Raw genomic sequence first — 57,671 nt, forward strand, 5'->3', positions numbered from 1 at the left:
AAGATGGGTATGTTAGTACTGACTTTCTTTCAACAACAAAGCCAGAAGCCAAACCCTCCATACCTGAAAAAACGACGGTGAAATATGTAAATGTAAGCTCTGGTTCTCTGAATATGCGGAATAAACCGTCAGAAAGTGCTTCCGTTATTGTGAAATTGGCAAAGGGTGTGAAGGTGGGAGTCATCTCGGAATCAAATGGCTGGTCAAAAATAAAAGCGTATGGCGGGGAAGGTTATGTCAATACGCAATATCTATCAGCAACGAAGCCTGGTTCTGTACCGGAAAGCCCGAATCTCAATCCAGACGAGGAAGAAACCACGTTAGTTAAATATGTAAAAGTGAATGATGGCTCCAGTCTTAATATGCGCTCTTTTGCATCAGCTTCCGCTTCAATTATAGCCAAACTCGTAAACAATACGGCCGTAACGGTGTATTCTGAGTCCAATGGTTGGTCAAGGGTCACGGCTAATGGAAAAACGGGATATGTCAGTACGCAATATTTAACAGCTAAAGCACAAGGTCCAGGAAGTTCGGATGGATCGATAATCAGGATCGATAAAGAGTACAATCTTACGATGAACAAGATGGTTGAAATTCAAATGGCCGTAAATGGTCAAACGGATAAAACGTATAAAACCTACATACGTGAGGATGGGTTAACTTTAATCAATTCAACAAAGGGAACGGTAAAAGGAAGCGGATGGCGTGTTAGGGGCGGAGCTGGATCTAATTATTGGGCAGTCGGTGCTGTCAGCAATAATCAATCATTGAATATTAAATCAAAAGTAAAGGGCTCTGACGGATACTATTGGTATGAAGTGAGTTATAACAAGACATGGGTAAATGCCAGTCCGGATGATATAAACTATAATCTCAACCCAGATAATTTTGTGAATGATCCAATCAAATCGTTCCAGTTCGTTAAGCTCTCCCAGGTCACCAACATGAACGTTTCTGAAGTGAATGCTAGAATCCTTTCAGGTAAAGGGATTTTACAAGGCCAAGCTGCAACCTTCACTACGGCAGGGGAAAAATATGGGGTCAATGAAATTTACCTGATTTCACATGCTTTGCTGGAGACCGGGAATGGTACTTCACCGTTAGCAACTGGAGTTAAGGTGAATGGGAAAATGGTCTATAATATGTATGGAGTGGGAGCTTTTGACGGAACAGCGGTAAGCAGCGGCGCTCAATACGCATATAAAGCAGGCTGGTTCACCCCGGAAGCGGCCATTATAGGTGGTGCCGAATTCATCGCCAAAGGGTATATCGCTACTGGACAGGACACGCTTTACAAAATGAGATGGAATCCTACAGCTGCAGAGAAAAATGGATATGCTTCACACCAGTATGCAACTGATATTGGCTGGGCAACAAAACAAGTGAAACAGATTCATAATTTGTATAGTTTACTAGATTCCTATAAAATGACGATTGAAGTTCCTAAGTATAAATAAGAAAACAGGAAAAAACACATGAGTCCGACCCATGTGTTTTTTTGCTATTTAGTTTTTATCCTTTTCCAGAATACCTCTAACGACATCCTCTATAGTCACCACTCCAAGCGCCTTTTCCAAGGCAAGTTCAGCGACTGAAAAGATGGGCTCTATTGTATCTTGTATATTTCTTCCAACAGTGCATGCTGGATTAGGATTTTCATGGATTCCAAATAATTCTTTATCGGAGACAACGTTAACAGCCTGATAAACATCGAGCAAAGTAATATCCGATAAGTCCTTGGCCAATGTCGCCCCGGCGATACCCGGCCGAACGTTCACTAAACCTGCATTCTTCAGCATGCCGGTGATTTTTCTAATTAAGGCTGGGTTTGTGTTTACACTTTTTGCTATAAAATCAGAAGTGTTAACGCCTTCTTTGTTTATTTCTAAAAGAGATAATATATGGATTCCTACGGAAAAGCGGGTACTGATGGACATCTCTTTTTTCTCTCCTTTAAAATCTCTATTCTTATATAGTATAAATTATTTAACATGTAATTCAAGTGGTTACAAGTTATAATGGCCTGCAAGAATAATATTTATCCATTAACCGTTTCCTTGTCAAGTCACGCCGTTTTTGCAAAGGCAAAAATAAAAGGTATGTGTAATTGACAAACCATCATGATGAAACTTATATTATAACGTGTAAATGAATCAGTTACAGGTGAAAGCTACAGGAAGGGGGAACTGAAATCGGCCGCTATGGCTGGATAAGGAATATCGACACAACTACAAGTGATGGAGGTATATGATGGCTAATAAAAAAAAGGGTAATCAAAAACAATCTTCTGCATTCACGTTTTGGATCATAGGGTTAATCGCTGTAATCATTATTGGCTTTATATTTTTAGCAAATGGGAAGGACGAAGATACAGCCGTTAATGAAATAGATTATAAATCACAGCCTTATTTGGGAGAAAAATCGGCTCCTGTCCAAATAGTGGAATTTGGTGATTATAAATGTCCAGTATGTAAGACATTCGAGGAACAATTCTTTCCTTCCATACAAAGTGAACTAATCGAAACAGGAAAAGCGCAATTTTATTTCATGAATTATTCGTTCATTAACGTCGATTCAACCAGATCCGCTAAATTTGCGGAAAGTGTTTATCAGGAATTAGGAAATGATACCTTTTGGAAATTTCATGAGCTGTTGTACGATAAGCAGCCAGATGACTTGAAATATGAAAAGGAAGATGTCTTTACGGACAAATTCCTAGAAGAAACATTGAAAGAAATCGCAAATGACAAAGATGTGAAAAAGGTCGTTTCCTCTTTTAAAGCCGAAAAGTCCGAGGACCAATGGAACAAGGATATGGAGTTGGCCGACGAATTGGGCGTTTCTGGAACACCTTCCTTATTTGTCAATGGCAAGAAGTTTGAAGGAAATACAATTGATGATTTAGTGAAAATGGTTGATGATGCAGCGAAGGAGAAATAGTGATGAACAAACCACTATTATTTTCGTGGATCCTATCCATCATTGCCACTGCTGGAAGTCTCTACTTTAGTGAGATTCTCCATTATGTACCTTGTACCTTTTGTTGGTATCAAAGGATCTTGATGTACCCGCTCGTTATTTTATTGGGCCGGGCCTTTTATGAGCAAGACCTGAAAATCCATCGATACATCCTCCCATTATCGATTTTGGGCATGTTGGTGTCAGGGTATCACTATAGTCTGCAAAAAATTCCGGCACTACAGCATTTCGAAATGTGCCAAAGCGGTGTTCCCTGCTCAGGCGAGTATATAAATTGGCTAGGATTCATCACGATCCCGTTTTTGGCTTTTATTGCTTTTACTCTCATTACTATCTGTATGGGATTGCTAATGAGGAAGAATGGAAAGAACTGATCAATAAGTGCACCATTCCTTGTATCTGCAAGGAATGGTGCATTTTTTATCGACGAAAATCGGGATATATCTATCGAAAATGGTAATATATCGACGAAAAATGAAATATATCAACGAAAATCGGTATATATCTATCGGAAATGGTAATATATCGACGAAAATCGGATATATCTATCGAAAAATGAAATATATCAACGAAAATCGGGATATATCATCGAAAATGGTAATATATCGACGAAAATCGGTATATATCGACGAAAATTGCAATATATCTCCGAAAAATGAAACATATCGACGAAAATCGCAATATATCATCGAAATACTTCCTCGATAAATAAGTTGACAAAACAGCAACCTGTAACTTATATTATTACATGTAAGTAATTTGATTACAATTAAAATTCAAAAACGATATAGGAGGAAATTGAAAATGAAAATCGGTATTATAGGTGCGAGCGGAAAAGCTGGAAGTCTGATTTTAAAGGAAGCATTGACTAGGGGACATGAAGTTACGGCCATTGTCAGAGATGAAGCCAAAGTCCAAATTCAAGGTGCATCCGTACTGGAAAAGGATCTATTCGCTCTGAAAGCGGAAGATATTAAAGAATTTGATGTGGTAGTGAATGCCTTTGGCGCTGCTCCAGGGAAAGAACATCTGCATGTGGATGCAGGAAAAATCTTAATTGACGCCATGAAAGGGGCTCCTCAAACTAAACTGATCGTTGTTGGCGGAGCTGGAAGCCTTTTCGTTGACGAGGCGAAAACGATACGTGTACTGGAAACGCCTGAATTCCCTAAAGAATACTTTGCAACGGCATATAATCAATCTAAGAACCTTGAGGATTTACAAAATGCCACTGGCATCCAATGGACGTTCATCAGTCCTTCAGCCTTCTTTGATCCGCAAGGAAATAGAACCGGAGGGTATAAATTGGGTAAAGACAACCTTCTTGTAAACTCAAAGGGTGAGAGTTATGTAAGTTACGCCGATTTTGCCCTTGCAGTACTTGATGAAATTGAAAACCCGCAACACATCAACCAACGCTTCACCGTTGTTGCCGAAGCTGAATAATTTGTAAGGTGATCCATCATAGTGGACATCGCTCCTGTTTACAGGCGGTGATGTCCACGATTACCGCAACATCGCCATCCTCTATTTTTGCCTTCCAACAAATTTTTTATGTTGAGAATATTGACTGATGTCTATTTATTGCTGATAATATAGCGAAGAAAGTCGTATGAACGGCTTTTTTTTTATTTCAGCGGTAACTGTTATTTTTTAGTGAAAACATCTAGATTTTCCAAGGGGAACTAGAAAGAAAGAAGGACTATGTGAAGATGGATTGGAAATGTTCTTACCACTCATGGGTGAATTTCGAAAACCTTGATGAGGAAATGAAATCATTACTTAACAATATGCAAGATGATGAAAAAAATATTGAAGATGCGTTTTATAAGAACTTGGAATTCGGCACAGGCGGTATGCGCGGGGAAATTGGGGCAGGTACCAATCGGATGAATCTATATACAGTCCGTAAAGCAACATTGGGATTAGCCCATTATCTGCAATCGATGGGTGATGAAGCAAAACGCAGAGGTGTCGCGATTGCCTACGATTCACGTTTCAAATCGCCTGAATTTGCCTTGGAAGCAGCCAAGACCCTGGCTACAGAAGGTATCAAGGCTTATCTATTCGATGAGTTAAGACCAACGCCGGAGTTATCCTTTGCCGTTCGTGAACTGAATGCTTATGCTGGGATCGTTATCACAGCAAGTCATAATCCCCCTGAATATAATGGCTATAAAGTGTACGGGCCTGATGGTGCCCAGCTTCCTCCGGCAACGGCTGATAAAGTGATTGAATTCGTGAATGCGATTGAAAATGAACTTGCCATTTCGGTAAAAGATGAAGACACATTGAAAGCGCAAGGCCTCATCAAGATGGTCGGAGAGGAAATAGATACCGCTTATAATGATAAATTGCTTACTGTGCCCGAAAATAAAAACCTAAGTGAAGAAGTTGATGTGACAGTAGTATTCACACCGCTTCATGGCACGGCAAATAAGTCGGTTAGAAGGGCTTTACAAGATCTGGGATACGACAAGGTACATGTTGTAAAAGAGCAGGAATTGCCTGATCCCAATTTTTCGACAGTCAAATCCCCGAACCCTGAAGAGCATGCAGCATTTGAAATGGCCATTGAATTAGGAAATGAGGTATCGGCAGACCTCTTGATCGCAACAGATCCTGATGCAGATCGACTCGGTATCGCCGTTAAAAATAAAGATGGCGAATATGTGGTGCTTACAGGTAATCAAACAGGTGCACTAATATTGGATTATCTTTTGAAAGAAAAGAAATCGAAAGGCACTTTACCTGAAAATGGAGTTGTCTTAAAAACGATAGTAACCTCTGAAATAGGCCGCAGAATCGCAAAGGAATATGGTTTAGGGACCGTTGATGTATTAACGGGTTTTAAATTCATCGCTGAAAAGATCAACGAATATGAGGAAAGCGGTAAGCATACTTTCTTATTCGGATATGAAGAAAGTTATGGTTATTTAATCAAGGATTTTGCCCGTGATAAAGATGCTATCCAAGCGGCCATTCTTGCGGTGGAAGTTTGTGCCTACTATAAAAAACAGGGTAGGGACCTATATGAAGGATTGCTTAATATCTTTGAAGAGTACGGATATTACCTGGAGGGACTTCAGTCATTGACTTTAAAGGGGATTGAAGGCGCTGGGCAGATTCAAGGGATATTGAATCAATTCCGCAATGCTCCTCCAAAGCATATAGCCAGAAAAGCTGTAACGATTCAAGAGGATTATCAAAGTGGCGTGAAGCTCAACATGGGCACCAATAAGGAAGAAGTCATTGATTTACCTAAATCAAATGTAATTAAGTACTTCCTTGAGGATGGTACATGGGTATGCTTACGTCCATCTGGCACAGAACCTAAAATCAAATTCTATTTCGGGGTCCAAGGTGAAAAGATGGAATCAGCCGAGCTGAAATTGAAGCAGGTCATGAATGCTTTCATGGAAAAAATTAATGGGATAATCAATAGTGCTACATAAGTCAGATCCTTGGACCTGACAGCCATATATATTGAAGAAAATAAGGCCTTTTCCTGCTTTCATCGGGAAAAGGCCTTTATATTTCCTGAAGAAGGTTTTGGGGAAAAGTTACAATTATATATGGGATTACAAATGTTTTATGCTAAATTATTTACAAAAAACAAGTCTATGTTACTATGAAAAGGGTGAATAAGTAAATTTTGTAGTTTTATATTAATGTGGAGGAGTTACAAAAGAATGAAAAAAGTTAAAAAGGCTATTATACCTGCAGCGGGATTGGGAACTAGATTTTTACCTGCTACGAAGGCAATGCCAAAAGAGATGCTGCCAATAGTGGATAAACCAACTATTCAATATATTATAGAAGAAGCCGTAAAATCGGGAATTGAAGATATAATCATTGTCACAGGAAAGAATAAACGTGCGATAGAAGATCATTTTGATAATGCATACGAGCTAGAGAATAACTTGAGGGAAAAAGGGAAATTCGATTTATTGGAGAAGGTACAATACCCATCCAATTTAGCAAATATCCACTACATTAGGCAAAAAGAACCGAGAGGCCTTGGACATGCTGTATGGTGTGCACGTAACTTTATTGGTGATGAGCCGTTTGCCGTACTATTAGGCGATGACATCGTTCAAAGCGAAATACCCTCTCTAAGTCAATTAATCAACGAATATGATGCGACGGGTTCGTCCATCATTGGAGTGCAGCCAGTAAATGAGAACGAGACACATAGATATGGCATCATTGACCCGCTTACCCAAGAAGGCAGAAGATACGAAGTGAATCGTTTCGTTGAAAAACCCAAACAAGGAACGGCACCATCCAATTTGGCCATTATGGGAAGATACATACTGACTCCGGAAATATTCGATTTCTTAGCTAAGCAAGAAACGGGAGCTGGCGGTGAAATCCAGTTAACGGATGCCATCCAAAAACTGAATGAAATCCAAAAAGTCTTCGCATACGATTTTGAAGGGAAACGCTATGATGTCGGAGTTGTTGATGGCTTTGTGAAAACGACAATTGAATTTGCCCTGCAACATCCTGAATTAAGAGATGACATTATAAAGGAAATGGAAAAAATCCTCGAACTGCACAAGGCAGTGGACAAAAAATGATTTATTGAGTTACTGTATTACCGCCAAATCGATTTTTTCAGTTTAAAGAAAGATTATCTACATAGCAAATGATGGTTGTAGTCATTAAGTTTTAAGTTTAATAGAGTTTTAGAAAAATCTCCAACTATTGATCATTCATAGTTGTTATTTTTTGTTAATTAAATCATGATTTTGAATGGTGAATACTAAATTTATAAAAGGGGATGCCTATTTAGTGAATAAGAAGGTAATAAAAAGAAAAATCGATTTCCTTAAACAGCCGCTTGCCAATTTCCTATTGAAGGAGAACCATCAGCGTGTAAATAGATATGCGAAGTATTTTGAGAAATTAAATGTGCAAAAAAACACGATTTTATATGAGAGTCGTGATGGAAACAGTATGACTGACAGTCCATACGCGATGTTTAAATATATGCTGGAAAAGCAAGACTTTAAAGATTTCATGCACATTTGGTCAATCCAGGATTTTAGTGCCCTCTCAGGTGTAATATCGAAGTATAAGGATATGCCGAATGTGAAATTTGTTCAACGTAATTCAAAGGAATATTTAAAGTGGTTGGCAACAAGTGAGTATTTAATCAATAACTCCACATTCCAGTCCTTCTTCATACCTAAAAGCGATCAAATTTACATGAATACCTGGCATGGAACGCCCCTTAAGAATATGGGCTTTGATATACCCGGTAACCCTTCGGTCTCTCAAAACGTTGTAAGGAACTTTTTGAGTGCAGATTACATTTTGAGCCCTAATACCCACACTACTAAAATATTTACAGATAGCTATAAGTTAAACGGATTGTATAAAGGTGAAATTATAGAAGAAGGATATCCGAGGATCGATTTAACGCTGAATACGAATCCAGGGGAGTATAAGGAATATCTAAGGACCCTGGGTTTGAACATCAGTGATGGTAAGGAGAATATTTTATATGCTCCGACTTGGAAGGGAACGAACCTTGCCAAAGTGGATAACGACCTTCTTCAAATCATTGCAGATATTAATTATTTACAAAGTCAAATCGGTGAACAATATAACTTATTCATCAAGGTGCATCCATTTCTATATAAAGAAGCTGCCAAGCATTCAGAAATCATGGATAGATTGATACCTGATCATGTGGATACGAATGAATTACTTGCTGCTGTTGATTTGCTTATCACGGATTATTCCAGCATTTTCTTTGATTTCCTTGTTACCAATAAGCCCATCCTATTTTACACATGGGATACGGACGTTTATACAGAACAAAGGGGACAGTATCTCCAAAATGATGAACTCCCAGGCCCGATGCTTTTTAACTCGAAAGAATTGGCTATCGCAATTAAAGATATCAATAATGTTAAATTGAGTTATTCCGATAAATATAAAAAGATGCAGGAAAAATTCACTAACCATGAGGATGGACATGTAACGGAGAGAATAGTTAACTATCTCTTCAATAAGTCTGCGAAAGAACTAAACACAATTACTGGCCTGGATTCCGCAAAGGAAAAAATATTAATTTATCCTGGAGGATTGAGGGATAACGGAATTACATCCTCTTTTCTTAACCTAATGAATAATATTGATTATGAGAAATATGATGTCAGCTGTTTTACTGCCACTCCTCACTCATACGAGGTTTTGAAAAATATGGACAAAGTAAATAAAAATGTGCGTTTTCTTTTTAAACCTGGCTTACCTGTGTATAAATTTTTGGAAGTCTATAAAGATAAATTCATCCATAACAGAGGGGAAAGAGGTTTCTTAGGGAAAAAGCTTTACCCGGAAAATGCCTATATTAGAGAACATGCACGTTTATTCGGTAAAACTAAATTTGATTTTGTTATCGATTTTAGTGGTTATAGCCATTATTGGACTAAATATCTGCTAGCAGCAGATGCAAAAAAGAAAGTTTGTTATATGCATAATGATTTACTGTCTGATAGTGAGCGTATCATTAATGGAAAGAGACCTCACCGTATTAATCTAAGAGGGATTTTTTCTGTATATAATCGATTTGATAAACTTGTAAGTGTTTCTGAGGGAACGATGGAATTAAATCGAAAAAACCTAATGGAGTATGCAGACTTTGATAAATTTGATTTCGTAATGAATTCCATCAACCCGGATAAAATCCTTCAACTCGAGTCAAATAACTCTGAAGTCAGCGATAATGATGAAGATGCATTGACCACTGAAAACTTCAAAGCAAGAGCGATATTAAGGAATGTGAAGGATAATCAGGTTTGGAATACCCTTCCGGGAATTTCAAATGCCACTCAATTTCCTCTGGATGAACGATTTGAAGAAGCTGAAATCATGATTTCGAGGAAAGTCCATGCAGATCAAAATACTTTCTACAAATTCAGTCATAACAATCAAATAATTGGCTGGATTAGTGAAGAAGCTGTTGAGTTGTTGCCAGACAGCATTATTTACGAAAAAGAATTGGATAAAATTGCAAGGTTAGTAAGGCCTCGATCGAACTATATTTGGTCCATGCCATATAAGGTTGAAGGAACGTACAAGGTTTCTGGCAGTCAAGATTTTAAAGGGATCATTGTAAAAATAGATAGGGAAGTAAAGACCCAACATTCGATTTATAGCAGGATATCTGTGAAAAACAAGATAATAGGTTGGATAGATAATGCAGCTTTATCCATGCTTGAACATTGTACGATCAATGAAAACACGAGCTTAGGTGACAAGCTTCAAATCATGGTGAAAAGAAAGTATATAATATCCAGAAACTATAAAAACAATAAAAAATTCATTGATAAGATCGATAATAGAACGTTGAAGGAAATAAACACAGGTAATCAGAAGTACGGTAAAATAACGGAACCGGAAGACCATACAATCTGGACGAAGGCTTATCCGAATTACAAGGCTAAAAGAGTATCTAAGGCTATCGATTTTGAAGGGCAAATCGTCAAGATCATAAAATATAACAGAACCAGAAAAGGCGGCTATTACCTTTTCGAAATGGATAATAAGAGAATTGGCTGGTTGAATACAAGGGCATTCGAAATTATGGAAGAGCCAATACTGTTAAAAGAGCGGGAAGTGCACGGTACCGCAGAAATTAACTTGGGAGATTATAATATTTGGGATAAGCCTTATGGGTTACAAGATGCCATGGTCGTGGAGAATGGGCCAACCTTTAATGGCCGGATTGTGGAGTTCGATAAAGAAGCGGTTACTCAACTTGGTACTTATGCTCATATCTTATTGGACGGGATATCTCTAGGTTGGATAGATGAACAGGCGTTGATCGTACAAAAAGTGCATGGGTTGGAAGTAAACAATCAATTCGTTCCATTTCCTGATAAAAATGATTTCAATTTTGTCAATATGGGAAGGTTATCTCCTGAAAAAGGTCAGGATAATTTGATTCGTGCATTCGCAGGCTTTCATGAGAAATACAGTAATAGCAAGCTGTATATTTTAGGACAAGGTCCATTAAAGGAAGATTTGCAGGCAATCATTGATGAGCTGGAATTAAATGATTCCATTCATCTTTTGGGCCAGCTTGAAAATCCATTTTCGTTCATGGAAAAATGTGACTGTTTCGTTCTTTCATCACATTATGAAGGACAGCCTATGGTATTATTGGAGGCAATGACTTTAGGAATGAAAATCATGGCTACTGATATAGTTGCTAACCGAACCGTTTTGGAAAACGGTAAATATGGTTTACTTGTTGAAAATAGCATAAATGGACTTGAAAAAGGCTTATCTACTATGGTTAGTACTGATAATCCTAAACTAGAAAAGTTTGATTACAACCAATATAATGGATTAGCCATGGAAACCTTCAAAAAATGCTTATAAAATAAGGGAGGGGCTCTTTTTCAATAAAAAGAGCCCCTCAAACTCTAAGGACATAAATAGGTTACGAATAAAGCTTAAAGTAAAAGGGGAAATTCTATATGATTTTGGTCGTTGGCGGTGCAGGATATATTGGAAGTCATCTTGTAAAAGAGTTAGTGAATACAGAAGAGGTTGTCATTCTGGATAATCTCTCAACCGGTTTTCGTTCGCTGGTCGATTCGAAAGCCATCTTGGTTGAAGGGAATTTAGGGGACGAAGCGGTTTTGAATGAAATATTCCTTAAATATCCCATTAAAGCCGTTATGCACTTTGCTGCTAATAGCTTGGTTGGTGAGTCTGTTCAAGACCCTTATAAATACTATGAGAATAATGTTGGTGCAACTCTTACATTATTGAATACCATGCTCAAGCATGATGTTAAGAATTTCATTTTTTCATCAACGGCAGCTACATACGGGATACCAAATGTAGATATGATTGATGAAGATCAGCCAACTAATCCGATTAATCCATATGGCCGCTCGAAATTGATGGTAGAGCAAATCTTAGGTGACTTTGCAAAGGCATATGGACTCCATTATGTCGTTTTGCGTTACTTTAATGCGGCAGGAGCACATGTATCGGCAGAAATCGGTGAAAGCCATGATCCGGAAACACACCTGATTCCTATCATTTTACAGCATTTATTAGGTCAACGTGATAAGATTTCCGTGTTTGGTACGGACTATGACACAGAAGATGGCACTTGCATCCGTGATTATATTCATGTAACGGATTTAGCTCAAGCTCATATAATCGCGCTTCAAGCCCTATTGTCCGGGAAGAAGGATACGGCCACCTACAATCTTGGGAATGGAAAAGGATTTTCGGTTAAGGATGTAATCGACACTTGTGAAAAAGTCACAGGAGTGAAACCGACCATAGAGTATGCAGACCGACGCCCTGGAGATCCAGCCCGTCTGGTTGCTTCTGCTAATAAGATATATGAAGAACTAGGATGGAAGGCATCAATAGATTTGGAAGAGATTATTGAAAGTGCATGGAAATGGCATAAATCTCAAATGAATTAAAGGTCCCTTTGGACTCGATAGTCGTTTCAGACTGTAGACAAACTCGAAGAATAGCGAGTTTGCCTGCAGTTTTTTTATTTAAAGAAAGTTGCAGGTGATTTCAGAAACCCGCTCCCTTTCCGGCCAAGCCGACATACCTAAAACAATGAGGAAAACCTAAAAAAATAGCCCACCATAGAGGGAGGCCATCTCCAATATGTATTAATTATTCATATCTCTCCATTTTCTAGTTTTTTGTTTAAAAGTATATAATCATTTTTGTTAAAGGTTATCGCTACTCTATCTAATCTATCTCCAGTTAGATATAAATATAACTGTTGATTGAATTTTATACCTAAAGGTACGACTGTTAGGTTTTCGAGGAGAAATATTATCAGCTTTACAAAGTCTTTTTAATAGATTTTGATAATAATCATGATTTTGTTTCAAATTAACCACCTCATTTTTTATTAAATAAAGCTAGCTTTAGCGTACTTCGTTTAGACCAAATGAATATTATCGTTTGGACAATTTAATTGGGGAGTAGTAATGAGATCAGTCTTCTTACTTTATTCGACCTACCGCGTACTTTATTCGACCGTCCCCGCAGTAATTCGAGCTACACACACTTCATTCGACATACTAAGCTTCCAGTGCTTTCTGGATTGATTTTTTCAGGGATTTTACGAAATTCTGGCGTGTTTCATCGGTTAATTCCAACAAAGAAAGATAGGGGTTTAAATCTTCCAGTTCAACTAATAATAGTTCACCATGCTCATTCCGGCACGCATCAACTCGTTGAATCCCCCAATCAAGGTTGTTCCATTCAATAAATCGTTGAGCAAAAGCTAGATCTTCTTCAGTAGGTACATATTCTTTCAATTCCCATCTTTTCTCTTTATCCGGTGCATAAAGAGCATACTGAAATTCTGTATCGATAAAGTAAAATGAGACTTCATATTCAAAATTGATAAATGGTTGTACCAATGTATTTTTCAATTCTGAATCAACTTTGCCATTCAATGCATCTTTCGTAACAAATTCCAAACCGATGGAATCCGCTCCATCTTTCGGCTTTACGATATACGTGTCTACATTAGGCAGTTTATCTAGGGAGTGAACCGTATCGATTGTTGGAATGACAGGAAATTGAGCATTCGTTAGTTCTATTAAGTATTCCTTTCCGTTCATATCAGCCTTTCCTATAAATGAATTGTAAGTTTTCAAATGATCGGTAGCCACTCTTTTACGGAATGCTTGATACTTATCTTTAAAATTCGCTACTGGACCAGCATTTCGAAATACAATTAGGTCAAAATCCTTTTCAAACGTTTCAATATCTTCAGGATGACAAATGACCAATTGAAAATCTTTCCTAAGTTTTGAAGTTAGATATAAATCCTCCTCGTAATAATTTCTTCCTTTTGCTTCATAGTTTAAATCTGTTACGAATAATAGTGTCTGCATTAGACCTTCACCTCTTTGCCTTTATTTTCATTGATTTAAATACAAAAAATCCCGTCTCATTAAGAGACGAGATTTGAACTCGCGGTACCACTCTTGTTTAATAAAATGCTTCGAAAGCAAATTACTACCTTTACGAACGTACAATAATACGTTGTCCCTTATAACGGGGGAAACCGATAAAGCTTACTAAAGATTCGGCTTTACTTCTCAGGGATGATCTTCGGTTATATTCTGGACACTGGCTTTCAGCAAAGCACCAGCTCTCTTTGGAACAGAAACTATAACGTACTTTTTCCCTTCATGGAATTTTAGATGAAATTAGATGAATTTGAGTCATTGTACAATAGTCAGAAAATAAAATCAATGGTTGTTTCTCTTAATATAGGTAAACTGGACGAAAAAGGGATTTTATAAAGAACATAGAATTACTATTCAAGAGAAGCACCATTCAGTTAATAGGAGATGTTAGATTTGAAAATGGTTAGGGTTTTTCATTACGATGCGTTCAGCAGTAAACCGAATAAAGGAAATCCGGCAGGTGTGGTTTTAGATGCGGATGGACTGACGGAAAAGGAAATGCAGGATATAGCGCTGAAGGTGGGGTTCAATGAAAGCTCTTTCCCCATGGAGTCCGAAATTGCCGATCTTAGAATCCGTTATTTTACACCAAGACACGAAATGAATCTTTGCGGACACGCGACAATGGCTGCCATTCATGCACTGAAGACCAGGGGATTATTGGATAAAGATGAGCTGATGATTGAAACGGGAGCGGGAATATTGCCAATCAAGATCCATACGACGGCTGAGCAAGAGCTATACATTACGATGAAGCAGGCTACCCCAACGTTTGAAGAGTTTAGCGGAGATAAGCGGGATTTAGCGAGTTCCCTCGGACTTGATATAGAAGATCTGGAAGCGGAATTACCTATTATTTATGGAAGTACAGGTTTATGGACTTTACTGATTCCGATAAATGACCTCAATGCATTCAAAAAGATGAAGGCGAACAATAAACTGTTTCCACAAATTTTAAAGGAAATGCCAAGAGCTTCTGTTCATCCCTTTTGCTTGGAAACGTACGATCAGGATGCCCATATGCATGCCCGGCATTTTTCCTCGCCATTTTCAGGTACGCTTGAGGACCCGGTTACAGGAACGGCTTCAGGTGTAATGGGCGCTTATTATGCAAAATACATAAAAGATGACCGTGAAAATGAGCTGCACCTGTTAATAGAACAGGGAAATGAAATCGGAAAGGATGGCAGGGTCCGCGTTACGGCTATAAAAAACCATGACAACTATGATATTGAAATCACAGGGAATGCTGTCTACGTGAATGAATTTGAAGTGGAAGTCTAAAGGTTCATGCAGGGGAGGATGGGCGGTTGAATGAAGAGAAAGGTATATTGAAAATACGAAAAACCCTGTGCCAAGACGTTTCATGTCTTAGCACAGGGTTCTTGATGAATCATTCCCCCATGCTCATTCCTTTTAAAACGACCGCAGTCAGAAACACGGTCACGCAAATGATTGAGGTGGATACGACAATCGCTAACGGTAAAGTCATTGGAAATTTCTCCTTAGATGATGGTCACGCCGCTAAGATCAACCTTACCTCCATGTAAAAAGTTGTAAGTGAGTTTATCCATCGAAGCTCCCGTAAAGTCAATTTTCTTTAAATCGGACATCCGAAATTGAACATTGATGAGTGTGGCGTCGCGAAATGATGCCTTTTTCAATGAAGAACCCTCGAAAACGGTTTGGTTGAATGTTTCCCCATCAAATATAAGACCAGATAAATTACAGCTTTTAAAATGGGTTTTGTTATAAATGCTGTTCTTGAAAGTTACGCCTTTTAAATTGGCACTTTTAAATAAGGTACTAGTTAAATTGGCGTTTTCAAAGATGCAGTCATTTAAGTTACTGCTTTTAAATGTGCTGTTCGTCAGGTCCGAATGGCTGAAGTCGGAACGGCTTAAATCACAGGAATTAAATTTCCCATCATGCACGGAAACCGAGCGGAAGTCGGAATCCAATAAACGGTGTCTGGAATAGTCCATGGATATCGCCTGCTCAAGCTCGTTATACTGAAGGTTGAGTGATTCCATTAGCTCTGATACTTCTCCAATTGAATCCACAGTCAGCTTATAAGCTTCTTGCTCACTAGAGCCATTCCTTTTATGGTCATTGTATTTTTCCAGTAAGTTTTGCAGCAGTTCTTCTTCCAATTCCTTTGTGGTTTTTGCATTTTTGTACGGGGCAAAAATGCTATGAACATGTGCATGCAGTTTTTCAATCACATTTCATCTTCCTTTCTTACAAGAGGCGTTCAAGTATTCGCTTGGCCTGCTCCCAGTCATTTTTATTTTGCGTATATGTCTCTTCCCCGATTGGGGTGATTTTGTAATACTTCCTTCTTCCGCCTTGTGTAGCATCTCCCCAATAAGAGATGATGCAACCATCCTTTTCTAGACGTTTTAAGCTGGAATACATCGTAGCTTCCTTTATTTCATATTGCTCATTTGAACTCACATATATCAGTTTGCTGATTTCATAACCATATTTATCGCCACTTTGCAGGAGTTTTAGAATCATCGTATCTACATGTCCGCGAAGCAAGTCAGAGGATAGTTTACGTTCAACCAAATCCTCACCTCCTTTGGTATATCTTATAATGTATTACTATGACAGTCAAGGTAATCTGTATAATATGGAGTGTGTCAGTTGGGGCTTTATATTAGGAGGGTCGTTGATTATGAAAAGAAGCATGTCCGTTATCGCGGACCACTGCGTCGCATACTATTTTTAATTTTACTAATTTGCCAGATAAAATATCCGCTTGGAAGGGATTTATTATGCTACATAGAAGAAGTATGTAAAGAGGTGGGGATGCTGAATAATTCGTGGAATAAAGTGATTTATAAGTTTTGGTCGCCGATTTATGATAAAATCTTCAACTCTCATCTCTTTTTAGATGCCAGGAAAAGAATATTTGAAGAGATACATTTTCATGATAATGCGAAGGTTCTGTTTGTAGGCGTAGGTACGGGTGCCGATTTGGAGTTGATCAAGAACCTTGACCTTGAGATAACGGCGATAGATCTATCAGCCGATATGCTAAAAAAAGCGATGGGGAAATATGAAAATACAACGATCAATTTCCTGGAGATGGATGCACAGAATATGGAATTCGATAATGAATCGTTTGACTATGTAGTTGGAAGTTTGGTCCTTTCCGTCGTACCTGATGCCAATCAATGCCTTCAGGAAATGATCAGGGTTTTAAAAGGAGAGGGGAAAATAATACTATTTGATAAGTTCATTTCTAAAGATGAACGGCTTTCATTACCGAAAAAGGTTCTGAGACCCATCATTGGATTGTTAGGTACAGATATTGGCTTGCGGTTTGAGGACTTGTTCAGTAGACATGAAATGAATATGAAAATTGAAGAAGATCGACCGATCATGCTGAATGGAATGTACAGAAAGATAATCATCAGTAAACGGATATGACATGTAAAGACCTATAAAGGTTGGAAACATACTCGAAAATGAAAGGGCTCAACATGAAAACAATTAAGAAGGTTATATTCTTATAGATTTGGTAATCTGAATGTTTTCCAGTCATCGTTCATATACTCTTCAATCTCACTTATTACGTCATCCATCATACCTCCTTAGGTTGGCTTATTTTAAAAGGATTTTTAAAAAAGAAATATTCCGATTAAGTCTTCTAAGTGTCCTTTCTTTTCTATACAGCCTTACATATGGATCAGTCTGTTTATATAGGAAAACGTAAGCCTGATCCGCTGTAAAGTACATGTAATGATTGACATGTAAATAAAAAGCCCCTGTCTTATCTATTATGGATATAGGACTGATCAACGGGGTCCAATAGTGTGTGAACGCCATCTGTAACGCATTTTTGATGCAGCTGTTACATGGGCACCGACCGAAATCGATATAATTAAATGGTGGGATTTAATGGGAAGAGGTGATGGTTTTGTCGGAGACGATTACAACCTATGAAGATCTATTGAACATGCTGGACTCGTTATTGCGTGAGCCAACTGCATTCTGGAATGGTTTTTATGAAGACCGTGAAAAAGGGATTCCCTTTTTCGGAAACCTCCCTGATGAGAATTTGGTTCAATACTTTGATAGTGGGTTACTTGGGTCAGGAAAGGTTCTTGAGCTTGGGTGCGGACCTGGAAGAAATGCTATTTACCTTGCTCAAAAGGGCTGTTCCGTTGATGCGGTGGATCTTTCAAAGGAAGCCTTGGAATGGGGGAAAGAAAGAGCGGAAGAAAGTAAAGTGCACGTGAACTTCATTCAAAGGAATATATTTGAATTGGACATTGGGGAAGGGCAATATGACTTTGTATATGATTCAGGTTGTTTTCATCATATTGCTCCACATCGAAGGATCAATTATTTGGAGATGGTAAAAAAGGCGTTAAGGCCTAAGGGAATGTATTCGATTACTTGTTTTGTGGAAGGTGGCATATTGGGTGGTGCAGATATCTCGGATTGGGAGGTATATAGGCAAAGAAGCCTTAAAGGCGGATTAGGTTTTACTGAAGAAAAACTTAGAATGATCTTCAAGGATTTTGAAGTGGTGGAAATACGTAAAATGAGGAAAATGGAACAATCTGATGAAACCTTTGGGGTGCAGGGTTTATGGACCGCAATATTTATGAAAAAGTAATTCTCATGAGGTTAATTAGGTTATGTGGATAGTGTAGCTCAATGTCACTGAACGGAGGATCTGGGATCAGGTCCTTTTTTTGCGTGATAAAGAAAAGGGGCAGGATGGCGGTGAATTTGTTAACAAAAAAATAAAAATGGTAAACTATAACAAAAAAATACGATTTGGTGAATGCCGCTTTACCAGAATGATAGATGAATGTTCTTGCAGATTTTTTTTTTTTTGAAAAATCAGTGGTTGTATGGTTTCAAAAACAGCTGGGAAGGTATATGGAATGAAGGGACCATTGGCATGGGATCTTAAGTATTGAAGCGGTTATCTTCGATGCTTCTTTTGTTGATAAAACGGTTAACTTTCAATACCCTGACAATGCTGATTCAGTCTTTAATAGCATTAGATATTATAAAAAAATTAAATAGGTGGAGGAGTTTATGCACAGAAATAAAGAACTATATTCCTTTTTATTAGGTGAGGCAGCTCAATTGACTGAGGATTGGTACGCAACTTTGAATAAAAATGATAAGTCGGGGGTTTATAGCTCACCCGATCCCAAAGTGATTAAAAAACTGAAGCAACAAAATAATGAGTTCCACTTACATTTCTTTCAGATATTTGTTACAGAGGAAAGGGAATTCTTTAAGCGTCTTGATGAGTGGATTGAAGATATCGGTCAGGATGAGCAGCATTTAAACACACCCATCTATTTTATATTGAGGGAGTTTTTTCGAACGCAAGAGCAATATCTGGATTACATTGACCGATTTGTGGGATTGCATGGAGATCGATATACACGGGAGGAAGTAAATTCCTGGTATCGGATAGTGGTCAAGGTGTTCAGTGAAGTGATGGAGAGGTTTACGGAAGCGAATCATAAATATGCCAATAAAATTATGAAAGCCCAACAGGCCACGATCGATGAATTGAGCACGCCCATCATTTCCCTTAAAGATAATACCGCGTTGCTTCCCCTGATAGGCGATATTGACACGACGAGGGGCATGTCCTTGCTTGAAAACACCTTACAAAAGTGCGCTGAAAAAAATGTCACCAGGCTTTTCATTGACCTATCGGGCGTTCATGCAATAGATAGTGCATCCGCCCACCAACTGTCACAATTGATTGAATCCTTACATTTGATCGGAATTCATACAACCCTTTCAGGACTTCGGCCGGAAATAGCAATGACTGCCGTTAAGCTTCAACTGCCTTTTGATAAAGTGACGATAAAGTCCACTCTTGCCCAAGCGATCAGTACGATAAAATAATACATACATATACTTGGCAAGGGTATGCTCGTTATAAATTTCATCGAGAAGACCTCCATATGGCGGTCTTCTCGCATGTATAGGTGAATGCTACATTCAAAATAGGTGGCGGGCTCCATAAGGCAAGAGCCGGAACCTGCCGGATTATTCAATATTTGCAAAGACGGCTAGGTCTTCTTTATTGCCAACGACCAAAAGCATATCTTTTTCATGGATATCCTGATCTGGTGACGGTGCTATGATAATTTCTCCATTACTCACGATGGCAATGACGCTGATATTATATTTTGCGCGTAAATCAAGTTCCCTGAGGCTTTTTCCCTTCATACTCATGGGGAGGATGATTTCCTCGATATTGTATTCTTTAGACAGCTCTATATAGTTCAGCATGTTAGGGAACAGGAGCTGGTTCGCGACCCGTTCCCCCATATCCCTCTCAGGATAGATGACCCAGTCGGCACCAACTTTAGTGAGCACCTGACCGTGATTTTTATTAAGTGCTTTGGCAATGACCTTTTTAACCCCAAGCTCTTTTAAAAGCAAGGTAGTCAAAATGCTTGATTGCATATCATTTCCGATGGCTACGATGACACAATCGAAATTACGAATCCCGATGGATTTCAATGTCTCTTCTTCAGTGGTATCCGCCATGACTGCATGGGTAACGCTCAGTTCCGCATTCTCGACTCTTTCTTCGCTGATATCAATACCCAATACCTCTTGGCCAGCGGTATATAATCTATCTGCCACACTGCTTCCGAATCTGCCTAAACCGATTACGGCATATTGTCGTTTTCCCATCATTTACACTCCTTCATTTATGGTTAACCAATCATGATTTTCCCTTTTGGATGACGGAAGGGATCTGGCTTACGCCTCATTGCGATGGCAAAGGCAAAAGTCAAAGGACCCACCCGGCCTGCAAACATCGTGAAAATGATGAGCATTCGGCCAACCGGTGATAATTCGGGGGTCAAACCCATTGAAAGTCCCACTGTGGCGAATGCTGAAGTGGCTTCAAATAAAATCATCAAGAAATCACTTCCACTTTCTGTGATGGTCAGCAGAATGGAAATGATTGAAACAAGGAAGACCCCGATGAATGTAACGGATAATGCTTTAAAGATGGTTTCATTCAAAATGCGGTGACGGAATAATACCACATCGCCCTTTCCTTTAATCTGTGACCAAACCGTTCCAAGAAGCGTCGCAAATGTTGTTGTTTTAATCCCGCCGCCAGTCGATCCGGGTGAAGCCCCAACGAACATCAAGAAAATGATGAGCAGTAATGTAGGTTGAGTTAAATCAGGGATATTCAACGTATTGGAGCCTGCTGTCCTTGGTGAAACCGATTGAAATAAAGACGATAAGGTTTTACCCATGAAAGATAAAGGCTGCAATGTTTTGGCATTACCGAACTCGAATAAAAAGATTAAAATTGCGCCGACGATTGTAAGGGTCAAGCTAGTCATCAGAACAACCTTCGTATGTACGGATAAACGATGGGTTTCACGATATTCGTATAGTTCATTCATTACGATAAAACCTATTCCGCCAAACGTGATGAGGAAGGCGACGGTAAGGGTTACGAATGGGTCCGATACATAAGGGGTCAAACTCCTGAATTCCCCCATTAAATCAAAGCCGGCGTTATTGAAATTCGATATGGAATGAAAAACCCCGTAATAGATCGCCTTGCCGATTGGCATGTCAAAAGAAAAGCGGATCGATAAGATCAGGGCACCCACGCCTTCAATGATGGCCGTGAAAATTAAAAGCCGTTTTACTAACTTGACTACACCTGCCATGGATAGATTATTTAAGGACTCCTGCAAGAGTAACCTGCCTTTTAAAGAAATCTTTTTGCCTAATAAGAAAAAGAAAAACGTGGCAAATGTCATGAACCCTAGGCCGCCTATCTGAATCAGTGTTAAGATGACCAACTCACCAAAGGTGGTGAAAGTCGTCCCCGTATCCACCACGACAAGCCCTGTTACACATGTAGCGGAGGTTGAGGTGAATAAAGCATCCAGAAAAGAAAGACCATTCCCATTTTCAGTCGAAATCGGCAGGGTCAGCAAATAGGCCCCAATAAGTATCAGGATGGCAAAGCCGAGTACAAGGATTTTTGGCGGATCCAATAAATTTTTTGTTTTTATCAAATGATCATCCCTACCTATAAAAATATTGTGTAAAACTTATGAAATCTTAACCATCAATCCTCTTTATGAATCTTTTTCAAAGCATAATAAAAAGACCTGCGAAAACATCGAAAGGCTATTTTGCCACAAAAAGCGTGCAAAAAAAGCTCCCGAAATAGGCGGTCTTATGACCTCCTTCGCTTTAGCCGACGAAGTTAGCTGACGGGTAGGATGGCGAAAGAGCTGATCTCATCCCTTCTGCAAGGCAGAATTAACCCCAAATGATTGGGTCCTCCGTACTCAATTCCTTGAGTTTTGGCCGAAATGCATTAAATTGATAAACGTATTCTACTCCCATCATTTAGCAGTTGTAAACCCCTAAAGTGTAAAAAAATATTTCTTTAACAAAACTGAAAATTTACGTTTTATTTACATTTGAAAAACGTATTGACAAATATTAGTTAGCACATTATGATAGGTTCGATTAATCCGATTATGATAACCAACAGCGATGTACTTTATTCAACACATTCAAGCAGAACATGTCATTGCAAATCTATTTTCTAATATAAATAAATTATTTTTCTTTTGAAAATCATAAAGAAAAAAAGTATGGCATTCTTATTAAAAGGTTTCAAACATTTTATAAAAAAGGCGGGCAATTATGGAGAAGACGTTCAATAGATATGTTATTAACGCTACAGGCAAGGGTGGACAGACATATTTAACACAATGCCAGGATAAAGATGCACTAAGGAAATGGATAGCCGATCATGAGGATCAAATCATAATGAATGAGTTAAGGATAACGGATAAGAAAAAGAATCCGTTGTTAAAATTGTTTTCTCTAAGGTAAATCAACTGAAATTATGTCATCCTGTGTACTATCCGGGAACTAGAGCGAAAAATCCATAACTTGTTTTGCTTTTAAACTCATTTATTTTTGAATGAGTTTTTTTGCGTTGAAAATTATGACGTTTACACTATTAATACAATAATGTTAAAATTTAGAAAATGATGAATATGGATGTAATGAAGAGAAAGCAAATGAAATGACCACTTTTCAGAGAGCACCGTCAACTGGAAGGAGTAGTAAGCATAAATTGAAGCAATTCTCGGGAAGGGGATGCTGTGACGGGATCTTCCGTTATGGTGCATAGTAACACCGCACTATTGATCTCGTCCCCCGAGAAGCCTTTCCTGGGGATGGGATTTATATTTCCTTTTCTAAGGAGGAGAAGCGTTGACATTCAAAAATTCATTAGTAGCTTGGAAATATCCCTCCATCCTATTGTGCGGCATCGGGATTTCGAACTTTGGTGCATGGGTTTATTTTATTGCACTTAATTTAATCGTGCTGGATATGACTGATTCAGCTTTAGCGGTAGCTGGACTTTATATCGTTAAACCGATGGCTGCCATATTTACGAATGTTTGGGCAGGCAGCGTGATCGACCGGATAAATAAGCGGAATCTTATGGTGGCACTTGACCTATTTCGAGCGGTATTCATAGCCTTGCTGCCATTGACTTCTTCTATTTGGGTCATCTATTCCCTTGTCTTGGTGATCAATATGGCAGGGTCCATGTTTGTAACGACATCCAGGTCGTATATAACAAAATTAATACCCATTGAACAGAGGAAACGATTTAACTCGTTGCGAAGCTTAATGGATTCTGGGGCTTTTTTGATTGGACCTGCGATAGCGGGTCTCCTATTCTTGATCGGTACACCCGTTATAGCCATTTACATTAACGCGGCTGCCTTATTATTATCCGGCATCATAACTCTATTCATGCCCAATCTTGAAAAGGAACGTTCCCTTGAACAAACCAGTCATTACCTGTCTTGGACCATCATGAAAAAGGATTGGGGCATCGTCATGGACTTCAGCCGGAAATTTTCCTATATCATGCTCATTTATTTCTTATTCAGCTGCATGGTAGTAATGGAAACGGCCATGGATTCCCAAGAAGCGGTGTTTGCCAAGGCCGTGCTCCTTTTGTCGGACAGCGATTACGGATTCCTTGTAAGCATCGCCGGGGCAGGCATCATTGCGGGTGCAATAGTCAACGCGATATTCATTAATAAAATACCAATATCGTACCTAATTGGACTTGGATCTTTATTTGTATCGATAGGTTATGTGATCTATGCCCTTTCAAATTCCTTTTCGATGGCCGCCATCGGATTTTTCATCATTGCCTTTTCACTGGCTTTTGCCAACACAGGCTTTCAAACATTTTATCAAAATAATATTCCAGTGGAGATTATGGGGAGGGTTGGAAGTATTTTTGGCTTGTTGGAAGCTTTACTGATCATCATGACTACAGCGATTGTTGGTGTCTCAGCTCATTTCATTTCGATTAGGTTCGTGGTCATTTCAGGTACCATGATCATGTTCGCCGTATCAATTTTACTGTCCATACTTAGTGTGAAGGCCTCGAAGAGCAGGTATTATTCCGTTGGGGATGCCGGGGAAAAGATGTAAGTTCTTATAAAAGGCATGTAAATGGAACATGCCTTTTATAAAAAGTTCATTGAACGAATGTGCGCACTTGGCTGATGAAGTTCAAGATTTGAAAATGAATTTTCGCCATTTCTTCCACCGTTTGCCCGTCGCAATTCTCCAGCCACTCCTGTATCACCCCTAAAATCGCTGATGTCATGAAGGCATGCATATACTTACGAAACGCCTCATCTTTTGCTGCTGGATGCTGGCTGATTAGTCGCTCCAACAGCACTTCACCGAATACACGCTTTATTTTTTTTGCAAAAGAAGGATCGCCCTGATCACCAAGAATGGCCCTTAATGCATGTGCATGTTCACTAATGAATTGAAAAATTGCTACGAAGGGCGGGTAAAGTTGTTGCTGATGTAGAGCCAAAAAAGCCTCTTTCGGCAGAATGGCAGTAATCCGTGTTTGAAGTTCATTTAACAATTTCTGCTGTAAGTGATCCATCAATTCATATTTATCCGTATAATGCAAATAAAATGTGCCCCGATTAATGTTAGCGCGTTCCGCAATTTTCTTCACTGTTACATGTGAGAACCCCTCTGCCTCTACGAGTGCAATAAAATGATGTTGTATCTGCAGTTTCGTTTTATGTACCATATCCTCATGAATCGATCCCATGAAATGTCTCCTTCACTTAACATTTTTCCAAATATGTTGATTGTATTGGACCAAATGCTACCTTAGAATGATGATACACTCAACACCGTGTTAATTAAAGAGGAAGGATGTGTGTACAATGAAAAATGCGATTTCCATTGAAGGAATTGCTAAAGGTTTTCATAATAAAAAGGTCATTCAGCCATTGAACCTGAATATAGAAAAAAATGGGATTTTCGGCTTGTTAGGTCCATCCGGATGCGGAAAGACGACCTTGATTAAAATGATTGTCGGATTGCTTAAGCCCGATGCGGGTAAAGTCACGGTTCTTGATCATGAAGTGCCAAACGAAGCACTGTTAATGGATGTCGGCTATATGGCACAGTCCGATGCTTTATATACAGAACTGACGGGAGCTGAAAATCTCGCATTTTTTGCGAAGCTTTACCGTTTATCGAAGAAGGAACGAAGGGAACGCATTCAATATGCAGCTGAAATCGTACAATTGACGAATGATTTGAACGTTCGGGTAGCGTATTATTCCGGTGGGATGAAACGGCGTCTGTCACTGGCGGTTGCACTCATCCAAAACCCGGAAATCCTCATTTTGGATGAACCGACCGTAGGGATAGATCCTTTGCTGAAACAGTCCATTTGGCAGGAACTTGAACGTTTAAGAAATGAAGATCATAAGACGATCATCATCACGACTCATGTGATGGATGAGGCGGAACGATGCGATAAACTGGCGATGCTGCGTGAAGGTGAAATCATCGCATCAGGAACACCGGCAGCTTTAAAAACACAATATGCAGTGGAAACGCTTGATGATGTTTTTTTGAGGATTGGAGGTGGACTATCATGAGAATTGCCTCTCTTGTTACTCGAATTATACAGCAGATGCGCCGGGATCGAAGGACACTCGCTTTATTTTTCCTCGCTCCATTGCTCATTTTAACGCTCATGTATTTTATTTTCGATACAGAAGCGAGTGATTTGGAAATCGTTGTTACAGGCAGTGATGAAACTCTGGTTAAAGCATTGAAACAAGCGGATTTTCAAGTAACGGCTGCTGAGAAGTTTTCTAAGGAAAGAATGATCGAAAATAATACGGATGGCTGGTTACAAGTTGAAAATGGCCAGATAAAACTGACGCTGTTGAACGACGAACCGGCTCGTGCAAAGGCCGTTCAAATGCAAATGATGCAAGCGTTGCAAGGGAAACAAAAAAATACTCCTTCAATTGAGGAGCAATATGTTTACGGGGATGCAAACACAAAGGGTTTTGATACTTTCAGTCCGATGCTCGTTAGCTTTTTCGTTTTCTTCTTCGTATTTTTAATAGCGGGTATTGCGCTTTTGAAGGAGCGAACAAGTGGTACGTTGGAACGTCTGCTTGCTACACCGATTAAACGATACGAAATCGTAGCGGGTTATGTGATCGGATATGGTTTATTTGCTCTTATTCAAACGATAATAGTCGTACTATATGCTGTAAATGTACTGGATATCGTGCTTGTCGGCTCAATATGGCTCGTTTTATTGACGAATATACTCGTCGCGCTCGTTGCATTATCGCTTGGTACATTACTATCGAGTTTCGCAACATCTGAATTCCAAATGGTACAATTCATTCCTCTGGTCATCGTGCCGCAAGTCTTCTTTACAGGGATTTTCCCATTAGATGGCATGGCAGACTGGCTGCAAAAAATAGGCAAGGTCATGCCGCTCTATTACGCGTCGGATGCCATGAACGGCATTATGTACAAAGGTTTCACATTCAATGATATTTTACTGGATTTACTCATTCTCCTGGCATTTTCAGTCGTTTTTATAACCATCAATATCATCAGTTTAAAAAAATACCGTACCTTATAATGAGGATTAATACCGATGATTACATCTGCATAACGTAAAACAAAGCCGGATTCCTGGATCGTGAGGAACCGGCTTTTTGTTTTACTGGAAGAAGATCGAATTATTCCACACAACAGTCGAATTATCCGGAGTAAGGTCGAATAAACCCACACATCGGTCGAATTATCTGGATGTAGGTCGGAATATCCGGCACATCAGTCGAATTATCCGGAAGAAGGACGGAATATCCCACACATCGGACGAATTATCGGGGATTAAGGACGAATTATCCTTTCCATCGGTTGATTCATACTAAAAAGCTTCCCTTTGAAGTAGTTTGTTGACGGGGTGTTAAAGATGTCCTAGGATATAATGATATGCAGTGATTTGGAAAGAAATAGAAGGGGAGGGAGTTACATGTCTCTAAAATCGGTCATGCTTTCCCTTTTGCTGTCGCAAGCACTGTTTTTATGCGGTTTGCCTCTTTTCCTTCAGCTCCTATTATATTTGAATCCTTTGGTGATCATGGTTGTCTGGTTTTGTATCCTCATTTTCGTTTCGCTTGCGGTTCTTTATTTTCGAGGTGAAATGGTCAAGGTTCCGCGCCTTTTGTGGCAGGCAGCCTTTAGTGGCTACAGTTTATCATTAATGGTTTTGTTGTTCTTTCGGCCAAAAGGGCAGGTTTATTCGTATAATTTGATTCCTTTTTCCACGATTCTTTCATATTTATCGAACGAAATGAACGGGCTTGTGTCATTTTATAATCTTAGCGCCAATGTGGGACTGTTCATTCCATTCGGGCTATATTTGTTGTCCAAGGAAGGGAAAGATCTATCAGCTTCAAGGAAATTTCTTTATCCATTACTTTCGATTTCGGGCATCGAAATCTGTCAGTTTGTTTTTCGGCGCGGCAGTTTGGATGTCGATGACCTAGTACTGAATATGATTGGTGTTTACCTGGGGTACATCCTGTATCCATTGTTCACGAGAGTGGTGGCGATCCATTCTAGAGTAGATTCATAAATAAGATAACTGAAAGGATGAATTCCATGTATAGCACTTTAGAAGAATTAACGGGCCATCCCGTGTTTCATTATTTTGCAGCGATTTCCGAAATCCCGAGAGGATCAGCCAATGAAAAAGCAATCAGTGACTATTTGGTTCGCTTTGCTAAGGATAGGGACCTGGTGGTGATTCAGGATGAAGCACTAAATGTCATTATCAAAAAGCCTGCCACAATTGGATATGAAAGTGCACCTACCGTCATTATCCAGGGGCATATGGATATGGTTTGCGAAAAGAACAAGGGTACACTTCATGATTTTGAGAAGGATCCGCTTCAATTAAGGATTGTGGGTGACATGTTGTATGCGACGGAGACAACTTTAGGGGCGGATAATGGGATTGCCGTTGCTTATGCTTTGGCATTATTGGATGCAAATGATATTCCGCATCCTGCTCTTGAAATAGTCATAACGACTGAAGAAGAAACGACAATGAACGGTGCACTTGCTGTGGATCCGGCTCACTTCAAGGGAAAAATGATGATCAATATCGATTCGGAGGAAGATGGAAAGCTGCTGGTCAGCTCAGCAGGAGGAATACGCGTTCGGCAAATCCTGCAAATCGGATGGGAATCGGCTTCAATTGTTGAAGCTGTATCTTATAACATCAGGATTAAAGGGTTAAAGGGCGGACACTCCGGTATGTCCATCCATAAGGAAAGAGGGAACTCCAATAAACTTTTGGGCAGAGTATTACATGAATTAACGACAGACTTTCCTTGCTTCATACAGCAAATGAACGGGGGCCTGAAAGGGAATGCGATTCCTCGTGAAGCAGAGGCGACTGTACTGATTCATGTAGAAGATGTTCAGAAGATAGAGGAGAGACTCCAGCAATGGGAAGATACTTTTAAAAATGAACTGCAATCTTCCGACCCTGAGGTATCGATTAGGTTTGAAAAGATCGAAACGATTTCTTCAAACGTTTTTTCCAAAGAGACGGTATCTAAAGCCATTACCTCTTTACTGGTAATCCCGCATGGCGTTCAAGGAATGAGCATGGGAATAGAAGGATTAGTGGAAAGTTCGACGAATCTAGGGGTCGTTACGACAAATGAAGCGGAAATGATATTCGAAAGTGAAATCAGGAGTTCGGTCAAAAGCCTCAAATATAATATGGTCACTCAGGCAAAGGCGATAGCTGATATGCTTGGATGCGAGATATTGGTAGATGCGGATTATCCGGAATGGCCCTATAATCCCGATTCGAAACTCAAGAAATTATTTGAAGAAACATACAAAGAAAAATATCATGAAGATATTGAAATCATCGCTGTACATGCAGGGATCGAATGCGGGGTTTTCATAGATAAGATTCCAGGGCTGGATACTGTTTCAATCGGACCGGATATATTTTCCGTACATACACCAGATGAACACATAAGCATCCCGTCCACTATAAATAACTGGGGGTATTTCCTTTATACATTAAAAAGGATGAAGGATCTATAATCAACTGCAAGTTTGGGGAACAGGTAAAATGATAATTGAATAGATTTTGAGACATCCTATCGTAAACGATTTGATGTCTCTTTTTTTGGTTGAAATAAGGAACAGCACGAGGATATGGAACATGGTCAATTCCATAAGCCTAGTAAAAAATATAATTGAAGTTATATTAATTTTAGAAAGAGTAAGAAAGGCCATTAAAGAGAACCAGTCTATCAAAGGCAGATATTATCCTGTTTTGTTGACTTGATCTGCAAGTGAAAAAAGCGTTTACATTTTTATGTAAACGCTTTATAATTCATTTGTACCTATAAATTCATACCAATGAATTTAATGTATGCTTATCAATCTTAATTAAAGATGCCAGAATTCCCTTTAATTAAGGATGGAAGTCATTAATGAAGAGTAACTTTTGAATTCAGAACATTCTGTTTTTTTATCCGATCATCATCTTCTAAATAATTAGATTAGCAGAAACATATTTCATATCTTTCTTTAAAGGGGGTGACATGCATCTTCATTTCGTTTTGAGATTTACCTGGATCAGAAGCAAAAAGTAATCTAAATCAAATAATGGAGGAGAAAAATGAGAAAAACCATTACGATAATAATTTTGTGTATTTTTACCTTTACTTTGTTCGTCGGGAATATACCAGGAACAGTCAAGGCGAAGCAAGCAGGGAAACCATTATATATGAACGAGAAGGCACCTGATGAAGAAAGAATCAAAGATTTGTTAAAACGAATGACAATCGATGAAAAGGTCGGTCAGATGATCCAGGCTGAGCGAGCCTCAGTAACCCCAAATGATGTAAAGGAATATAAATTAGGTTCGGTATTAAGCGGGGGAGGTTCTTTTCCGGATGGAAAGGAGGAAAACAGCACCCGTGAAAAGTGGTCAAACTTAGTGGATTCATATCAATCCGGAGCTGTTTCTACCCGATTGGGCATTCCACTATTATATGGAGCAGATGCTGTCCACGGTCATAATAACGTAAAAGGCGCTACCATTTTCCCACATAATATTGGTTTAGGTGCCACTAGGAATACAGAATTAATAGAGAAAATTGGACATGCTGCCGCATCAGAAATCAAATCTACAGGCGTGAATTGGACGTTTGCCCCGACAATGGCCAATGTCCAAAACATCCGATGGGGAAGAACGTATGAAGGGTTTGGAGAAAACTCAAAACTTGTTGCCAACATGGGTGCAGCCTATATTGACGGGCTTCAAGGCAAAAACCTTAAGAAAACGGAAAATGTTCTAGCTACCGCTAAACATTTCATTGGTGAAGGATATACAAAAGGCGGAGTCAATCAAGGTGATGTGACTGAGTATACAGAAGAAGAGATACTTAAGAATGATAGGAAGATATATGAGGAGGCCATCGAATCAGGGGCCAGAACGGTGATGGCTTCTTTTCATAGTATCGAAGGGTTGAAAATGCATGCCAACAAACGGCTGCTTACCGATGTATTGAAGAAGGATATGGGCTTTACGGGATTTGTCATTTCTGATTGGTATGGGATACAGCAAATCACGAAGGATCAAAATGGGAATGCGGTTTCCGGGTTAAAGCAGCAGATTGAAGTGGCAGTGAATGCTGGGGTCGATATGTTGATGCAGCCTGAAAACTGGAAAGAGACACTTAAACTTACAAAAGAACTGGTGAATGAAGGTGAAATTTCAGAAAAAAGGCTAGATGATGCCGTTACACGGATTCTTCGGGTCAAGTTTGAGTCTGGTGTTTTTGAAAAACCAATGACAGATCCAAAGTTGGCTAAGTCATTTGGGTCTGAAAAGAACAGGGAAATAGCGCGTCAATCCGTCAGTGAATCTCTAGTCCTATTAAAAAATGATAAAGTGAATGGTAAACCGATTCTTTCTCAATTAAAGAAAATGGACAAAATATTTGTGGCAGGCAGAAGCGCTGATGATATCGGAAAGCAGTCGGGTGGCTGGACGATATCATGGCAAGGGAAATCAGGTGATACGACTGAAGGTACGACTATTCTAGAAGGATTAAAAGAAGTTGGTGGAAAACAAAAGAAAATCACTTATAACAAACATGGAAGAGGAGCAAAAGGAAATGATGCTGCTATCGTTGTTGTAGGTGAAGATCCATATGCAGAAACTGATGGTGATGCCACTGATCTTCATTTAAATCGGATGGATCTATTAACATTGGAGAATGTCCGCAAGGCAGATCCGAATATTCCGATCGTTGTCGTATTAGTATCTGGCCGGCCGATGATCATTACGGATGAAATGAAGGATTGGTCAGGTTTGGTTGCAGCGTGGCTTCCTGGTACTGAGGGTGCAGGAGTTGCTGATGTCTTGTTCGGTGGTGAGGAATTTTCAGGTAAATTGCCAGTTAGTTGGCCTTTCTATTTGGAAGCCTATGAAAATAGGGAAAACAAAAAGGATCATTTTATGTTTAATTATGGATATGGTCTGACGAAGAAGCAGGCTACGCCAAAGCTGCCTGAAAAACCAGAGCTCCCTGAAAAGCCTGGCTTAAAAGTACCAGGGAAAATTGAAGCAGAGGATTTTGCCGCCCAATACGGATTGCAAACGGAAAATTCATCTGAAGGGTCATTAAATATGGGGTATGCGGATGGAAGAGATTGGTTGGAGTACGAAATAAATGTAGAACAGGATGGCCTTTATCAAGCCGATTTTCGTTATGCGGCCAATCTAAGTGGTCAAACCGGGATTAATATCGTTAGCGAAGAAAAGAAGCTGCTTGGTAAGTTACGAGTCGGATCCACTGGGGGATGGCAAAATTGGGACACATCTACGGTTGATGGCGTCATCTTGAAGAAGGGTAAACAAAAGATCAAATTTGAATATATCGAGGGATCATTGAACTTAAACTGGTTCGAATTTAAGCGGGTTGGCAATATTCCGGAAACACCTCCTCCGACTGAGGATGTACCCGCAGAAGTTATTAAAGCAAAGGCAGTTGAATCATGGATCACGAATGAACGGGAACCAAGTGATGTTGCTTGGTACTTTGATTCCAGGTATCAACCAGATGATAAGAAGTTGTCCAAGCAGGAAAAAATGGATATCACCAAACCGGATGCATCAAATCTTACCACCATAAACATTGATCCGACCAAACAATACCAAAGCATATTGGGGATCGGTTCTTCAATGGATGAGTCGACCGTTCATAATTTGACGAAAATGTCTCCTGATAAGAGACAGGAAGTTCTCGATAAATTGATAGATCCGGATAAAGGCATCGGAATGAGCCTTATTCGAACAACGATTGGCACATCTGACTTCACGGCACAGAAATTTTATACGTATGACGACATGCCGCCAGGGAAAACGGATGTCAATCTGAAGCATTTTTCAATCCAAAAGGATATCGATTATAAGATTATTGAAACGTTAAAACAAATTAAGGAAATTAATCCGGATGTTACATTCTTTGCCTCCCCATGGAGTCCTCCAGGCTGGATGAAAACGTCTGACAGCATGATCAAAGGACAGGTGAAAGACGAATACCTGCCAATCCTGGCAAAATATTATTTGAAATACTTTCAAGCCTATAAGAAACAGGGAATCGATATAAGTGCAATGACCTTGCAAAATGAACCGATGCTGGAGATTGAGTACCCGAGTACCAATATGCCTTACAGCCAGGCAGCGGAATTAGCGACACTCCTAAGAAAAGAGCTCGATAACAACGGTTTTAAGCATGTAAAACTTTGGGGATTTGATCATAACCCAAGTGATACAGGAGCATACGCGGAACAATTGTTAAAAGATAAGGGAGCCTATGATGCTTTAGATGGTACGGCTTTCCACGATTACGGCGGATCCTTGTCTGAAATGACTAGATTACACAACTTATTCCCAGAGAAAAACGTGTATTTAACGGAGCGTGCAGTTTGGGGAACGTATGGCGCGGATCGAATTGCGCAATACATGAGAAACTGGGCGAGGAGTTATAATTCCTGGGTGGTCATGCTGGATAGCGACATTCAAACGCATCAATGGGTGGGTCAGCCGGATCCTACACTATTGATTCAAGACTCAGCTGATAAGGATAATTACTGGTTGACTCCGGAATATTATTTAACTGGGCATTTCTCCAAGTTTGTTAAGCCAGGGTTCACTCGTGTTGAAAGTGATTATGGTTCTTCGGATACGGTCACAAATGTAACATTCTTAAGTCCTGACCAAAAGACACTTGTATCTATAGTTATCAATCAATCCTATGAACCTCAAAAATTCAAGTTCATTAGCGAGGGTGAACAAATCAAGGGTGAGCTGCCGGCCAAATCCGTGGCTACTTACCAATGGCAAAGATAATGAACACCAAGATTGAAGGAAGGGGCCAATCAAAAAGATTGGCTTCTTTTGTTGCTGAATAAAAACGCAATAAATTATTTGAATAAATAGAATATAAGCGTTTACATTTCTGTGTGTACGTTTTATACTATATTTATACCAATGAATTTGTACCAATAAATATAAATCATTCTTATGAAATGGAGGGGTATTATAGATGCCTTATACTTCTGAAGAAGATGTACAAATGATCATATTTGGCTTGATTGCTGGAGCGGGAGATGCCAAATCCAACTTTTATCAAGCGATTTCCCTTGTGCGGGACCATAAATATGAAGAAGCAGAGGAATTGATACATCAAGGGGAAGCAGCCTTACTAGAAGCACATAAAGCCCAAACTAGATTAATAACAAATGAGGCAAATGGAAACAAAACGGATATTGGCATCTTAATGATTCATGCTCAGGATCATTTAATGAATGCCATTCTAGTGAAAGAATTATTAAACAATCTAATTTCGATGCAAAAAGATATAAATGCATTAAAAGAAAAATTGGAGGGAATTGAAAATGGTTAAAATCGGTTTGTTTTGTTCGGCAGGAATGTCAACAAGTATGTTAGTGACAAAAATGAAAAAAGAAGCTCAAGCAAATAGTTTGGAAGTAGAAATCAATGCATATCCAGAATCTGAATTGGAACAAATCGCAGATTCAATTGATGTGGCTCTATTAGGACCACAAGTTAAGTTCCTTCTGTCTAAAGCAAAAGCCGTTTGCGAACCGAAATCGGTTCCTGTCGAGGTGATAAATACAATGGACTACGGCATGATGAACGGAAAGAAAGTTTTAGAAACCGCATTGAATCTAGTGAAAAAGCAATAGTGGGAGGTACAACATGAAATTTCCAAAAGACTTTTTATTCGGAGCTGCATCTGCATCATATCAAGTGGAGGGTGCCTGGAATGAAGATGGAAAAGGGCTGAGTAATTGGGACGTCTTTTCAAAGATTCCAGGTAAAACATTCGAAAATACAAACGGTGATGTAGCGATTGATCATTACCATAGATATAAAGAAGATATAAAACTAATGGCAGAAATGGGATTGGAGTCTTATAGATTTTCAGTTTCCTGGGCGCGCATCATCCCGGACGGTGACGGTGAAATAAACGAAAAAGGAATCGAATTTTACAATAATGTCATAGACGAATGTTTGAAATATGGAATCGTCCCGTTCGTTACACTATACCATTGGGATTTACCACAGAGTTTAGAAGCGGACGGGGGCTGGGTGAATAAAAGAACGATACGTGCATTCGCTAAATACGCCGAGGTTTGTTTCAGGGCTTTCGGTGACAGGGTGAAACATTGGATCACTTTTAATGAAACCGTTGTATTCTGCACATTAGGATATTTGAATGGAGCCCATCCACCAGGCCTTGTAAACGATCAAAAAAAATACTTTCAAGCTACCCATAATGTATTCGTGGCTCATGCTGAAGCCGTTCAAATCTATAAAAGCTTAAAGCACTATGGCGAAATTGGCATAACACATGTTTTTAACCCCGCTTTTAGCATTGATGGCAAAGAAGAAAATATTTTTGCCTCGATGCATGCGAATCACTATCAAACATTTTGGTATTATGATCCGATTTTAAAAGGGGAATATCCAAGTTATGTAGTGGATGCCTTAAAGGAAAAAGGCCTGACACCTGATTGGACAGAAGCAGAGTTGACTTTGTTGAAGGATACGGCTGATTACAATGATTTCATGGGCTTGAATTATTACCAGCCAGCAAGGGTGGCCAAAATTGATGGAGCCATTGAAAACACGAAAATTGATCGTGATAAGTCGACCGGGAAACCTGGCAACCCATCATTCGACGGTGTATACAGAACGGTCATGATGGAGGATAAAGTATATACAAAATGGGGCTGGGAAATTTCTTCCGAGGGCTTCTTGGATGGCTTAAGAATGCTGAAGGAACGTTATGGCGATGTAAAACTTTATATCACTGAAAATGGTCTGGGCGACGAAGATCCAATCATAGATGGTGAAATTGTCGATGTCCCAAGAATCAAGTATATTGAAGAGCATTTAACCGTGATTAAAAGTGCAATAAGTGAAGGAATTAACTTAAAAGGCTATTATGCTTGGTCAGTCATTGACTTATTAAGCTGGTTAAACGGCTATAAAAAACAATATGGTTTTATTTATGTGGATCATAAAAATAATTTGGAAAGAAAGAAGAAGTTATCGTTCCATTGGTATAAGCACATTATTGAAACAAGAGGAGAAGAGCTGTAACGCTTTCAGTCATCATGAAAAAAAGACCGACCTAATCCATTTCCAGGATAAGGTCAGTCTTACTTAGTAAGTATCATTCACTTTTACTAGGAGGGGTAGTTATGTCGCATATTGAAAAACTATTCGAGAAAATGATGCCTGCATTCATGAAATTTTCAAATGCAAAAGCAACCGTCGCACTTAAGGATGGTTTCGTACTTACGATGCCGTTGACACTTATTGGCTCCATTTTCTTATTAATAGCAAACCTGCCGATCAAGAATTGGAATAAAATCATGGCTAATTTATTTGGTGCAGATTGGATGGTGCCATTGAATCAAGTTACAGGAGCCACATTTGACATTCTTGCTCTCATAGCCGTTTTTGGAATCGCTTACTCCTATGTGAAAACAAGCAATATTGAAGCCGTTCCAGCAGGGATAATCGGTATCATTTCATTTTTGATTCTCAGCAATTCATTTGTTGAAAGTCCTTCTGGGGAAGTGGTTGGCGGAGTCATTCCTAAAGCCTGGACAGGCGGACAAGGGATGATAACATCCATATTGGTAGGGTTGGCTGTCGGTGCGATCTACACATGGTTCATCAAAAAAAATATCAGAATCAAAATGCCGGAAAGCGTGCCATCTGGTGTTTCAAATGCCTTCTCGGCATTAGTTCCTGGATTTGTGATCATGTTATTATCGATGTTCATTTTCCTCATTTGTGATAAGATTCAAGGCGTATCAATGACTGAAATCATTTATAAAGTATTACAGATCCCCATGCAAAATCTATCAGATACATTACCTGGAATCATCATTATCATGGCATTAATCTCCATTTTCTGGTGGTTTGGATTACACGGTCCGAATATCGTCATGGGAATCATGGCACCTATTTTAACTTCAAATGCCTTGGCGAATCAAGCTGTCATAGATGCCGGTAACACGCTGGCCGTAGGCGGAAATGCAAAAATCGTTACGGTTCAGCTAGTGGATATTTACGCGAAATTCGGTGGTGCGGGCATAACATTAGGTTTAATTGCAGCAGCGTTGCTTGTCGCTAAATCACAGCAAGTGAATCAGTTATCTAAAATGTCGCTGGTTCCAGGTTTATTCAATATTAATGAACCAATCATTTTCGGGCTTCCCATCATATTTAACCCTTTAATGATCGTTCCATTTGTTTTGGTTCCTGTCATTGCCGTATTGATGACGTATTTTTCAATTATTTTAGGGTTTATCCATCCATTTACAGCGGTACAGGTCCCGTGGACAACCCCGCCAATCATTTCAGGCTTTTTATTATCGGGATGGCAAGGGGCAGTCGTCCAACTAGCTATATTGGGTATGGCTACCATGGTATATTTCCCATTCGTTAAAATGCTTGATAAAGTAGCGCTGGAACAAGAAACCCCAATTGAAAAAGTTAGTTGATTTAAAAAGAAACAGAGGTTTCTTTACAATCGTTATGAAATAAACTATTGTAAAGAAAACCTCTCTTTTAGTCTAAACTATTGTTCGAAAACGTTCGAAATCATTATGTATAGAGGAAGGTATATGGAAATATGGGTGTAAAGTATAGAATGGTCGTAGAACAAATGGAGAAAGAAATATTAGATGGAAAATATACATTAAATACTAAGTTACCTACTGAAGATGAGTTGATGAAGAAGTTCGATGTCAGCAGGAATACCATAAGAAAAGCAATCAATATATTGGTTGAACAGGGTTATATATACCAAGTTCAAGGAAGCGGCATATTCCTAAGGGAATTTTCCAGACCTGGCTGTATTTCTATGAAGGATATGAATGGCTTAACCAAAGAGTTTGCAAAGGATGAAATGACAAGTAAAGTGCTGAAGTTGGAATTAATAGAAGCTGATGAAAAATTGGCCGAACAAATGAAATGTAATGTAAAAACCAAAATCTATAACCTCAAACGGGTTAGGTACTTAAATGGTGAACCCATTGTAATAGAAGAATCCTTTTTCAATAAAGACATCATTCCCATTTTAAATAAAGAAATCGCAAATGGTTCCATTTATGAATATATCGTCGAGGATTTAAAGTTGAATATTGGTTTTGCAGATAAAATCATTTCATGTGAGAAACTAAATGACGATGATGCAAAGCTTTTGGACTTGCAACCAGGAGATCCGACTTTAATTGTTGAAAATACGGTCTTCTTAAAAGCGGGAGTCGTTTTCGATTTTTCAATTGAGAAATATAATTATACTTCCGCCAAATTATTAACATTGACCACGAATTAAAATGGGCTTTCGGGATCTGAATGGAAGATTCGAAACAAAAAAAGAGCGACTGCATTTCTTAGCGATCGCTCTTTTTATTTATTTTACCTGGTTCTATAGTAGTTTTCAGCTGTGTATATAGGCCAGCTCCAAAACGGTACACCTTGTGAAATAATGTAGCGGTCCAAGAAGATTTCAAAATTAAGATTTAGAGATGAAAGCTCTGTAAACTCCAATATTTGAAGGTAATTTGGATCCTCGACCTTTAGTTTTTCTTTATCTAATATTAGAAAACAATCTTCCAATAAATGTCCAATCGGAATCCCCTGTTCACCTATAATCTCAAGTTCTTGAGCCTCTTTTACTTCATTTAAACTAAATAAATGAAGACCGCCCCCTATATTAACACCGTCGTCATCAATCAATTCATATATTCTTGCCCCATTATGGAGTGTTAAGAATGCCTTGTAGTCTTCAGGAAGCTTGATATTGTTTTCACTTTCAAACATTTCAACTTCAGTTGGCTTTATCGGAGCGTTAAAAGAACACGAAACGTTACCAACTTCTCCTTCGTCTGATACTGTCTTCATTTGGTCTTTCTTATTCAACAATTCTTTTAGTCCCGACAATGTATTATGTATAAAATGACTCAATTCACTAATCCCTCCATAACGAATGATTATTACTAGTTCCTATTCATGATGTAACAATAATTACCAATTCTATCTTGATATGCATCGGAAATTTCATTTAACAGGAAAGAAAATTATAGCGTAATTCATGAAACGGGAAACTTTGTCCATCGTATATCATATATATGGAAAAATACGGAGGGGTTAAGCTTCAAGAAGATTATAGATGGGAAAACTTATTAAGGGGTGAGAAGGGGAATCTTATGCAAAAAAGGGTGAAAAGAAAATTATTTCATTTATATACAGGCGAATTGATGGCAACTGTGATTTTTGCTGTACTTTGGGTTTCGTTTCTGATGCAACATGATTGGACCGATTCCTACTTAACTTCATTTTCATCTGTTTATGCGTTCGTCCTATTGGAATTTATTTTGCTTCAAGGAAGTTTATATTGGTTTCTTAAATGGAAACGGGCAAAAGAAAACGATTACGCCCATTTACCTTATACGCAATTACGGATTTTTCTATTCTTTAAAAGGATCAACCTATTACTTATTGCCACAGGAATAGCAGTCTTTTTTTATCAATTAAAAGTAGTTGGATCAGGAATTTATTGGTATTTATTTCTTTATGTTTTCGCCATCATCGAGCATATAAATTACTACCACGTCAGGCTTTCTTATCAAAGTCCAAAGGAAATGAGAGAATTCAATCGCCAAAAAGGATTAAGGAAATCCATTTTGGCAAAGGAATTGAATGATCTTAAAAAAGATTTTACGGTGTGAATCGATTCACACCGTTTTTTTTATTCCGGGGTTTTGGTTCATTCATCATTTTTTCCGACTATCCCATAAAATAAAATCTTCATGATATCCTCAGTCAAAGGCAGGATTTTTTGATAAACCTCTTCCCGTTGGATATATTCAGTCATCGCTTTTATATAAAATAAAATGGCTTCATTAGATAAGTTTGGATCTACATATCCTTGTTCCTTTCCCTGGTCAAACAGTTCAATAAAGCGTGGCAGAGCCTTTTCTGTATATATTTTTTCCATATAATCGATTCCGGAAGTATATTCCCTCATTAAATATTGATAAAAATCTTCATGAATTTGTTTCGCAGTTTCATTCTTAGCAAACATGATTTGCTTTATTTTCTCAGGGAAAGCCATGTTGCTATTAAGTATTTGTTCAAATTCATCCAATGCCTTATCCGTATAATAAAGAAAAACCTCATGAATTAAATTATGTTTACTTTCAAAGTAATTATATATCGTTACTTGAGATACATTTGCTTTTTTGGCTATTTCCCCAATGGAAATCTTTTGTACACCATACTCCATGAATAATGTTAAAGCAGCCTCAAGTATATTCAATTTTTTTTGTTCCCTGCGTCGTTGAAACCCGTCCATTTATTTCACCTCAACCTTAGTTTAATTAAAAATATGTAATAGAACAATTAAATTAGTTCATAAACTATTGTCAGGATTCCTTATTTTATATATTATGAACTAAATCAATTAAAATATTTCATAATATCATTTCATATTTAATCAATGAGGAAGAGGTGGATGAGGGATGTCAGTATTGAAAACAACGGATTTAACGAAAAAGTTTGGAAAGTTTACAGCTTTAAATGGTGTGAACATTGAGGTGAATAAAGGTGAGGTATTTGGATTCATCGGTCCTAATGGTGCCGGAAAATCAACAACGATTCGTGTGCTGCTCGGGATTTTAAAAGCGACGGATGGGGAAGCGAAGATTTTTGGCAAGGACGTTTGGAAAGACGCGGTTGAAATTCACAAGCGAATTGCCTATGTTCCAGGAGATGTGAACCTATGGCCCAACTTAACAGGCGGGGAAGTAATTGATCTGTTTGTTGAACTACGTGGCACGAACAATAAAAGCAGACGCGAAGAACTAATAAAAAAATTCGATTTGGATCCTTCCAAAAAGTGTAGAACCTATTCTAAAGGGAACCGGCAAAAGGTTGCTTTGATTGCTGCTTTCTCATCTGATGCCGACTTTTATATATTGGATGAACCAACATCAGGTCTGGATCCATTGATGGAAAGAGTTTTCCAGGATTGTGTGATGGAGGCGAAAAATGAAGGGAAAAGCATATTACTTTCCAGTCACATTCTTTCTGAAGTGGAAAGGTTATGTGATAAAGTGGCCATCATTCGGCAAGGACAAATCATTGAAACGGGAACATTGGATGAGTTACGTCACTTAACCAGAACAAGCTTGCTCGTCGAAACGAAGCAACCAATTACTGCTTTAGGGAATGTAAACGGGGTTCAGGATATAGTGAAGAAAGATCAAGCACTTTCATTCCAAGTGGATACAGATGAATTGGATAATGTGATGAAGTATATAAGCCAGTTTGGAATTGTGAAATTGGAAAGTGCGCCGCCTACATTGGAAGATTTATTCATGAGCCATTATGAAGGAATAAGGAAGACTTCCGATTCAGGGTCGGGAGGTGCGTTATAATGCCGATGCAGTCCTATCATAATACTGGAAGACTCTGCCGATTAATAGTACGGCAAGATCGGATTCGGATCCCTGTTTGGTTAATTTCCCTATCTGTCCTTTCATTTATGGTTGCAATGGCATTCACTGATCTGTATCCTACTGGGCAAGCAAGGCAAACCATTGCAGAAACGATGAGGAACCCGGCAATGACAGCGATGGTGGGGAAAGGTTACGGCCTGGATGACTATACAAACGGAGCGATGATGGCGCATCAAATGTTACTTTTAACCGCTATTGCTGTAGGAATAATGAGTATTTTGCTAGTTACGCGCCATACACGCGCAGATGAAGAGGACGGCCGTATTGAGATGATTCGTTCTCTGCCAGCTGGCCGTTTGGCTAATTTAAATGCAACCATCTCCATATCGTTTGGAACGAATGCATTGATTGCGTTAATAACGGGTTTTGGATTGTATGCTCTGGGAATTGAAAGCATGGATTTGGAAGGTTCCCTTATGTATGGAGCTGCTTTAGGGGCAACCGGTATTTTCTTCTCGGCGATAACGGCATTATTTGCTCAGCTTACGGAGAGTGCGCGAGGTACGATCGGGTATTCCATCACTGTATTGCTTCTCTCCTATCTTATTCGGGCAATTGGGGATGTTGGCAATGAGGCACTTTCCTGGTTTTCACCATTGGGTTGGGTTTTGGGTTCAGAAGTATATGTGAATAATTATTGGTGGCCAATCATACTGACGATCGGTGCAGCAATTATCTTGGTTGTAATTTCTCTCTATCTCAATTCCATCCGTGATTTGGAAGCTGGATTCATACCGGCTAAGCCTGGCAGGAAATATGCTTCATCCTTTTTAAAAAGTCCGCTTGGTCTTGCACTAAGGCTTCAGCGTACAGGATTGATTGCGTGGGCAGTCGGGATGTTCATTTTAGGAGCATCTTACGGTTCCGTTTTAGGTGATTTGGAATCCTTTTTTGCAGAAAATGAAATGATGGCTCAACTATTAACGCCTGTTGAAGGTTACTCGATGACAGAGCAATTTTTAACCATGTTGATGTCGATCATCTCCATGATATGCACCATTCCATCTTTAATGGCGATGTTAAAGCTTAAAGGGGAAGAGAAAAAGAATCATACTGAACATTTACTGAGCCGCGCTGTATCACGTACAAGGCTTATGGGCAGCTACTTTATCATCTCCGTTATTGGCGGCTTTTTCATGATTACGCTAGCTGCAATTGGTCTTTGGGCAGTCGGGAATTCAGTAATGAATGAAGGGATTGCTTTTGGCACTTTATATCGTGCAGCAATGGTCTATCTGCCTGCGATGTGGATCATGATTGGCATTGCAGTGCTGTTTATCGGTATTGCACCAAGATTATCTGTCTTGACTTGGCTTTACTTGACATATTCAATCTTAGTCGTCTATTTAGGGGGAATGCTTCAATTCCCGGAATGGATGGGTAAACTAACACCATTTGGCCATATTCCGAAACTTCCTATTGAAGATATGGACTTCATGAAAGTATCCATACTTACAATCATAGCTATAATATTACTGGCTGTTGGCTTTATCGGATATAACAAACGGGATATTCAAGGTTAAAGATTCAACTTTGATTGATGGGGCTGGAATGGAATAAGCGTAAAGTTTTTTGAGGGGTTGTAAACTTCGAACGTTCATTTCCACTCCAGGCACTCGCTTTCCGCGGGCGGTCTGGGAGCCTCCTCGGCTTGCGCCTGTGGGGTCTTCCCTTGGACGCGCTTTTCCCGCAGGAGTCTCGTACCTTCCGTTCCAATCAACTTTGTTTTAAGATTTTGATGAAGTCCCTTTAGTCTACAACTTGGCAATCTTTCTTAATGAAGGATCGAACCCGTTGCCCTTTTTCATTGTACAAGAATCGAAATGGCGCTATACACTAATAACAAAGCCATGATTACATTAAACTGACTTCTATACTTTGATAAAAACGTTTGAAAAACCGAACCGAACATACTCCAACAGAACGTACTCATAAAACCAACAAAAGCCAGAAATAATGAAAAGAATAGTAAGCTGAAATTTGAAGAGTGATAAGGTAGTATGAAGGTTGATATTGCCGTGATGCCATATAAGATGCCTTTTGGATTTATGAATTGTAAAAGCATGCCCGCTATAAAACTGTTGTTCCTGTCATCATTATCGTCGTTATCTTTATTTGAACTGGAAATGATTTTTATGGCCAGATACAGCATATAAATTGCACCTAGGATAGTCATGATAAATTCAATCTTTGGTATGAAATTTTCAAGCAAAACATTAAAATAACTACACAATAACATTATTACAAAAAAACCGGCACCTACCCCGAAACAAAATTTAATCGTCTTTTTTAACCCGTACTTGTTCGCAAATAACATTGCCATGATGTTATTTGGACCTGGAGTGAAACTTGTAACAAAAACAAATAACAAAAAAGATAGTAAAGGCATGGTTGACTCCCCTTTGTATGTTATAATGACCAAAAGTGACACTATAACGACTTCCTTTTTATTGTACAATGCCGACGTTATATTGTAAATAAGGAGCATTTTATGGAAGAAATAAATTTTATTATTGCTAACAATTTAAAAGCCATCAGGGAAAGTAAGAAATTAAGTCTTGAAAAGGTTGCTGAATTAACCGGAGTAAGCAAAACGATGATCGGACAAATCGAAAGGGGCGGATCGAGCCCTACGATTACAACAATTTGGAAAATAGCCAATGGATTAAAGATTTCATTTTCTTCACTGATAAATAGTCCGCAGCCGGATACAAAAATTGTTTTAAAAAGTGAAATCCAATCATTATCTGAAGATAACGGCAAATATCGAGTTTATCCCTACTTTCCCTTTGAAGATGAGAAGCGCTTTGAAGTATATTCAGTCGAGATAGAAAAAGGTGGATTCCTAAGTTCCGATTCGCATAGAGAAGGAACTGAAGAGTACATAACTGTTTTTGAAGGGGAATTGACTGTACGTGTAAATAACGAAGAATATACAGTAAGGAATGGTGATTCTATCAGATTCAAGTCTGACAGACCGCATACTTACCATAATTCAGGGGAAACATTAACTCGCTTAAGCATGATCCTATATTATCCAACTTAAAAATATGGGAGTAATGTTGTTCTGCTTGTTATGGATTATTAAAAATTCATGTTCAATGATGCAGCTCAAAGACTGGGAGAGATTTAAATCTCTCCCACAGACTGTACAAGTTGGACGTTGAATTCCGCTCCAGGCACTCGCTTTCCGCGGGCGGTCTGGGAGCCTCCTCGGCTTGCGCCTGCGGGGTCTCCCTAGACTCGCTTTTCCCGCAGGAGTCTCGCACCTTCCTCTCCAATCAACTTTGTTATAAAATTTTGATATAAACCATACCTGAGGAGTTGAAGGTATTGCTTTGGGTCAGTTGGTTCTTGATCAAAGTTACGTTTTCCGAAGCCCTTTTGTCTACAAACTTGAGAGAGAGATTTAAATCTCTCTCTTTTTTTTGATCTTCTGTAGGTATAAAGACCAAAATTGATTACGGAGAAATAATGATACTATTTTACCATTAAATAATTTTGTTGATATATCATCTAGATACAGATGGGTATTTTGGGGTGATTATAATGATAATATTCTGTTAATATTCCGTGTGTCATTGTAAATTTGTTTTAAAATTGGATTATTTTGTTGTAATATAGGATATACACGAATCTTTAGAGGAAAAAAGTAGGGTGGATTTGTGTATAAGCAATAAAATTTATTCAGGTTTAATATTTTGAAAAATGTGTAAAAACCATGGATATGTTCGCGAAATGTTATGCCAGTATAGAACTTATGGGGGGATTACTCTAATGGGGAAAAAGAAAATCGTTAAAATTGCATCAGCAACCATAATGGCTGCGACAACGATCGTAGCAGTAGCACCGGCACCATCGGATGCTGCCACTAGCTTGAATAGTAAAATCAAAACGGCAAAGGCCACCATCAAAAAACCATTCGACACCTATTTCTACTCTTCTAAACTCGCTTCCGTATCCACTGTTGAGAAACAAATCAAGTCTGCAATACAAGCAAAAAAAGACATCAACTCTACCATTAAAAAATCAATGCTAAGCAAAAAAGAAAAAGACGCCAAATACAAAGAAATCGTAGCTTATGATAAGTATATCACTCGTTCAGAAGGATATGTGAAAGGGTATAAAGCGGCAGAAAAAGCAAAAGCTGCCCATGATAAATCGATTAACGCCCTTACGAATTCAATCATAGCCAAGAAATCAATTGATATCAGGGATCAATATGAGGCACTGGATAAAGCCGTGAAAAAGACAGACAAAGATATTAAAGATACGGTTTACGGTGCGAAAATCGAAAAGCTCTTATACGATAAATTCACTAAATCGACCAAAACGGCTTTGAGCGGTGACCTGAAAGTGCCGTACTACTATGAGAAAGCTGCTTACTGGGTGAAGAAAGGTGATTTAAAGACGGCGGACAACCGGATGAATACCGTTTCTTCGCAGGTGAAAAAGGTCAGCAAAACATCCAAACTCGGTAAAGCCATTCATGCTTATGTTAAAGAGGTGAAAGGTAAGTATGATGAAGCGGTATATGCAGAAAAGAAAAAAGAAGTGGCAAAACGGGTCAATGCCTATGTAGATCTTGCCAATGGGGAACTTAAAACGAAAGAACAGATAAAAGCGGCTAAAAAGGCGAGAGCCGACATCCATTTAAATGGGATCAAGGAGTCGGACCGAAAGGAATTCGAAGCGAAAATAGCATTGGCGGATAAGAAAGTGGCAGCTGCTAAAGAAGCTTTGAAAAATCCAGCGAAGGCAATCACGCTTTCCTTGATGCATACGAATGACACGCATGCCCACTTGGACAATGTAGCCAAAAGGGTGACGGCTGTTAAAGAAGTGCGTAAGAGTAAACCGCAAGCTCTTTTGGTGGATGCTGGTGACGTATTCTCGGGAACCCTCTATTTTAATGAATTCAAAGGGCAAGCGGATCTTCGCTTCATGAATTTAATGAAATATGATGTCATGACATTTGGGAATCATGAGTTTGACTTGGGATCAAGCGCTGAAGGGCATCAAGCTTTAGCTGACTTCATTAAGGGGGCTCAGTTCCCATTTGTCAGTTCGAACGTGGACTTCTCCAAGGATGATAAGTTTAAGGGACTATTTTCGGACCTGATTTCAAGTAATCCGGAGCAAGGGAAGATATACAATGGAATCGTAAAACAAGTGGATGGTCAGAAGGTGGGTTTCTTTGGGCTTACGACTGAAGAAACGAAAGATATTTCAAGTCCTGGAAGTATAGTATTTGAAAACTATCTTGAAGAGGCAGAAAAAGCGGTCAAGGCGTTCAAAGGCATGGGGGTTAATAAGATAGTTGCCGTATCCCATATTGGTTATGATGACAATGCAGCTTATGACAATGATTTAACATTAGCTGCCAAGGTCAAAGGCATCGACGTGATTGTGGGCGGACATAGCCATACGCAGTTAAACGCCCCCGTTGTTATTGATAAGGATGATAAGGGAAAAACCAAAGATCCGACAGTCATCGTTCAAGGGTATCAGTATAGCGACTTTTTAGGAACGATCGATGTGGAATTCGATAAGAAAGGCAAGATTGTCGGACAAGCCGGACAGCTGATTAAGCTTTCTGAAAAACAGGATGATCCTGAAGCGGCAACAGTGCTCGAAACATACTCCTCGAAGATTAAGGAGCTGAAGGAAACGAAGACTGGGGCAACAGCTGTGAAGGCTTTGGACACACCGCGTGATGCAGGGGATGAAACGAAACCAAGTGTTCGTAAAAATGAAACAGAACTGGGTAATTTAATTACGGACGGAATGCTTAGTAAAGCAAAAGAATTCAATAAGGATGCGGTCATTGCTTTCCAAAATGGCGGGGGCATCCGTGCAGGTATCGATCAAGGTGAGATCACTTTAGGGGAAATACTGACCGTTTTACCGTTTGGGAATACGTTAGCGACGATGGCGCTTACGGGTGCAGAGATCAATGAAGCATTAGAGCATAGTGTAAGCTTGGCTCCTAAGGAAAATGGCGGCTTCCTGCATGTATCCGGAATGAAATTCAGCTACGATAGTTCAAAGGAATCAGGCAATCGTGTGACAAAGGTTGAAGTCATGGGACAAGATGGAACATATTCCGAATTGGATACAGCGAAGGAATATGTCGTGGCGACCAACGCTTTTACAGCTAAGGGCGGAGATGGATTCACCGTTTTCAAGAAGGCTTATGAAGAAGGAAGAGTGACGGATATCGGACTCGCTGATTGGGAGAATCTACGGGATTATGTAAGTGGGCTCAAAACTGTCGATCCAAGCATCGAAGGACGCATCAAAGATGTGGCCGGAAACTCTACAGACCCGAATACGGTGTTGGCCAAAGACTTTGGCGGAACGGCTGATGCTCCAAAAAACCATGAGGGTAATGTAGTTGTGGACATCACGGATATTGCTTCATTGGAAAATGCAGTGGTTAAAGGAAATCTTACATTAACGGGAACTCCTCCAGACAGCTTTACTTTTTCAGATGTTACAGTCGAGGGTAATTTGGATTTATCGGGACTTAACGGTAAAACCGTGAGCCTAAGCGGTGTCACCGTGAATGGCGAAACGATTTTTTAATCGGTATGAATGCTGAACCTACGTAAAAAGTTGGAGGGGTTGAGATCTTGAAGAAGAATGGGATATGCAAGCTTTTCTTTGCCATATTGATCGTGCTATCAACGGTCTTGCCATATGCAGACGCTGCAAATGCGGAAGGGACTATAACGGTAACGGAAGCGATTAATAATAACAGTGGCACGGCAACGGTGAAGGGATATATTGTCGGTACAGCTAAAAGCGGTACAAGCTATCAACAAACATCGCCTTTTACTGAAGGTACGAATATAGGTATTGCGGATAGTCCGGATGAAACGGATGTAAAGAAAATCATGCCTGTTCAGCTTCCGGCCGGTAATATCCGTACGGCGTTGAATCTAGTCGAACATCCGGAATTACTCAAAGCACAGGTGTCGATTACAGGAAAGCTGGAAAGATATTTTTCAGTGCCAGGTCTGAAATCCGCAACCGATTACACAATCATCACTGATGGAGGAACACCTCCTGAAGAGCCTGATGTGAAGGTTCTGGATTCCATCGCCGAGGCAAGAACGAATACTGAAGATGTAGTGCAGGTCGATGGGGTGGTCACCACAGGGCTAGGTTATTGGGGAGGAAAAGGCTTTTATATCCAAGATGAAACGGCTGGGCTATATGTTTATGGTTCTTCATGGCCTGTGGATGTAAAGCAAGGGGATAAGGTTCGTTTAATCGGACAAGTATCCGCTTATAATAAGGAATTACAAATCCAACCAACCTCCCTTGAAGTGGTTTCTTCCGGGAATGAACTTCCTGAAATCCAAAAAATCGATGCCGCTGGCGTCAATGAAGAAACGCAAGGTGAGCTGGTCACGATTGAAAAAGCGACCATTACTGAATTGGCGGCATCGGGAACATACGGAACATTCGAATTCAAGGCGGCAGATACTGAAGGAAACTCTGTTACCGTTCGCCATGATAACCGGAACGGTTCGAATTATGAAGATTTCCTGAGGAACTTTAAAGCGGGGGATGTCATTTCCGTAACCGGGATAGCATCGCAGTTCAATGACACGTATCAACTGAAGCCACGTGGTCTTGAAGATTATGAACTGGTGAACAAACCAGCTGTTTACCCGGATATTTTCCCTGGTACGGTTAGTGAAAATACAAAAGTAACACTTGAATCGGGCTGGGAAGAAGCAAAAATCCATTATACGCTAGATGGATCCACTCCGACGTCTTCAAGTGCCTTGTACACAGATCCTATCTTCTTAACGGAAGATACTGTCATAAAGGCAATCGCTGTCAATGATAAGACATCGGAAGTTTTCACATTTGCCTATACGGTTATCAAAACCAATGAATTGAAGATCCGTGACATTCAGGGGATGAATCATTTTTCATCATATGAGAATCAACTCGTCTCAGGTGTTGAAGGTGTCGTCACTTATGTAAAGGATGCGAATAACTTTTACATGCAAGATCTGAATCCGGATAAGGACTTAACGACTTCAGAGGGAATACTCGTGTACAACAAAGCGCATGGTCTAAAAGCGGGAGATCATGTCAAAGTGGCAGGTAAAGTCGTGGAGTGGTATATCGAAGGGTACGCTGAAATGAAAACGACGGATCTGCCAACAACCGAATTGACGAATACGACTATTGAAAAGCTTGGAACTGTAGCAATGCCAGAACCGATCATCATTGGAAAAGATGTCATTCCGCTGTCTGAGAACATCGATGATGATAGATTGACAGATTTTAATCCGAACGAGGACGGCATTGATTTTTACGAGAGTTTGGAAGGAATGCTCGTGCAAGTATATAACCCGAAAGTGGTCGCTCCTCAAGACTATGGTGAATTGGTCGTGATTCCGGGGAATATGGAAACGACGACTGCAGTTAAAGGTGTCAAAATAACGGAAACGGATTTCAATCCTGAAAGAATAACCCTGGATATGGATGATGAATCTTTTGTAGCGAAAACGGGTGATTCTTTTGAAGGCTCGGTTACGGGTGTCATCAGTTATGGATATAGCAACTATAGGGTATTGACGGATAAAAATCAGCTGCCGGCATTAAAGGATGGCGGTACGGCCCGGGAAGTGACATCCTTGGAGAAGGATTCCGATAAATTATCGATCGCTTCCTATAATATCGAGAATTTCTCCACACAAACCGCTGACTCGAAAGTTGAAACGATCGCAACATCCATCATTACTAATCTTAAACAGCCGGATATAATCGGCGTAACGGAAATGCAAGATAATGATGGGGCAACAGATAGCGGGACAACGGATTCTGCTCAAAGTGCCAAGAAGCTGACCGACAAAATAAAAGCGTTGGGCGGACCGCAATATCAATTCATCGATATCGCTCCAGAAGATAAACTTGATGGCGGGGCACCTGGCGGGAATATCCGTGTAGGCTTTTTATATAATGTGGACCGTGTCAAATTAACTGAGGGGACGAAAGGAACGGCGACGCAATCCGTTGCCTTCAAAGATGGAAAACTCACCTTGAATCCTGGACGAATAGAGCCTACTGATTCTGCCTTTACTTCAAGCAGGAAGCCTTTAGCCGCTCAATTCGAATTTAAAGGGGAAAGTGTAGTGGTGGTGGCCAATCATTTTAACTCCAAGGGCGGCGACCAGCCATTATTCGGCAGGAACCAACCTCCTATCCTTTCAAGTGAGACGCAGAGGCTACAAATTGCCTCCATCGTCAATCGGTTTGTAAGTGATATCAAGTCACAGGATGCCAAGGCGAATATCGTCTTGCTTGGAGACTTTAATGATTTTGAATTTTCGGCTCCGCTTAAAACATTAAAGGGTAAAGATTTAACCAATATGATCGAGAAAGTTCCTTTTGAAAAACGTTATTCTTACACATATCAAGGCAATTCACAAGTACTGGACCATATCCTTGTATCGAATAATATGGCAGCGGCAACAAAAGTCGATATTGTCCATATTAACTCATCCTTCATGGAAGCTCATGGAAGGGCAAGTGATCATGACCCTGTATTGATTCAAACATCTTTATCTGAATCAGGGGGAGTTGAACCCGCTGCTCCAGATAAAACGTATCATTTAACAAACGTTAAAACAAAAAGACTTACGATTGCTTCACCTAGTGTTTTGATCGATCTTGACGAAACATCCAACATCGAGGAAGGGATCTGGTTAAAAGGTTCCTATGCCGTACTCAAAGGCCTTGGGCTGAAGGATGCAACTGTGACGATAAAACCGGCTAAGGAAGGCGCAATCATTGATTTTGGAGGCATGGCGGTGAAGGAAGTCATCATTGATAACGCCAATGTAAAAGAAATCAGGGGTGCTGAAAATGTTCAGAAATGGACTGTAACAGAAGGTGTCGACGCGTCTAATATCAAATTTGTCGATTCAAAAGGGGAAGCAATCGCTTCCCCTTTCGACCCTAAAGAAAACCAAGCGCCTGTTGTAACGAAAAAACTGGAGAATCTTGAAGTGAAAGCCGGTTCTAAGGTCACTATCGATTTGAGTGAGCACTTCTCAGATCCGGATGAAGATAATCTGACCTTTTCATCCACTATCGGTACTGTCGCCGGCCCAATATTAACCCTTCCTGCAAATGAAGCTGGAACATACCTTGTTGCAGTCAAGGCTGAGGACCATCTATCGGAAGTGGTTGCCCGCTTCACGTTGACCGTAACGGATGATAAGCCGCTTGAAGCTTATTACGAAACGGCGACAGGAAAAACAGGCCCGGAATTGAAATCGGTTCTGCACTCGATTATTAAGGGTCATACGAAGTTATCTTATGATCAAGTGTGGAATGCCCTTAAAGAAACGGATGAAGATCCGGAAAACAAACAGAATGTCATCTTGCTTTACTCTGGAAAATCGATTTCGAAGAACGCTAATGGAGGCAATGCAGGACAATGGAACCGTGAGCATGTTTGGGCCAAGTCCCACGGTGATTTTGGAACAAGCATAGGTCCCGGGACCGACCTTCATCACCTCCGTCCGGCTGATGTTACAGTCAATGGTAAACGGGGCCATCTGGATTTCGACGATGGCGGTCAAACATATAGCGGTTGTGAATGTAAGTTTGATTCAGATTCATGGGAACCGCCAGATCATGTTAAAGGTGATATAGCCCGGATGCTCTTTTACATGGCTGTCCGCTATGAAGGAAATGGTGAATTGGATCTGGAACTATCCGATACAGTCAATACGTATCCGAAGCCGCTTCATGGAAAGCTATCGACACTTTTGAAATGGAATGCTCTCGATCCAGTCGATGATTTCGAGAGCCACCGTAATGAGGTCATATATGACTGGCAGAATAACCGCAATCCGTTCATCGATCATCCTGAGTGGGTCTCCGAAATTTGGGGAGCCGCTAAATCCATGGATGAGAAAAAAGCGAGTTAGAGCGGAGAGATAGAAGGGAAAGCAGCCTGATGGCTGCTTTTTTACCTGTTTAATTGTTGTAAGTGATTTTATTAATTATCTTAAAATACTGAAAAATCAAATACTATCTCTACGATAAATAATAAAAGTTTTTGGTAGGTATGTTATGTAATATATGTTAATATGGGTATGCAATGAAAGGGTTTTCATTGCAGGAATGATAAAAATATCTTAATATAGTAATTATGCCGCTTTTTGATCTTCATTCACCCTTATTTGAGATGAAAGACGGTTAAAAAATATATTGCCAGAAAAGGGGCATTACAAAATGAAATACAGATCTGCATTCGATATAATCGGTCCCGTTATGATTGGACCTTCAAGCTCACATACAGCAGGAGCTGCCAGAATTGGCAGAGTAGCAAGGACGTTATTCGGAAAGCAACCGAAGAAAGCCATTATTTCTTTATATGGTTCTTTTGCAAAAACCTACCGGGGACACGGTACGGATGTTGCTGTCGTAGGCGGGATATTGGATTTCGATACGGATGATGAACGAATCCCTACTTCTTTGACGATAGCGGAAGAAGCGGGTATGGAAGTTTCCTTTACAATCGAGGATACTGTGATGGATCACCCTAATACAGTCAAAATCAGACTGTTTGACGAAGATAAAGAATTAGAGCTTGTTGGAATCTCCATTGGCGGAGGAACGATAGAAATAACGGAGTTGAATACGTTCAAGCTTAAATTGTCGGGTGAAAACCCAGCCATTTTAGTTGTGCACAACGATGTGTTTGGAATCATATCTTCCGTTTCAACAGTATTGGCCAATCATGAAATTAACATTGGACATATGGAAGTTTCACGAAAAGAAAAAGGTCAAATGGCCCTCATGGTGATTGAAGTCGATCAGAAAATCAAGGTCGAAGTCATGAAGGAAATTGAGGGACTGGAAAACGTGTCGCAAGTCATAAGGATGGTTGAGTGAGAATCATTAAAAGTGTTGGTATAGATATGGAGGTAAAAACATGTTCCGAAATGTAGCAGAGTTGGTTGAACTTGCTGAAAGTAAACATGTAAAAATCGCGGAAATCATGATTTTACAAGAAATGGAGTTCTCGGGCTTGTCGAGAGAACAGATCATTGAAAAGATGGACAGGAATCTGACAGTGATGGAACAGGCGGTGGAAAGAGGTCTGAAAGGCGTGCAATCCGTTACAGGCCTAACGGGCGGAGATGCCGTTCTTTTGCAAAATTATATCAAGACGGGCAAGGCACTCGGAGGCAATTTATTATTGGATGCCGTCAGTAAAGCTGTTGCGACGAACGAAGTGAATGCAGCAATGGGAATGATTTGTGCCACTCCTACAGCCGGTTCTGCGGGCGTGGTTCCCGGTACGTTATTTGCCGTGAAAGAAAGACTTAACCCGACCCGAGCAGAGATGATTGATTTTCTTTTCACTTCCGCTGCCTTCGGATTCGTAGTTGCAAACAACGCTTCCATTTCTGGAGCAGCTGGTGGCTGCCAAGCAGAAGTGGGCTCGGCAAGTGGAATGGCGGCAGCTGCAATTGTAGAACTGGCCGGCGGTACACCAAGTCAAGCCGCAGAAGCGATGGCAATCACACTGAAAAATATGCTTGGATTGGTTTGTGATCCAGTGGCAGGTTTGGTTGAAGTTCCTTGTGTGAAACGTAATGCAATGGGTGCATCTAACGCGATAACGGCAGCTGATATGGCACTTGCAGGCATTACGAGCCGCATTCCATGTGATGAAGTCATCGATGCCATGTATAAAATTGGATTGACCATGCCAGTCGCACTTCGTGAAACGGCAGAGGGCGGCCTTGCTGCCACTCCGACTGGGCGTAAATTGGCAAAAGAAATATTCGGTTCTTATAAATAAACATTCATCCCATTGACAACAAGTTTGTTAATGGGATTTTTAATTTGTTTAAAAAAATGACTTCATTCCTATCTACTTGCTCATAGCTTTGAACAAATTAAAAATTTATCTTTACGGTTAAAAATGGAAAATGGAGGAAGAGGGAGGGATATGGCGTTTATGTACATGGAGATAGGAACAGCTGTAGAGAATTCTGAATTATCAGTGAATATGGAGCCGTAGCAACTTTGTCAGTTAGCATTTTCAATGATAAGATGAGTACGAAATTCACTATGGAAAGGATTGATTCTTCATTAATTTTCTCGAATTAACGTACACGTCGGCAATGGAAAAGGCAATGTTTCAGGCTCATGGAATCAGCTATGCACAATATGCTCAAAAACTGGAGCAACGTATAATGGTTGAACAAGAACGGGAACAGGATCATTTACAAAGCAGGCGTATAACAGATGAGATGAGGGCCAATCTTTTTATGGGGAGTTAATATCGGTTTACGATATCAGTTAAAATAAAACGAAAAAATCATACACAAACGAAAGGGCAATCTGATGATTGCCCTTTTTGTCCTGCCTTTACCGTCAATAAAACTAAACTTCCCATAAAGCATGCCATTAATTAACAGGCAATTTTTCATGTAAAAGAAGGAAACGAACAATTTAAATAGAATGTACGTTCAATAAGAGGAGGATGATCTTTTTGGAGAAAAGAGCATTACTGGTATCTGCATTACCGGAATTTGAAGAAGAAATTGGGCGGTGGCTATGGTGTTTAGAAGATGTTCGCCGTACGCTTATAACGGAATTAACTGGAATTAGCCAAAATATACTCGATTCGAAAATGGATGAACGGCAAACGATTGGCTCGATGTTATATCACATAGCATTGGTCGAGGCGGATTGGTTATACGAGGAGGTACTTGTTACGGAATGGGATACGGAAATACGCGCTTTGTTTCCATTAGGATGCCGTGCGGAAGATGGCTCCCTAACCCACATTGAAGGACAAACATTAGAAGAACATTTCTATCGCCTCAATAAGGTACGTGAAGTATTCCTTTCAAACTTTCGTTCAATGGACCTAACGGATTGGCGTAAACCGAGGGTGCTTGAACAATATGATGTCACGCCTGAGTGGGTCGTTTACCATTTGATTGAACATGAATCACATCATAGGGGGCAGATTTTTCAATTGCTGAAGAAATTACGGAATGAATAAGAAGTGAAAAGAAATGGGATTGGGATTTTATATCCCTGCTATCTAGCTTAGCCGGAGTTGCCTTTTTGGCAGCTTTTTTCTCGTTGGGAGACAGGCAGCTTAGGTAAATTAGGGGGATTATCCATAATATATTACAGTTTATGGTATATTGGTTAATATCACAACGTAATAAAGCTGCAGTGAAAATAATTCACCTACACAGAGATATTTCGATCTACAGAAGATTAATTCGTCCTAAATGAAAATAAAAAAAGTCCAGGAAATATTCCTGAACCGATTTTATACCATTTAATCTATTTGATGATTAGGACCGAATTTCGACCGTAAGACGCTGCTGGCATACCCAATGAATCCTCCAACAATGGCTGGGATGATCCACCCTAGTCCTGTCTCATACATAGGAAGGATTGCAGTGAAGAAATCATTGATGAATGAAATGTGTATACCCGCTCCATTTAATCCATCCATTAAACTGACGATGAATGTTAAAAATAAGCTGCCTTGATAAACTTCAGGTCTTCCTTTAAATAAAGAATGAAGGAAAGTTAAGAAAATCAAAACAATGGCTAATGGATAAATGGCTGTCATTACCGGTACAGAAATGGCAATTAACTGGGTTAATCCAATATTGGCAATGATTGCACTGAATATGGATAAACTTATTGCAATTGTTTTGTAAGGCAGGTTTGGAAATAGTTTATGGAAGTACGTCGAGCAAGATGTAATCAACCCTACGCTCGTCGTTATACAAGCTACTGTGATCATTAATCCCAATAAAAGCCCGCCATATGCACCGAAGTAATAATCCGAGACTTTCGCTAAGATAATGCCTCCATTATCCAAACGTCCCAGTTCCTCAACACTTGAAGCACCCATGTAAGAGAGAGCTGTATAAATGGTGGCAAGGATAACGGCAGCAATTGCAGTCGCTTTTCCGCAAACAATCATTATTTCTTTTTTTGTTTTAGCACCTTTTTCTTTAATGGCATTAATGATGATGATGCCAAAAACAAAAGATGCAAGAGTATCCATGGTTAAATACCCTTCTCTAAACCCATTGAAAAATGGTTGAACCATATAGTGTTCGGCAGGTGCTTGAAAATCTCCAATTGGATTAACAAAAGCGACTACCACCAGGATTCCAATGAATGTCAACTTGATGGGTGTTAATATTTTCCCCACAATTTCGACAATTTTCGCAGGATTGAGCGAAAGAAGGCACGAAATCGTAAAAAAGATGATGGTGAAAATAAGTAAAGGCAGTGGCCCTGAGTCTTCAGGCAAAAAAGGTTTTACACCGATCTCAAAAGAAACGTTTCCGGTTCTAGGCATTGCGAATAATGGACCAATCGCTAAATAAAGAACGGTTGTGAATACAATTCCAAACACGGGATGGACGCGGCTTGCTAATGATTGTAAATCATCTTTTCCCGAAAAACCGAGTGCCAGTACACCAAGTAACGGTAATCCTACACCTGTGACTAAAAACCCTGCATTAGCTGACCAGATGTTCGTTCCTGCAGATTGACCAAGCATTGGCGGGAAAATTAAATTCCCTGCCCCAAAGAATAGGGCAAATAACATTAACCCAATCACTACTATAAATGAAAATGGTACCTTGTTAGACAAAATAAACCCTCCACGAATAAACCAAAATTTACTATTTTAGAAAATTATTAAATTTTCTAAAAATTATATACAAACTAATATTAAGAACGTATCGTATTATAACTAAATTAAATTGATATTTCAATATATTTTTGTTTTTTTATTAATTACTCTGGATGATCAGTGATCCGCCCTTGTCTTATTTTGAACATCTAAAGGTAACTCATACCATTAATAAAATTCATTTTGATGAAATTCAAAGGAAAAGGTGTTCTAACATTAAAGAAATTCTTGGCTCATTGTTTTTATCCGTATGGTTCATAGGGGCAGGGGCGTGTAGTAAGAAAATTGTCAAAGGAAACGATGATGTTACAGAGGAAAAATTAAGGGGTGTTTTATAATGGGAGTATTTTTTGAAAAAATGTTGGGAGTGTTTTTTGAAAAAA

General features: G+C 39.5%; 46 protein-coding genes, 1 riboswitch and 1 other annotated feature (2 of these 48 cut by a window edge). Of the genes, 35 read left to right on the forward strand and 11 right to left on the reverse strand.

The annotated features are described in order from the left end of the window. On the forward strand, positions 1-1,457 hold the final stretch of the coding sequence (locus QUF86_RS09430; protein WP_289334136.1) for an SH3 domain-containing protein. The gene continues 1,630 nt to the left of window position 1, outside the view; 1,457 of the gene's 3,087 nt are visible here — the last part of the coding sequence; the start codon falls outside the window, past its left edge; its stop codon occupies positions 1,455-1,457. A 48-nt stretch (positions 1,458-1,505) separates the two neighbouring features. Here QUF86_RS09430 and QUF86_RS09435 read toward each other — a convergent pair whose 3' ends face one another. After that, the gene (locus QUF86_RS09435; RefSeq protein ID WP_289314739.1) at positions 1,506-1,937 is read right to left on the reverse strand and encodes an Rrf2 family transcriptional regulator; all 432 of its coding nucleotides are present in this window, start codon (positions 1,935-1,937) and stop codon (positions 1,506-1,508) included. 313 nt (positions 1,938-2,250) lie between these two features. Here QUF86_RS09435 and QUF86_RS09440 point away from each other — a divergent pair, with 313 nt between their 5' ends. The 7 genes from QUF86_RS09440 to galE all read left to right on the forward strand — a co-directional run bounded on the left by QUF86_RS09440 (position 2,251) and on the right by galE (position 12,449). Then, positions 2,251-2,940, forward strand: coding sequence for a DsbA family protein (locus QUF86_RS09440; protein ID WP_289326632.1), 690 nt, complete (start codon positions 2,251-2,253; stop codon positions 2,938-2,940). 2 nt (positions 2,941-2,942) lie between these two features. After that, complete coding sequence (locus QUF86_RS09445) at positions 2,943-3,353, forward strand: disulfide oxidoreductase (protein WP_289314741.1); 411 nt, start codon at positions 2,943-2,945, stop codon at positions 3,351-3,353. Between the two features lie 430 nt (positions 3,354-3,783). Beyond that, positions 3,784-4,425 carry an NAD(P)-dependent oxidoreductase gene (locus QUF86_RS09450; protein ID WP_289314742.1) on the forward strand — a complete coding sequence of 214 codons (642 nt, stop codon included), beginning with the start codon at positions 3,784-3,786 and terminating at the stop codon, positions 4,423-4,425. A gap of 266 nt (positions 4,426-4,691) precedes the next feature. Then, positions 4,692-6,434, forward strand: a complete 1,743-nt coding sequence (locus QUF86_RS09455) for a phospho-sugar mutase (RefSeq protein WP_289334137.1) — start codon at positions 4,692-4,694, stop codon at positions 6,432-6,434. Between the two features lie 237 nt (positions 6,435-6,671). Further along, positions 6,672-7,562, forward strand: coding sequence for a UTP--glucose-1-phosphate uridylyltransferase GalU (gene galU / locus QUF86_RS09460; protein ID WP_289314744.1), 891 nt, complete (start codon positions 6,672-6,674; stop codon positions 7,560-7,562). Positions 7,563-7,776: 214 nt separating this feature from the next. Then, positions 7,777-11,379: a CDP-glycerol glycerophosphotransferase family protein gene (locus QUF86_RS09465; RefSeq protein WP_289334138.1), complete on the forward strand. Its 3,603-nt coding sequence runs from the start codon at positions 7,777-7,779 to the stop codon at positions 11,377-11,379. Between the two features lie 98 nt (positions 11,380-11,477). Beyond that, the gene (galE, locus tag QUF86_RS09470; RefSeq protein ID WP_289314746.1) at positions 11,478-12,449 is read left to right on the forward strand and encodes a UDP-glucose 4-epimerase GalE; all 972 of its coding nucleotides are present in this window, start codon (positions 11,478-11,480) and stop codon (positions 12,447-12,449) included. 621 nt (positions 12,450-13,070) lie between these two features. Here galE and QUF86_RS09475 read toward each other — a convergent pair. Further along, positions 13,071-13,895 carry an ATP-grasp domain-containing protein gene (locus QUF86_RS09475; protein ID WP_289334139.1) on the reverse strand — a complete coding sequence of 275 codons (825 nt, stop codon included), beginning with the start codon at positions 13,893-13,895 and terminating at the stop codon, positions 13,071-13,073. A 59-nt stretch (positions 13,896-13,954) separates the two neighbouring features. Continuing rightward, positions 13,955-14,206 (reverse strand) — a binding site (T-box leader). A 160-nt stretch (positions 14,207-14,366) separates the two neighbouring features. On the opposite strand from QUF86_RS09475, the gene QUF86_RS09480 reads away from it, so the two are divergent. Next, positions 14,367-15,257, forward strand: a complete 891-nt coding sequence (locus QUF86_RS09480) for a PhzF family phenazine biosynthesis protein (RefSeq protein ID WP_289334140.1) — start codon at positions 14,367-14,369, stop codon at positions 15,255-15,257. Positions 15,258-15,478: 221 nt separating this feature from the next. On the opposite strand, the gene QUF86_RS09485 is transcribed toward QUF86_RS09480, so the two are convergent. Both QUF86_RS09485 and QUF86_RS09490 read right to left on the reverse strand, forming a co-directional pair. After that, positions 15,479-16,198, reverse strand: coding sequence for a pentapeptide repeat-containing protein (locus QUF86_RS09485; protein ID WP_289314749.1), 720 nt, complete (start codon positions 16,196-16,198; stop codon positions 15,479-15,481). A gap of 16 nt (positions 16,199-16,214) precedes the next feature. Continuing rightward, positions 16,215-16,544 carry a PadR family transcriptional regulator gene (locus QUF86_RS09490; protein ID WP_289314750.1) on the reverse strand — a complete coding sequence of 110 codons (330 nt, stop codon included), beginning with the start codon at positions 16,542-16,544 and terminating at the stop codon, positions 16,215-16,217. Positions 16,545-16,790: 246 nt separating this feature from the next. On the opposite strand from QUF86_RS09490, the gene QUF86_RS09495 reads away from it, so the two are divergent. The 3 genes from QUF86_RS09495 (at position 16,791) to QUF86_RS09505 (ending at position 19,871) form a co-directional block, all read left to right on the forward strand. Beyond that, positions 16,791-17,411 carry a class I SAM-dependent methyltransferase gene (locus QUF86_RS09495; RefSeq protein ID WP_289336204.1) on the forward strand — a complete coding sequence of 207 codons (621 nt, stop codon included), beginning with the start codon at positions 16,791-16,793 and terminating at the stop codon, positions 17,409-17,411. 490 nt (positions 17,412-17,901) lie between these two features. Then, positions 17,902-18,606, forward strand: a complete 705-nt coding sequence (locus QUF86_RS09500; RefSeq protein ID WP_289334141.1) for a class I SAM-dependent methyltransferase — start codon at positions 17,902-17,904, stop codon at positions 18,604-18,606. A gap of 431 nt (positions 18,607-19,037) precedes the next feature. Continuing rightward, on the forward strand, positions 19,038-19,871 hold the full coding sequence (locus QUF86_RS09505) for an STAS domain-containing protein (RefSeq protein ID WP_289326617.1): 834 nt from the start codon (positions 19,038-19,040) through the stop codon (positions 19,869-19,871). Between the two features lie 144 nt (positions 19,872-20,015). Here the strand turns inward: QUF86_RS09505 and QUF86_RS09510 are convergent, their stop codons facing one another. Beyond that, a complete protein-coding gene (locus QUF86_RS09510; protein ID WP_289314753.1) occupies positions 20,016-20,672 on the reverse strand; it encodes a potassium channel family protein in 657 nt (218 codons plus the stop codon). A 23-nt stretch (positions 20,673-20,695) separates the two neighbouring features. After that, a complete protein-coding gene (locus tag QUF86_RS09515; RefSeq protein WP_483313677.1) occupies positions 20,696-22,030 on the reverse strand; it encodes a TrkH family potassium uptake protein in 1,335 nt (444 codons plus the stop codon). Positions 22,031-22,201: 171 nt separating this feature from the next. Next, a riboswitch (cyclic di-AMP (ydaO/yuaA leader) is annotated at positions 22,202-22,343 on the reverse strand. 333 nt (positions 22,344-22,676) lie between these two features. Here QUF86_RS09515 and QUF86_RS09520 point away from each other — a divergent pair. Next, entirely contained in the window at positions 22,677-22,868 is a 192-nt protein-coding gene (locus QUF86_RS09520) for a hypothetical protein (protein ID WP_289314755.1), read from the forward strand. A 387-nt stretch (positions 22,869-23,255) separates the two neighbouring features. After that, positions 23,256-24,503 carry an MFS transporter gene (locus QUF86_RS09525; RefSeq protein WP_289334142.1) on the forward strand — a complete coding sequence of 416 codons (1,248 nt, stop codon included), beginning with the start codon at positions 23,256-23,258 and terminating at the stop codon, positions 24,501-24,503. Between the two features lie 46 nt (positions 24,504-24,549). Here the strand turns inward: QUF86_RS09525 and QUF86_RS09530 are convergent, their stop codons facing one another. Continuing rightward, positions 24,550-25,149, reverse strand: a complete 600-nt coding sequence (locus QUF86_RS09530) for a TetR/AcrR family transcriptional regulator (protein WP_289334143.1) — start codon at positions 25,147-25,149, stop codon at positions 24,550-24,552. A gap of 118 nt (positions 25,150-25,267) precedes the next feature. Between QUF86_RS09530 and QUF86_RS09535 the strand changes: the two genes are divergently transcribed. From QUF86_RS09535 to QUF86_RS09580, 10 genes are all read left to right on the forward strand, one after another. Continuing rightward, positions 25,268-25,993: an ABC transporter ATP-binding protein gene (locus QUF86_RS09535; protein WP_289334144.1), complete on the forward strand. Its 726-nt coding sequence runs from the start codon at positions 25,268-25,270 to the stop codon at positions 25,991-25,993. Next, a complete protein-coding gene (locus tag QUF86_RS09540; protein ID WP_289334145.1) occupies positions 25,990-27,006 on the forward strand; it encodes an ABC transporter permease in 1,017 nt (338 codons plus the stop codon). The genes QUF86_RS09535 and QUF86_RS09540 overlap by 4 nt, the downstream gene beginning before the upstream one ends. 396 nt (positions 27,007-27,402) lie before the next feature. Then, the gene (locus tag QUF86_RS09545) at positions 27,403-28,008 is read left to right on the forward strand and encodes a VanZ family protein (protein WP_289334146.1); all 606 of its coding nucleotides are present in this window, start codon (positions 27,403-27,405) and stop codon (positions 28,006-28,008) included. 26 nt (positions 28,009-28,034) lie between these two features. Beyond that, positions 28,035-29,501, forward strand: coding sequence for an aminoacyl-histidine dipeptidase (locus QUF86_RS09550; RefSeq protein ID WP_289334147.1), 1,467 nt, complete (start codon positions 28,035-28,037; stop codon positions 29,499-29,501). A 583-nt stretch (positions 29,502-30,084) separates the two neighbouring features. Next, positions 30,085-33,828, forward strand: a complete 3,744-nt coding sequence (locus QUF86_RS09555) for a glycoside hydrolase family 3 N-terminal domain-containing protein (RefSeq protein WP_289334148.1) — start codon at positions 30,085-30,087, stop codon at positions 33,826-33,828. 196 nt (positions 33,829-34,024) lie between these two features. After that, a complete protein-coding gene (locus QUF86_RS09560; RefSeq protein ID WP_289314763.1) occupies positions 34,025-34,384 on the forward strand; it encodes a PTS lactose/cellobiose transporter subunit IIA in 360 nt (119 codons plus the stop codon). Further along, positions 34,377-34,688: a PTS sugar transporter subunit IIB gene (locus QUF86_RS09565; RefSeq protein ID WP_098373050.1), complete on the forward strand. Its 312-nt coding sequence runs from the start codon at positions 34,377-34,379 to the stop codon at positions 34,686-34,688. The genes QUF86_RS09560 and QUF86_RS09565 overlap by 8 nt, the downstream gene beginning before the upstream one ends. 13 nt (positions 34,689-34,701) lie before the next feature. After that, on the forward strand, positions 34,702-36,111 hold the full coding sequence (locus tag QUF86_RS09570) for a glycoside hydrolase family 1 protein (protein ID WP_289334149.1): 1,410 nt from the start codon (positions 34,702-34,704) through the stop codon (positions 36,109-36,111). Between the two features lie 101 nt (positions 36,112-36,212). Continuing rightward, complete coding sequence (locus QUF86_RS09575) at positions 36,213-37,526, forward strand: PTS sugar transporter subunit IIC (RefSeq protein WP_289334150.1); 1,314 nt, start codon at positions 36,213-36,215, stop codon at positions 37,524-37,526. A gap of 131 nt (positions 37,527-37,657) precedes the next feature. Then, entirely contained in the window at positions 37,658-38,362 is a 705-nt protein-coding gene (locus QUF86_RS09580) for a GntR family transcriptional regulator (RefSeq protein WP_289314766.1), read from the forward strand. 83 nt (positions 38,363-38,445) lie between these two features. Here QUF86_RS09580 and QUF86_RS09585 read toward each other — a convergent pair whose 3' ends face one another. Continuing rightward, on the reverse strand, positions 38,446-38,994 hold the full coding sequence (locus QUF86_RS09585) for an SMI1/KNR4 family protein (RefSeq protein WP_289334151.1): 549 nt from the start codon (positions 38,992-38,994) through the stop codon (positions 38,446-38,448). 242 nt (positions 38,995-39,236) lie between these two features. Here QUF86_RS09585 and QUF86_RS09590 point away from each other — a divergent pair, with 242 nt between their 5' ends. Next, the gene (locus QUF86_RS09590; RefSeq protein WP_289334152.1) at positions 39,237-39,758 is read left to right on the forward strand and encodes a hypothetical protein; all 522 of its coding nucleotides are present in this window, start codon (positions 39,237-39,239) and stop codon (positions 39,756-39,758) included. Between the two features lie 38 nt (positions 39,759-39,796). Here the strand turns inward: QUF86_RS09590 and QUF86_RS09595 are convergent, their stop codons facing one another. Continuing rightward, complete coding sequence (locus QUF86_RS09595) at positions 39,797-40,384, reverse strand: TetR/AcrR family transcriptional regulator (RefSeq protein WP_289314769.1); 588 nt, start codon at positions 40,382-40,384, stop codon at positions 39,797-39,799. A gap of 166 nt (positions 40,385-40,550) precedes the next feature. Here QUF86_RS09595 and QUF86_RS09600 point away from each other — a divergent pair, with 166 nt between their 5' ends. After that, positions 40,551-41,468: an ABC transporter ATP-binding protein gene (locus tag QUF86_RS09600; RefSeq protein WP_289314770.1), complete on the forward strand. Its 918-nt coding sequence runs from the start codon at positions 40,551-40,553 to the stop codon at positions 41,466-41,468. After that, positions 41,468-43,072 carry an ABC transporter permease gene (locus QUF86_RS09605; protein ID WP_289334153.1) on the forward strand — a complete coding sequence of 535 codons (1,605 nt, stop codon included), beginning with the start codon at positions 41,468-41,470 and terminating at the stop codon, positions 43,070-43,072. Before QUF86_RS09600 ends, QUF86_RS09605 begins: the two co-directional genes overlap by 1 nt. 281 nt (positions 43,073-43,353) lie before the next feature. Here QUF86_RS09605 and QUF86_RS09610 read toward each other — a convergent pair whose 3' ends face one another. Continuing rightward, positions 43,354-43,938 carry a LysE family transporter gene (locus QUF86_RS09610; RefSeq protein WP_289334154.1) on the reverse strand — a complete coding sequence of 195 codons (585 nt, stop codon included), beginning with the start codon at positions 43,936-43,938 and terminating at the stop codon, positions 43,354-43,356. Between the two features lie 102 nt (positions 43,939-44,040). On the opposite strand from QUF86_RS09610, the gene QUF86_RS09615 reads away from it, so the two are divergent. The 7 genes from QUF86_RS09615 (at position 44,041) to QUF86_RS09640 (ending at position 55,617) form a co-directional block, all read left to right on the forward strand. Beyond that, positions 44,041-44,595, forward strand: a complete 555-nt coding sequence (locus QUF86_RS09615; RefSeq protein ID WP_289334155.1) for a helix-turn-helix domain-containing protein — start codon at positions 44,041-44,043, stop codon at positions 44,593-44,595. 731 nt (positions 44,596-45,326) lie between these two features. Then, positions 45,327-48,137: a bifunctional metallophosphatase/5'-nucleotidase gene (locus QUF86_RS09620; RefSeq protein ID WP_289334156.1), complete on the forward strand. Its 2,811-nt coding sequence runs from the start codon at positions 45,327-45,329 to the stop codon at positions 48,135-48,137. A gap of 47 nt (positions 48,138-48,184) precedes the next feature. Continuing rightward, positions 48,185-52,516 (forward strand): endonuclease, encoded by a 4,332-nt coding sequence (locus QUF86_RS09625; RefSeq protein WP_289334157.1) that lies wholly within the window; start codon positions 48,185-48,187, stop codon positions 52,514-52,516. A gap of 307 nt (positions 52,517-52,823) precedes the next feature. Then, positions 52,824-53,486: an L-serine ammonia-lyase, iron-sulfur-dependent subunit beta gene (gene sdaAB / locus QUF86_RS09630; protein WP_289334158.1), complete on the forward strand. Its 663-nt coding sequence runs from the start codon at positions 52,824-52,826 to the stop codon at positions 53,484-53,486. Positions 53,487-53,526: 40 nt separating this feature from the next. After that, positions 53,527-54,402, forward strand: coding sequence for an L-serine ammonia-lyase, iron-sulfur-dependent, subunit alpha (gene sdaAA, locus QUF86_RS09635; RefSeq protein ID WP_289314777.1), 876 nt, complete (start codon positions 53,527-53,529; stop codon positions 54,400-54,402). Between the two features lie 337 nt (positions 54,403-54,739). Continuing rightward, positions 54,740-54,886, forward strand: a complete 147-nt coding sequence (locus tag QUF86_RS28895; protein WP_483313909.1) for a YuzK family famiily protein — start codon at positions 54,740-54,742, stop codon at positions 54,884-54,886. Between the two features lie 212 nt (positions 54,887-55,098). Further along, the gene (locus QUF86_RS09640) at positions 55,099-55,617 is read left to right on the forward strand and encodes a DinB family protein (protein WP_289334159.1); all 519 of its coding nucleotides are present in this window, start codon (positions 55,099-55,101) and stop codon (positions 55,615-55,617) included. 288 nt (positions 55,618-55,905) lie between these two features. Here the strand turns inward: QUF86_RS09640 and brnQ are convergent, their stop codons facing one another. Continuing rightward, positions 55,906-57,246, reverse strand: coding sequence for a branched-chain amino acid transport system II carrier protein (brnQ, locus tag QUF86_RS09645; RefSeq protein ID WP_289314780.1), 1,341 nt, complete (start codon positions 57,244-57,246; stop codon positions 55,906-55,908). A gap of 379 nt (positions 57,247-57,625) precedes the next feature. Between brnQ and QUF86_RS09650 the strand changes: the two genes are divergently transcribed. Further along, positions 57,626-57,671: the start of a hypothetical protein gene (locus QUF86_RS09650; protein ID WP_289314781.1), read on the forward strand. 185 nt of this gene lie beyond the right edge of the window; only the first 46 of its 231 coding nucleotides appear in the window; the start codon lies at positions 57,626-57,628; the stop codon falls past the right edge of the window.

The sequence above is a fragment of the Peribacillus sp. NJ11 genome (assembly GCF_030348405.1).
GTDB lineage: Bacteria > Bacillota > Bacilli > Bacillales > DSM-1321 > Peribacillus.

Coding starts and splice junctions, on each gene's coding strand:
- QUF86_RS09475 (WP_289334139.1), bottom strand. CDS start 13,895: ATGCAGACACTATTATTCGTAACAGATTTAAACTATGAAGCAAAAGGA.
- QUF86_RS09570 (WP_289334149.1), top strand. CDS start 34,702: ATGAAATTTCCAAAAGACTTTTTATTCGGAGCTGCATCTGCATCATAT.
- galE (WP_289314746.1), top strand. CDS start 11,478: ATGATTTTGGTCGTTGGCGGTGCAGGATATATTGGAAGTCATCTTGTA.
- QUF86_RS09555 (WP_289334148.1), top strand. CDS start 30,085: ATGAGAAAAACCATTACGATAATAATTTTGTGTATTTTTACCTTTACT.
- QUF86_RS09445 (WP_289314741.1), top strand. CDS start 2,943: ATGAACAAACCACTATTATTTTCGTGGATCCTATCCATCATTGCCACT.
- QUF86_RS09610 (WP_289334154.1), bottom strand. CDS start 43,938: ATGCCTTTACTATCTTTTTTGTTATTTGTTTTTGTTACAAGTTTCACT.
- QUF86_RS28895 (WP_483313909.1), top strand. CDS start 54,740: ATGTTTCAGGCTCATGGAATCAGCTATGCACAATATGCTCAAAAACTG.
- QUF86_RS09580 (WP_289314766.1), top strand. CDS start 37,658: ATGGGTGTAAAGTATAGAATGGTCGTAGAACAAATGGAGAAAGAAATA.
- QUF86_RS09620 (WP_289334156.1), top strand. CDS start 45,327: ATGGGGAAAAAGAAAATCGTTAAAATTGCATCAGCAACCATAATGGCT.
- QUF86_RS09455 (WP_289334137.1), top strand. CDS start 4,692: ATGGATTGGAAATGTTCTTACCACTCATGGGTGAATTTCGAAAACCTT.
- sdaAB (WP_289334158.1), top strand. CDS start 52,824: ATGAAATACAGATCTGCATTCGATATAATCGGTCCCGTTATGATTGGA.
- sdaAA (WP_289314777.1), top strand. CDS start 53,527: ATGTTCCGAAATGTAGCAGAGTTGGTTGAACTTGCTGAAAGTAAACAT.
- QUF86_RS09530 (WP_289334143.1), bottom strand. CDS start 25,149: ATGGGATCGATTCATGAGGATATGGTACATAAAACGAAACTGCAGATA.
- QUF86_RS09440 (WP_289326632.1), top strand. CDS start 2,251: ATGGCTAATAAAAAAAAGGGTAATCAAAAACAATCTTCTGCATTCACG.
- QUF86_RS09535 (WP_289334144.1), top strand. CDS start 25,268: ATGAAAAATGCGATTTCCATTGAAGGAATTGCTAAAGGTTTTCATAAT.
- QUF86_RS09560 (WP_289314763.1), top strand. CDS start 34,025: ATGCCTTATACTTCTGAAGAAGATGTACAAATGATCATATTTGGCTTG.
- QUF86_RS09435 (WP_289314739.1), bottom strand. CDS start 1,937: ATGTCCATCAGTACCCGCTTTTCCGTAGGAATCCATATATTATCTCTT.
- QUF86_RS09505 (WP_289326617.1), top strand. CDS start 19,038: ATGCACAGAAATAAAGAACTATATTCCTTTTTATTAGGTGAGGCAGCT.
- QUF86_RS09565 (WP_098373050.1), top strand. CDS start 34,377: ATGGTTAAAATCGGTTTGTTTTGTTCGGCAGGAATGTCAACAAGTATG.
- QUF86_RS09595 (WP_289314769.1), bottom strand. CDS start 40,384: ATGGACGGGTTTCAACGACGCAGGGAACAAAAAAAATTGAATATACTT.
- QUF86_RS09575 (WP_289334150.1), top strand. CDS start 36,213: ATGTCGCATATTGAAAAACTATTCGAGAAAATGATGCCTGCATTCATG.
- QUF86_RS09550 (WP_289334147.1), top strand. CDS start 28,035: ATGTATAGCACTTTAGAAGAATTAACGGGCCATCCCGTGTTTCATTAT.
- galU (WP_289314744.1), top strand. CDS start 6,672: ATGAAAAAAGTTAAAAAGGCTATTATACCTGCAGCGGGATTGGGAACT.
- QUF86_RS09450 (WP_289314742.1), top strand. CDS start 3,784: ATGAAAATCGGTATTATAGGTGCGAGCGGAAAAGCTGGAAGTCTGATT.
- QUF86_RS09605 (WP_289334153.1), top strand. CDS start 41,468: ATGCCGATGCAGTCCTATCATAATACTGGAAGACTCTGCCGATTAATA.
- QUF86_RS09615 (WP_289334155.1), top strand. CDS start 44,041: ATGGAAGAAATAAATTTTATTATTGCTAACAATTTAAAAGCCATCAGG.
- QUF86_RS09600 (WP_289314770.1), top strand. CDS start 40,551: ATGTCAGTATTGAAAACAACGGATTTAACGAAAAAGTTTGGAAAGTTT.
- QUF86_RS09545 (WP_289334146.1), top strand. CDS start 27,403: ATGTCTCTAAAATCGGTCATGCTTTCCCTTTTGCTGTCGCAAGCACTG.
- QUF86_RS09590 (WP_289334152.1), top strand. CDS start 39,237: ATGCAAAAAAGGGTGAAAAGAAAATTATTTCATTTATATACAGGCGAA.
- QUF86_RS09520 (WP_289314755.1), top strand. CDS start 22,677: ATGGAGAAGACGTTCAATAGATATGTTATTAACGCTACAGGCAAGGGT.
- QUF86_RS09510 (WP_289314753.1), bottom strand. CDS start 20,672: ATGGGAAAACGACAATATGCCGTAATCGGTTTAGGCAGATTCGGAAGC.
- QUF86_RS09540 (WP_289334145.1), top strand. CDS start 25,990: ATGAGAATTGCCTCTCTTGTTACTCGAATTATACAGCAGATGCGCCGG.